The organism is Candidatus Amarolinea dominans, assembly GCF_016704685.1.
GTDB classification, from domain to species: Bacteria; Chloroflexota; Anaerolineae; order SSC4; family Amarolineaceae; genus Amarolinea; species Amarolinea dominans.
The window spans coordinates 1-53,083 of the sequence record NZ_JADIZS010000035.1 but is presented as its reverse complement, the minus strand read 5'-3'; the positions used below and the strand labels follow the sequence as shown (position 1 = coordinate 53,083).

The 53,083-nt window shown below is 62.3% G+C and carries 37 protein-coding genes and 1 pseudogene; 33 read left to right on the top strand and 5 right to left on the bottom strand.

Annotated elements, in window-relative coordinates; genetic code table 11:
• From IPF85_RS19645 to IPF85_RS19635, 3 genes and pseudogenes are all read left to right on the top strand, one after another.
• Window positions 1-393: pseudogene (locus IPF85_RS19645) on the top strand (restriction endonuclease); the annotation flags it as partial.
• Window positions 394-486: 93 nt separating this feature from the next.
• A complete protein-coding gene (locus tag IPF85_RS19640; RefSeq protein ID WP_343409759.1) occupies window positions 487-729 on the top strand; it encodes a hypothetical protein in 243 nt (80 codons plus the stop codon).
• 542 nt (window positions 730-1,271) lie between these two features.
• Window positions 1,272-2,165 carry a Fic family protein gene (locus tag IPF85_RS19635; RefSeq protein WP_343409758.1) on the top strand — a complete coding sequence of 298 codons (894 nt, stop codon included), beginning with the start codon at window positions 1,272-1,274 and terminating at the stop codon, window positions 2,163-2,165.
• Window positions 2,166-2,315: 150 nt separating this feature from the next.
• Here IPF85_RS19635 and IPF85_RS19630 read toward each other — a convergent pair whose 3' ends face one another.
• A complete protein-coding gene (locus IPF85_RS19630; RefSeq protein WP_343409757.1) occupies window positions 2,316-2,588 on the bottom strand; it encodes a hypothetical protein in 273 nt (90 codons plus the stop codon).
• Window positions 2,589-2,946: 358 nt separating this feature from the next.
• On the opposite strand from IPF85_RS19630, the gene IPF85_RS19625 reads away from it, so the two are divergent.
• Genes IPF85_RS19625 through IPF85_RS19595 form a run of 7 tightly spaced genes read left to right on the top strand, consistent with a single transcriptional unit; the run spans window position 2,947 to window position 14,214 of the window.
• Window positions 2,947-3,819, top strand: coding sequence for an ABC transporter ATP-binding protein (locus IPF85_RS19625; RefSeq protein WP_343409756.1), 873 nt, complete (start codon window positions 2,947-2,949; stop codon window positions 3,817-3,819).
• A gap of 9 nt (window positions 3,820-3,828) precedes the next feature.
• Window positions 3,829-4,638 carry an ABC transporter permease subunit gene (locus tag IPF85_RS19620; RefSeq protein WP_343409755.1) on the top strand — a complete coding sequence of 270 codons (810 nt, stop codon included), beginning with the start codon at window positions 3,829-3,831 and terminating at the stop codon, window positions 4,636-4,638.
• 11 nt (window positions 4,639-4,649) lie between these two features.
• Window positions 4,650-5,444 (top strand): ABC transporter permease subunit, encoded by a 795-nt coding sequence (locus IPF85_RS19615; protein WP_343409754.1) that lies wholly within the window; start codon window positions 4,650-4,652, stop codon window positions 5,442-5,444.
• A 22-nt stretch (window positions 5,445-5,466) separates the two neighbouring features.
• On the top strand, window positions 5,467-6,528 hold the full coding sequence (locus tag IPF85_RS19610; protein ID WP_343409753.1) for a peptidoglycan bridge formation glycyltransferase FemA/FemB family protein: 1,062 nt from the start codon (window positions 5,467-5,469) through the stop codon (window positions 6,526-6,528).
• On the top strand, window positions 6,512-10,135 hold the full coding sequence (locus tag IPF85_RS19605; RefSeq protein ID WP_343409752.1) for an ABC transporter permease subunit: 3,624 nt from the start codon (window positions 6,512-6,514) through the stop codon (window positions 10,133-10,135). The genes IPF85_RS19610 and IPF85_RS19605 overlap by 17 nt, the downstream gene beginning before the upstream one ends.
• A gap of 15 nt (window positions 10,136-10,150) precedes the next feature.
• Window positions 10,151-11,449 carry an MFS transporter gene (locus tag IPF85_RS19600; RefSeq protein WP_343409751.1) on the top strand — a complete coding sequence of 433 codons (1,299 nt, stop codon included), beginning with the start codon at window positions 10,151-10,153 and terminating at the stop codon, window positions 11,447-11,449.
• Window positions 11,450-11,469: 20 nt separating this feature from the next.
• The gene (locus IPF85_RS19595; RefSeq protein ID WP_343409750.1) at window positions 11,470-14,214 is read left to right on the top strand and encodes a CBS domain-containing protein; all 2,745 of its coding nucleotides are present in this window, start codon (window positions 11,470-11,472) and stop codon (window positions 14,212-14,214) included.
• A gap of 259 nt (window positions 14,215-14,473) precedes the next feature.
• Here IPF85_RS19595 and IPF85_RS19590 read toward each other — a convergent pair whose 3' ends face one another.
• Window positions 14,474-14,977, bottom strand: a complete 504-nt coding sequence (locus IPF85_RS19590) for an OsmC family protein (RefSeq protein WP_343409749.1) — start codon at window positions 14,975-14,977, stop codon at window positions 14,474-14,476.
• 266 nt (window positions 14,978-15,243) lie between these two features.
• Here IPF85_RS19590 and IPF85_RS19585 point away from each other — a divergent pair, with 266 nt between their 5' ends.
• The 3 genes from IPF85_RS19585 to IPF85_RS19575 all read left to right on the top strand — a co-directional run bounded on the left by IPF85_RS19585 (window position 15,244) and on the right by IPF85_RS19575 (window position 25,741).
• Window positions 15,244-17,913 carry a hypothetical protein gene (locus IPF85_RS19585; protein ID WP_343409748.1) on the top strand — a complete coding sequence of 890 codons (2,670 nt, stop codon included), beginning with the start codon at window positions 15,244-15,246 and terminating at the stop codon, window positions 17,911-17,913.
• Window positions 17,914-18,683: 770 nt separating this feature from the next.
• A complete protein-coding gene (locus IPF85_RS19580; protein ID WP_343409747.1) occupies window positions 18,684-24,191 on the top strand; it encodes a PKD domain-containing protein in 5,508 nt (1,835 codons plus the stop codon).
• Between the two features lie 185 nt (window positions 24,192-24,376).
• Window positions 24,377-25,741 (top strand): DEAD/DEAH box helicase, encoded by a 1,365-nt coding sequence (locus IPF85_RS19575; RefSeq protein WP_343409746.1) that lies wholly within the window; start codon window positions 24,377-24,379, stop codon window positions 25,739-25,741.
• Between the two features lie 101 nt (window positions 25,742-25,842).
• Here IPF85_RS19575 and IPF85_RS19570 read toward each other — a convergent pair whose 3' ends face one another.
• Window positions 25,843-27,252, bottom strand: coding sequence for a cation:proton antiporter (locus tag IPF85_RS19570; protein WP_343409745.1), 1,410 nt, complete (start codon window positions 27,250-27,252; stop codon window positions 25,843-25,845).
• Window positions 27,253-27,508: 256 nt separating this feature from the next.
• Here IPF85_RS19570 and IPF85_RS19565 point away from each other — a divergent pair, with 256 nt between their 5' ends.
• The 5 genes from IPF85_RS19565 (at window position 27,509) to IPF85_RS19545 (ending at window position 30,400) form a co-directional block, all read left to right on the top strand.
• Entirely contained in the window at window positions 27,509-27,838 is a 330-nt protein-coding gene (locus tag IPF85_RS19565; RefSeq protein WP_343409744.1) for a hypothetical protein, read from the top strand.
• The gene (locus IPF85_RS19560) at window positions 27,831-28,175 is read left to right on the top strand and encodes a nucleotidyl transferase AbiEii/AbiGii toxin family protein (RefSeq protein WP_343409743.1); all 345 of its coding nucleotides are present in this window, start codon (window positions 27,831-27,833) and stop codon (window positions 28,173-28,175) included. Before IPF85_RS19565 ends, IPF85_RS19560 begins: the two co-directional genes overlap by 8 nt.
• 300 nt (window positions 28,176-28,475) lie before the next feature.
• Window positions 28,476-28,640, top strand: a complete 165-nt coding sequence (locus IPF85_RS19555; protein ID WP_343409742.1) for a hypothetical protein — start codon at window positions 28,476-28,478, stop codon at window positions 28,638-28,640.
• Window positions 28,641-28,731: 91 nt separating this feature from the next.
• Window positions 28,732-29,517 (top strand): sigma-70 family RNA polymerase sigma factor, encoded by a 786-nt coding sequence (locus IPF85_RS19550; RefSeq protein WP_343409741.1) that lies wholly within the window; start codon window positions 28,732-28,734, stop codon window positions 29,515-29,517.
• A gap of 91 nt (window positions 29,518-29,608) precedes the next feature.
• Window positions 29,609-30,400, top strand: a complete 792-nt coding sequence (locus IPF85_RS19545; RefSeq protein ID WP_343409740.1) for a hypothetical protein — start codon at window positions 29,609-29,611, stop codon at window positions 30,398-30,400.
• Between the two features lies 1 nt (window position 30,401).
• On the opposite strand, the gene IPF85_RS19540 is transcribed toward IPF85_RS19545, so the two are convergent.
• The gene (locus IPF85_RS19540) at window positions 30,402-33,002 is read right to left on the bottom strand and encodes a CHAT domain-containing protein (RefSeq protein WP_343409739.1); all 2,601 of its coding nucleotides are present in this window, start codon (window positions 33,000-33,002) and stop codon (window positions 30,402-30,404) included.
• 60 nt (window positions 33,003-33,062) lie between these two features.
• On the opposite strand from IPF85_RS19540, the gene IPF85_RS19535 reads away from it, so the two are divergent.
• The 4 genes from IPF85_RS19535 to IPF85_RS19520 all read left to right on the top strand — a co-directional run bounded on the left by IPF85_RS19535 (window position 33,063) and on the right by IPF85_RS19520 (window position 38,031).
• Window positions 33,063-35,807: a dockerin type I domain-containing protein gene (locus tag IPF85_RS19535; RefSeq protein WP_343409738.1), complete on the top strand. Its 2,745-nt coding sequence runs from the start codon at window positions 33,063-33,065 to the stop codon at window positions 35,805-35,807.
• Window positions 35,808-35,962: 155 nt separating this feature from the next.
• Window positions 35,963-36,412, top strand: a complete 450-nt coding sequence (locus tag IPF85_RS19530) for a MaoC family dehydratase N-terminal domain-containing protein (RefSeq protein WP_343409737.1) — start codon at window positions 35,963-35,965, stop codon at window positions 36,410-36,412.
• A gap of 27 nt (window positions 36,413-36,439) precedes the next feature.
• Window positions 36,440-36,883 (top strand): MaoC/PaaZ C-terminal domain-containing protein, encoded by a 444-nt coding sequence (locus IPF85_RS19525; RefSeq protein WP_343409736.1) that lies wholly within the window; start codon window positions 36,440-36,442, stop codon window positions 36,881-36,883.
• A 74-nt stretch (window positions 36,884-36,957) separates the two neighbouring features.
• The gene (locus tag IPF85_RS19520; RefSeq protein ID WP_343409735.1) at window positions 36,958-38,031 is read left to right on the top strand and encodes a site-2 protease family protein; all 1,074 of its coding nucleotides are present in this window, start codon (window positions 36,958-36,960) and stop codon (window positions 38,029-38,031) included.
• A gap of 106 nt (window positions 38,032-38,137) precedes the next feature.
• On the opposite strand, the gene IPF85_RS19515 is transcribed toward IPF85_RS19520, so the two are convergent.
• Window positions 38,138-38,893: a hypothetical protein gene (locus IPF85_RS19515; RefSeq protein ID WP_343409734.1), complete on the bottom strand. Its 756-nt coding sequence runs from the start codon at window positions 38,891-38,893 to the stop codon at window positions 38,138-38,140.
• A 207-nt stretch (window positions 38,894-39,100) separates the two neighbouring features.
• Between IPF85_RS19515 and IPF85_RS19510 the strand changes: the two genes are divergently transcribed.
• The 11 genes from IPF85_RS19510 to IPF85_RS19460 all read left to right on the top strand — a co-directional run bounded on the left by IPF85_RS19510 (window position 39,101) and on the right by IPF85_RS19460 (window position 52,329).
• Window positions 39,101-39,445, top strand: a complete 345-nt coding sequence (locus tag IPF85_RS19510) for a hypothetical protein (RefSeq protein WP_343409733.1) — start codon at window positions 39,101-39,103, stop codon at window positions 39,443-39,445.
• Entirely contained in the window at window positions 39,402-41,639 is a 2,238-nt protein-coding gene (locus IPF85_RS19505) for a DUF2723 domain-containing protein (RefSeq protein WP_343409732.1), read from the top strand. Before IPF85_RS19510 ends, IPF85_RS19505 begins: the two co-directional genes overlap by 44 nt.
• 24 nt (window positions 41,640-41,663) lie before the next feature.
• A complete protein-coding gene (locus IPF85_RS19500) occupies window positions 41,664-42,686 on the top strand; it encodes a TIGR03617 family F420-dependent LLM class oxidoreductase (protein ID WP_343409731.1) in 1,023 nt (340 codons plus the stop codon).
• A gap of 43 nt (window positions 42,687-42,729) precedes the next feature.
• Window positions 42,730-43,599 (top strand): NAD(+)/NADH kinase, encoded by an 870-nt coding sequence (locus IPF85_RS19495; RefSeq protein WP_343409730.1) that lies wholly within the window; start codon window positions 42,730-42,732, stop codon window positions 43,597-43,599.
• A 32-nt stretch (window positions 43,600-43,631) separates the two neighbouring features.
• Window positions 43,632-44,516 carry a tetratricopeptide repeat protein gene (locus tag IPF85_RS19490; protein WP_343409729.1) on the top strand — a complete coding sequence of 295 codons (885 nt, stop codon included), beginning with the start codon at window positions 43,632-43,634 and terminating at the stop codon, window positions 44,514-44,516.
• Between the two features lie 24 nt (window positions 44,517-44,540).
• The gene (locus IPF85_RS19485; protein ID WP_343409728.1) at window positions 44,541-45,323 is read left to right on the top strand and encodes an ABC transporter ATP-binding protein; all 783 of its coding nucleotides are present in this window, start codon (window positions 44,541-44,543) and stop codon (window positions 45,321-45,323) included.
• A gap of 56 nt (window positions 45,324-45,379) precedes the next feature.
• Window positions 45,380-47,083, top strand: a complete 1,704-nt coding sequence (locus IPF85_RS19480) for a hypothetical protein (protein ID WP_343409727.1) — start codon at window positions 45,380-45,382, stop codon at window positions 47,081-47,083.
• 71 nt (window positions 47,084-47,154) lie between these two features.
• Window positions 47,155-49,248, top strand: a complete 2,094-nt coding sequence (locus tag IPF85_RS19475) for a SulP family inorganic anion transporter (protein WP_343409726.1) — start codon at window positions 47,155-47,157, stop codon at window positions 49,246-49,248.
• A 61-nt stretch (window positions 49,249-49,309) separates the two neighbouring features.
• Complete coding sequence (locus IPF85_RS19470) at window positions 49,310-50,296, top strand: fructose-bisphosphatase class II family protein (protein WP_343409725.1); 987 nt, start codon at window positions 49,310-49,312, stop codon at window positions 50,294-50,296.
• Window positions 50,297-50,330: 34 nt separating this feature from the next.
• The gene (locus IPF85_RS19465; protein ID WP_343409724.1) at window positions 50,331-51,056 is read left to right on the top strand and encodes a histidine phosphatase family protein; all 726 of its coding nucleotides are present in this window, start codon (window positions 50,331-50,333) and stop codon (window positions 51,054-51,056) included.
• A gap of 637 nt (window positions 51,057-51,693) precedes the next feature.
• Window positions 51,694-52,329: a hypothetical protein gene (locus IPF85_RS19460; protein ID WP_343409723.1), complete on the top strand. Its 636-nt coding sequence runs from the start codon at window positions 51,694-51,696 to the stop codon at window positions 52,327-52,329.
• Window positions 52,330-53,083: the final 754 nt, after the last annotated feature.

The following is a 53,083-nucleotide window of genomic DNA, read 5'->3' as shown; positions in this document are numbered from 1 at the left end:
GCCTTCCTGGCCGAGCAGATGATCGCCATGAACAAAGCGAAACAGATCGAGGTCAGGGGCTTCCTGGCCTGGCTGGCGCGGGAGATCGGCGTCGATCGACGTTTCAACAACAAGACCACCCTCCAAAACTACTTAGGCGACTATCAAAAGGGCGAGTCACATGCCACGCTGGAGGATCTGCTGGCCGTGCTGCGCCAGAACCGGCGCAAGCCAGGTTGTTGTTCCCAGCGCCCGTTGCTCCAGGAACGGTTGCAGGCCGAGCACGGAGCGAGCCTGGCGAAGCTGTTGCCGCTCAAAGCGCGCCTGGCCGCGACCGATCGATTGATTGATCAGGTGGTCTACACGCTCTACGGGTTGACCGACGACGAAATCGCCATCGTGGAGGGGCGGTAGCCAATTCGATCAGTTGACGCCCTGTCTTCCCAGTGCTACAATCCGTGTCAGACACGTTGCCAGTTGGACCCTGCTGATGATGGAGGCCAATCTATGACTATCATGTCGCCACGAACCATCGAAGCCGCTTACGAGAACGGTTTGTTGCGCCCATTGGAAGCGATCCAGGACTTCGGCAACCAGATCTACCTGGTGACGATCTTGAATCTCGACGTTTTTCGTGCCAAGGCGCGTCCCGAACGTGACCTGAGTCTACGCGGCAAATATCGCGGCTATCTGAGTAGCACCGACGAATTCTCGCTCGGCAAGCAAACTGAGAAAACACTGGAGCTTTGATTTCATTCAGCAGCGATCATCACGAGTTCGACCCGATTGACCGCGATGGCAGAGCACGGTTCTGGTGGATCAGGTAGTATGTAAATCACGCGCACCACATGATCTGCTTACCATGTGACCGGCACTGCTACAGTGCCGGTCATTTTTTTGGCCGCTGATCAGGTTCCAGACATCAAAACCGTGCTCCAGTGCCACGCCGAGGTGGACCCCCTGGTATGGCCTACGGGTTGACCGACGACGAAATCGCCATCGTGGAGGGGCGGTAGCCAATTCGATCAGTTGACGCCCTGTCTTCCCAGTGCTACAATCCGTGTCAGACACGCGTTGCCAGGATAGACCCTGCTGATGATGGAGGCCAATCTATGACTATCATGTCGCCACGAACCATCGAAGCCGCTTACGAGAACGGTTTGTTGTGCCCATCGCTATCTGCTCGAGTACTGCGGCGATGGAGCAGCCAAAACCCAATGCCTCGGTGGACAGACGAAATGTCGCTCAACCGGCAGGCGATACGGCCTGACCCATCCTTGTGGAGACTCACAGTGACGCTGAACGAACTCCTGGCCCGTGTCGAAGCCTTACGCGGCGAGGTGGACGCCTTGCGGCCGCTCGACCCGGAGCAAGAGGCGCGCCTGGTGCAGAAGCTGAACCTGGAGTGGAACTACCATTCCAACGCCATCGAGGGCAACACGCTGACGCTGGGCGAGACGCGGGCGTTTCTGCTCTACGGCATCACCGCGCAGGGCAAGCCATTTCGGGATTACCTGGACATCCGGGGGCATCACGACGCCATCCGCTACCTGGAAGAGTTGGTGCGCGGCGGCGAGGCGCTGACCGAGGCCGCGATCCGTGAGCTACACCGCATCTTGCTCGTGGAACCATACGACGTAGACGCCATCACCGCCGATGGTTGGCCCACGCGACGTCGCATCGCCATCGGCTGTTACAAGACGGCCCCCAACCACGTCCGCACCACCACGGGCGAGACGCACTTCTATGCCACGCCCCTGGAAACGCCCGCGCTGATGGGTGAGTTGCTGGCCTGGTATCGCCGGGAGGCGCAAGCCGGTGCGCTGCATCCCCTGGTGTTGGCCGCCACATTCCACTACCGTTTTGTCGCCATCCATCCCTTCGACGACGGCAATGGCCGCATGGCCCGGCTGCTGACCAATCTCATTCTCATGCAGCACGGCTTTGTGCCGGTGGTCATCCCGCTGGAGGCACGCGGCGATTATCTGCTGGCGTTGGAGCGAGCCGATGCCGGCGACCTGGCCGATTTCGTCCAGTTGGTGGGCCGGGAGCTGATCCGCTCGCTGACCTTGACCCTGGCCGCGGCGCGCGGCGAACCGCTGGAGGCGGCCGGCGGCCTGGAGCGCCGGATCCAAAGGCTGCGGGAGCAGTTGGCGGCCTATAAGGCCGTTCCCGTTCAGGACTGAGACCGGCGTGTTCGCACGAAGTCCATGAACTCGCGGAAACCGGTCAGGAGGTCGGCGCTGAAAGGCGCAGGCTCGACATCGTTCTGCGAGCCGTTATGGAAGTGGCGGGGATAGGTGGACACGTTGCGCCAGGCGGTGTTGGGGAAGTTATCATAGCTGCCCCATCATCTCCAGCAAGATGTGGCGTTGGTCTTCCAGGTAGTCGAACCGGAAGTAATCGTCGAAAGCTTCGGGTTCGTGGAAACGGCCCGCCTGGACAGCCTGATCCAGTTCGGCGACGGTTCGCACGCCGTATCGGTGGGCCAGCGTGAACAGCTCACTCTCTACGAGTCGTAGCTTGCGCTCCAGGTAGAGTTGCAAGCTATCGCGTTCGAGTTGGGCCGGCGTCGTATTCAGGCGAGTGGCGACTTGTTCGAGTATCATCGGATGACCCTCCCATTTCTCGCCAGTATTGTACCTGACCGGCGCCGGCGCGTCAAGGAAAGGCTCGAAAGTGCAGCTATTCCATAATATAGCACACATTCAACCACCCGGGAGCACAGAGAACACAAAGAAACGGCAGATCAGACGCAAATCGGCAACTTCTCTGCGTTCTTTGTGATCTCTGTGGTCAAAAACCCGGCTACATTTGGAACTGCTGGTTGGCGGTTCGGGTCGGTTGACAATCCAGGGGGTTGGGTGTAGACTGAAAACAGCGACGGGGTCACGATTTGCGCTACACCTGACGGTGGGCGTTGGGTGGCGATATCTTCCGCACTATTTTGTGCAAAGGAGCGACTCTATGAGTGTTATCGAAGTTTCTAAGCTGACCAAGTATTACGGAAAAGCGCGGGGCATCGAGGATGTCTCTTTCAGTGAGGAAGAAGGCGAAATCTTCGGCTTCATTGGGCCAAACGGCGCCGGGAAATCCACCACCATCCGCCTGTTGCTGTCGCTGATCCATCCAACCAGTGGCAGCGCCAAAGTTTTTGGCAAAGATGTGGTCACCCACGGCCCGGAAATCCGCCGCGATATCGGCTACCTGCCTTCGGAAGTCTATTACTACGAAGGGATGAAAGTCGTTGACTTGCTCAAGTATTCCGCCAGCTTTTATAACGGCGACTGCACCCAACGCATGCACGAGCTGTCCGAAACCATGGAACTGGAGATGAACCGCCGCATTAGCGACCTGTCGTACGGCAACAAGAAGAAGGTCGGCATCGTGCAGGGCTTGCTGCACAGCCCTAAACTGCTCTTCCTGGATGAGCCGACCAGCGGCCTCGATCCACTCATGCAACGCAAGTTCTTCAACCTGATCCGTGAAGAAAATGCCCGCGGCGTGACCGTTTTCTTCTCTTCGCATATTTTGGGCGAAGTGCAGCGCTTATGCACCCGGGTGGGCATCATCCGCGAGGGCAGCATCGTCGAAATCTCCGACATCCGCACCCTGCAGAAGAATAACTACAAAAAGGTGCATGTGACGGCTGAAGGGCTGACTCGGGCCTCCTTTGATCTGCCGGGAGTGACCAATGTGCAAGTGGAAAACAGGTCGGTGAATTTCTTCTTCAAGGGCGACATCAACGCGGTGCTGCAAAAAATCAGCGGAATCCCGGTTGCCGATGTGACCATCGAGGAGCCGACGCTGGAAGAAATCTTCATGCACTACTACGAATAGGCGGAGACCATGAACGCAAACATCTACAGACATGAATTCCGCACCCGACTGAAATCGGTGGTCACCTGGTCGCTGTCTGTGGCAGCGCTCCTCGTTATCTTTTTCTCCTTTTTTTCGGCATTTGCCGATCAGGCTGCGCTGATGAACGCATTCCTGGCAAGATACCCACAGGAATTGCGGGCCGCCTTCGGCATGGATAACATGGACCTGGCCACCGTGCTGGGTTATTACAGTTTTATTTTCCTGTTCGTCCAACTCTGTCTGGCGATCCAGGCCGGCAACTACGGCTTTGGGCTGGTCTCGATTGAAGAAAATGAATTGACCGCGGACTTCCTGTTGAGCAAACCGGTCAGCCGCACGCAGATACTGACCAGTAAACTGCTGGCCGCGCTGACCAGCCTGACCATCACCAACCTGGTCGTGTGGGTGATTAGTTTCGTCGTCATCGCGCTCTTCCGCGGCGAGCACGAGTACGAGACAGGCACGCTGCTCCTGCTGCTGATCAGCATCGTGATTCTCCAACTCTTTTTCCTGAGCGTCGGACTGGTCATTTCGCTGCTGGTCAAGCGTGTGCGCAGCGTCACGCCGTATGCCCTCGGCCTGGGATTCGGTTCATACGTGTTGAGCGCGTTCAGCGGCATCTTTGGCGATGTGAAACTGGAACTGATCACGCCTTTCAAGCACCTGGATGCGGCCTACATCGTCCAGCATGGCGCCTATGACACGCCGCTGGTGCTGCTCAACGCAGCGGTCACCCTGGTTGCGCTGGCGGTCAGTTATCGGCTGTACATCCGCCGCGACATTCCGGCTGTATCGTAAGGAGACGCACGATGAACATCTTTCTTCGTGAACTGAAAGCCAACTTCAAATCGCTGCTGATCTGGAGCGTCATTATCGCGCTGATGATCATGATGGCGGTGGCGAAATTTTCCGCCTTTGCCGGCGACCCCGAGATGCTGAAAATGCTCGATTCCATGCCCCCGGCGCTGCTGGATGCCTTGAGCATGAGCGCCTTCAACCTGACCACGTTGAGTGGTTTCTATGGCATCATGTTTATCTATTTTGGTTTAATGAGTGCAATCGCAGCCGCGATGTGGGGCAGCGACATCATCTCCAAGGAAGAGCGCGACCGGACGGTCGAGTTTTCGCTTGTGCTGCCAGTGTCGCGCAGCAGAGTCGTCACAGCCAAGGCGCTGGCCGCCCTGGTCAATTGCATCGCCTTCGTGCTGATCACCTGGGCGGTGACGCTTGTGGCGGTGCGGTCGTACCAGCCCGACCAGGCCTTCTACGACTTCCTGGCGCTCGAAATGCAGGCCATGTTGGCGCTCGAACTGATCTTCCTTGCCATCGGGCTGCTGCTGGGCTGTGCCATGAAGCAGTACAAACGCTCCGGCTCAACCGCCATTGCCATCATCCTGACGACGTACTTCATGTCCATCATCTCCGGTATGCAGGAGGGTCTGGATTTTCTCAAATACTTCACGCCGTTCAAGTATTTCGACGCCGGGGAACTCCTCCGCACTGGGAAGATGGACGGGGCGTATCTGATTCTCTCGGCCGCGATCATCGTCGTGTGCGTGGCGGCGGCCTATTGGATGTACAACAAGCGTGATTTATACATTTAGCCTTCATCACTTGGAATTCTCCTTGCAACCGCTCACCTATCACGCTGAAACCGATCCACGCCGCTGGAATGATCTGCTGGCGGGGCTGCCCACACACCATCTGCTGCAAAGCTGGGAGTGGGGCGAGATCAAGCGCCAGACCGGCTGGTGGGCGCATCGCTTGTTCTTCGCACGCCAGGGCGCGGTCGTGGCCGCGGCGCAGGTGTTGACACGACGCCTGGGCCGTCTGCCGCTGGCTGTGCAATACGTGCCCAAAGGCCCGGCGCTCGATTATGCGGACCCCGTGTTGACGGTGCAGGTACTGGCCGCGTTAGAGGATTATGCCCGTCGCAGCCGCGCCATCTTTCTCAAGATGGACCCTGACGTGCCGGATGATACCCTGCGCGGCCGCGCCATTCTCGATCTGCTGCGCCATCGCGGTTGGCAGGCTGCCGCGGAGCAGGTGCAGTTCAAGAACACGGCGCTGCTCGATCTGACCGCCGGCGCCGACGCCGTGCAGGCCGGCTTCAAGCAGAAGTGGCGCTACAATGTGCGCCTGGCCGGTCGCAAGGGGGTGACGGTGCGCGCGGGCACGGAGGCCGACCTGGCGACTTTCTACCGGCTCTACGCGGAGACCGGCGGCCGCGATGGTTTCCTGATTCGCCCGCAGACCTATTACCACGACGCCTGGCAGACGCTTCTACAGAGTCAGGGGCAGGTGGGCGGCTGTCTTCTGCTGGCCGACAGCGGCGCAGAGACCGTCGCCGGCCTGTTCATCGCCCGTTTTGCGCGCACGGCCTGGTATCTCTACGGCGCGTCCAGCAGTCAACAGCGCGAGGCCATGCCCAACCATCTGCTGCAATGGGAGGCGATGCGCTGGGCGCTGGCGCAGGGCTGCACGACCTATGACCTGTGGGGGGCGCCGACGGAGATGGTTGAAAGCGACCCGCTGTGGGGGGTCTGGCGTTTCAAAGAGGGGTTCGGGGCGCGTTTCGCCCCGCACATCGGCGCGTTTGATTTTGCCCCCTCCGGCCTGACCTACTACCTCTACACCGTCGCCATGCCCAGGGTGCTGAGCTTGATGCGGCGTGGCCATTTGGTTTGACGATGCGGCTGCTCTGACGTATGATAAGTGCCCCGCTGTGGCCGCCAATCAACCATCAATCGGAACTGCACGTCTATGCAACAGATCCAAATCAGCCGGCGCACCGTGCGCCCTGGGGCGCCGGCTGCTGACCACCCTGGTCATTCTGCTCGCCATTGCCTACCTGACGCAATTAGGGCTGCTGATGGCGGAGCGCGGGCGCCAGGGTGTGCCGGCCGCCCTCTGGAGCGCCGCCGGCCAGGCGCTGGGCGCCACCTTCGACTACCTGTTCCGCCACCCCACCACCTATTACTGGCAAAAAGCCTACCAACCGGCCTTTGCCCTGGTCTGGACCTTTTTCTCGCGCAGCGCCGGGCTTCTCCTGGTCTCCCTGCTGCTGGCTGCCCTGATCGGCGTGCCGGTCGGCATCGGTGTCGCACGCAGCGGCCGCGCCCGCAACCGCTCATTGGTCTTGCTCCTCTCCATTCTTGGCGTCTCCACCCCCAGCTTCATCCTGGCCATGCTCTTCTGGATGCTCAACATCAGCGTCCACCGCACCTTCGAAATCACGGTGTTGCCGCAGACCGGCTTTGGCTGGGATGCGCACCTGCTCATGCCGGCGCTGGTGCTTGCGGCCCGCCCGCTGGCGCAGATCGTGCAGGTGACCTATCTCACCCTGGCCGATGTGCTGGGACAGGATTACATTCGGGTGGCCTACAGCAAGGGCCTCAGTGACCGCGGCGTGCTGCTGCGCCATGCCCTGCGCAATGTCTGGATTCCGGTGCTCACCACCCTGGGCACCTCGCTGCGCTTCTCGCTCGCCAGCCTGCCGGTGGTCGAATCGTTCTTCGTCTGGCCGGGCGTGGGGCAAATTCTCCTGCAAACGATCGAGAGCAGTAACCGCGCCCTCGTCACCGACCTGGTGGTCACCCTGGGCATCCTCTTCCTGCTGATCAACCTGGCCCTGGAGATGCTCTTCCCGCTGCTCGACGCACGGTTGCGCACGACGCCCAGCACAGACCTGTTCGAGGAACGGCAGACCGGGCGGCGCTGGCTCGAAGGGCTGTCGGTCTCCCTGCGTGAAACCTGGACCGGCCTGCGCCAGTTGCTGCCCGGCGTCCGGCGTCATGATGAGCTGCCCACGCTGACCGCGGCCATCAGCCAGGAGAGCGGATCGGCGGCCGAATTGCCACCCACCCACGGTGCGCGCCGCCTGCTGTACAACACGGTGACCAACCCGGCTCTGATGGCGGGCACCCTGCTTGTGGCCGGGCTGATCGGCCTGGTCGTGGCCGGTGATCGCCTGACGCCCGCCAATCCCTACGAAACGCACGGCGTGCTGATGATCGAAGGCGTCATCGCCGCACCGCCCTTCAAGCCTTCCAGCGTCTTTCCCTGGGGCGCCGACCCGGTTGGCCGCGACATCCAGGCCCTGGTGCTCGGCGGCGCGCGGCGCACCCTCACCCTGGCCTTTTTTGCCATGCTCGCGCGCATGGTCATCGGCACCCTGTTGGGCACGCTGGCCGGCTGGTGGCGCGGCGGTTGGCTCGATCGCCTCGTCCAGGGCGCCATTGCCGTGTGGGCCGCGTTCCCGGTGACGCTCTTTGCGCTGATCCTGATCCTGGCGCTGGGTATTCAACAGGGCATGGGCGTCTTCATCATCGGCGTTTCGGTCGTGGGCTGGGGCGAAATCGCGCAGTTCGTGCGCGGCCAGGTCATCGGCCTCAAACCACAGCCCTACATCGAAGCGGCCCGCGCAACCGGCGCGCGCACCATACACCTGCTCTCACGCCACATCCTCAGCGTGCTGCTGCCCTCGCTGCTCGTCCTCTCCATCCTGGAGATGGGCGGCGTGCTCATGCTGCTGGCCGAGCTGGGCTTTCTCAACATCTTCATGGGCGGCGGTTTCCGCGCGGCCATTGCGGAAACAGGCCAGATGCAGTCGGTTGTCTATTTCTTCTCCGACGTGCCCGAATGGGGCGCACTGCTGGCGAACGTGCGCAACTGGTGGCGCTCCTACCCCTGGCTGGGGTGGTATCCGGGCCTCGCCTTCTTCATCGCCATCCTCAGCTTCAATCTGTGGGGGCAGGGCATGCGGCGCTTCCTGGATGACACCCGCGCCAACGTCAGCCGCCTGTTCAACCGCTACACCGTCACCGTGAGCGTCGGCGCGGTAGTCGGGCTGATCCTGCTCTTGCGCGCCACCTCGCCGCTCGGCATCTATCGCAGCCAGGCGACCGCCTTCGACACGACGCGCGCCTTGCAGGATATCCAGCAACTGGCCTCGCCCGCGTTCGAAGGACGGGAAACCGGCACGCCCGGTGCGCAAAAAACGGCCGCCTACATCGCCGAGCGGATGCAGGAGATCGGTCTCTTCCCGGCCGGCGCCAAAGTAAACGGACAGGAAACCTTCATTGTGAGCAACACCACCCCCCGCGCCCATCTGCGCCAGACGCCCACCCTGGAGATTTTGGGCAACCAGGGCGACGTCACCCAGGCGCTGACCTATCGCCAGGACTTTGTCGAATACGTGGGGCGCGGCCTGGCCTATGCCCGGCGCTCCACCTTTGGCCGTGCCGAGGGCGTGGTGATGGGCCTGGTCAGCGGCCGCGACCCGGAAACGACCGCCAGCGACCACTACGGCATGAACCAAATGTCGTTGCGTGACAAAATTTTGATCGTGCGTCCCCAAGATGCCGAGCGCATCAATACGGCCGCCGCGGCCGGCTTCCTGGTGGTGTCAGATGATCCCCTACTCATGCAGCGCAAAGTGCTCTATGGCGGCAACGAAGGCCGCGTGCCGATGATGATCGTGACCACGGCCATAGCCGACCGCCTGCTGGCCTCAACCGGCAGCAGCATGGCCCAACTGGAAGCGGCCGCAGCCAGCCTCAAGGCCGGCGAGGTGACGCTGACGCCAGCCGGCGATCCGGTGCGCATGGTGATCGAAGCCGAAATTTCGGATGGCATCAGCGAGCAGTACTATCATGTCGTCGGTTTCATCCCCGGGCAGGCGGCCGAGATGGGGCTGGACAGCCAGGTCATCATGGTCACCGCGTCCTACGATGGCGTGGGCGTGGGGCCGGACGGCGCGTCATATCCAGGCGCCAACGACAACGCCAGCGGCGTAGCGACGATGCTGGAACTGGCGCGGGCGCTCAAGAACAGCCCGTACCAGCCCAACAAGACCGTGGTATTCGTGGCCTGGGCCGGCGGCGAGCGCAACGAGGGCCTCAGCGTCTTCAACGTCATGGCGGCCAAGATCGGCTTCAGTTCCCTGCATCTGGAGGCGGTGATCGAATTGAGCGGTGTGGGCGGCGGCAGCGGCGATGCGTTGGCCCTGGGCCAGGGGAGCAGCTTCCGCCTGGTGCAGCTCTTCCAGGATGCCGCCGGCCGCCTGGGCGTTGCCACCACCACGCGCGGCCGCGACCCCCACTTTGGGCAACCCGCACCGCCCGGCTTTGGTGGCCGCAGCGCACTCACCATGTACCTGAGTTGGGACGGCTCTGATGCGCTGGCCGAGACACCGCAGGACACTCCCGACGCGATCGAACTGCCCAAGTTGGAGCAAGCCGGACGCACCGCGCTGCTTGCCCTGCACACCCTCAGCCGCGAGGTCAACTATTAACACGCCGCTGCTTCCATGACCATCAGCAAAGATTCGTCGCCGCCGCGCTTTGCGGCCTTGCGCAACCGCGATTTCAGCCTGCTGTGGACCGGGATGCTGGTCTCCACCGTCGGCTCGCAGATGCAACTGACCGCCGTCAATTGGCATGTCTTCGAACTGCTCAGGGGCAGCACCTACACGCTGCAGCTGTTCGGGGGCGAATTTGCCCTGAGCGGCGAGGCGCTCGGCTTGGGCACCCTGGGCCTGGTACGCGTGATCCCCATCGTCCTCTTCGCTCTCATCGGCGGTGTGCTGGCCGACACCCTGGACCGCCGCCGCCTGCTGTTGGTCACCCAGGCCGCCGCGACCCTCTTCGCCGGGATATTGGCCTATCTGAGCCTGCGCGGAGAGGCCAGCGTGACCGCCATCTACCTGCTGACCGCCGCGGGCGCGGCCGCGGCGGCCTTCGACAACCCGGCGCGGCAAGCACTGGTGCCCAACCTGGTGCCGCGCGAGCATCTGACCAACGCCGTCAGCCTGAACACGTTGGTTTGGCAGATCGGCAGCGTGATTGGGCCTGCGCTGGCCGGCCTGATGGTGTCCGCCATTGACATTGGCTGGGTCTACGCGGCCAACGCCATCTCCTTTGGCGCGGTAATCCTGGCGCTGCTCCTGATGCGCTACCGGGGCCGCGCCGCCGCCAACAACACCGGCCTGGGCTGGCCGGCCGTGGCCGAGGGGCTGCACTTCACCTACAGTCAGCGCATCATCTGGGGCACCATGCTGCTCGATTTCCTGGCGACCTTCTTTTCCTCCGCGCGCACGATGCTGCCCATCATCGCCAGCGAGGTGGTGCATGTGGGCGTGCAGGGCTACGGGCTGCTTTCAACCGCTCAGTCGGTCGGGGCCATCGTTGCCGGCGCCATCACCTCGTACCGGGGCGAGATCAAACGCCAGGGCCATGTGCTCCTGGTCAGCGTTGCCATCTACGGCGTCGCCACCCTCTTCTTCGGCCTGACGGCCAACTTTTATCTCTCCTACTTCCTCTTTGCCCTGACCGGCGCGGCCGACACCGTTTCCACCGTCATTCGCGGCACCATCCGCCAGGTGCTCACGCCCGACCATCTGCGCGGACGCATGACCGGCGTCAATATGATCTTCTTCATGGGTGGCCCGCAGTTGGGTGAAATGGAAGCCGGCCTGGTCGCCAGCGCGTTCGGCGTCCCCTTTGCCATTGTCAGCGGCGGGCTGGCCACCGTGCTCCTCACCGGCTGGGTGGCGTGGCGCTATCCTAAATTGCGGGCCTACGAAGCGTCGCATGGTATAATAACGTAACTTTTGGGGGGGCGCCACACGTGACTACCGGTCTCACGGTCATTTTGACCCACGAACATGCCGATTTCGACGCCCTGGCGGCCATGCTGGCAACCTGGAAACTGAACCCCCAGGCTGTCCCCATTTTGCCGGGCCAGCTAAACCGCAACGTGCGCGAATTCTTGACCCTCTACCGCAGCGCCCTGCCGTTCGTGGCGGCCGCCGATGCGCCGCCGCGCCGCGTGGTCCATGCCCTGGTGGTAGACACGCAAAGTTTTGCGCCACCGCGCCGCATGTCGGCGCAAACCAGCGTTGAGATCGTGGATCATCATGCATTGCAGATCACCCTGCCGCCCGACTGGACCCACACCGGCGACAAGGTGGGCGCCACGACAACGCTGCTGGTGGAACGCCTGCAAAACGAACGTATCCCGCTGACCACGATCGAGGCCACCTGCCTGCTGCTGGGCATCTACGAAGACACGGGCACGTTGACCTACAGCGCCACCACCGCGCGTGACGCCGCGTGCGTGGCCTGGCTGCTGCAACCAGCGCAGGGCGCTAATCTCGAAGTGGTCAACCGATTCCTGCACCACTCGCTGACCGCTGAGCAAAAGGCCCTGCTCGATCAGCTCATCGCCAACAGCGAACCGTTCGAGTTCGGCAGCCAGCCGGTCATCATCGCCTGGGCCAGCTTGCCCACCTTCAACGATGAAATCTCGACCCTGGCGCACCGCGTGCGCGATTTCTACGAGCCGGCTGCGGTCTTTCTGCTGGTTGACCTGGGCGATCGCATCCAGGTCGTGGCGCGCAGCAGCAGCGACGCGGTGGATGTCGGCGTGATTGCGTCAGCGCTGGGGGGCGGTGGTCATCGGCGCGCTGCCGCGGCGCTGGTGCGCGGGCGCAGCCTGCGCGAGGTGCGGACGACCCTGGTAGATTTGCTGCAGCAGCACGTGCGCCCTTCGGTGACGGTCAGCGAGATTATGTCACGCGGGCTGCAGACCCTGTCGCCCGACATGACGATTGCCGACGCCGCGGCGCGCATGCAGCGCTTCGGTTTCGAGGGCTTTCCGGTGGCCGACTTGAGCCAGGTCGTGGGCATGTTGACCCGCGGCCAGGTGGACCGCGCCTTGCGCCACGGCCTGGCGCAGGCGCCTGTCGCCCAGGTCATGAGCAAAGGCAGCATCAGCGTGGCGCCGGAGGATGGCATCGAAGTCTTGCAGCGTCGCATGATCGAAAGCGGCTGGGGCCAGGTGCCGGTGGTCAACCGGCAGACCGGCGCGCTGATCGGCATCGTCACCCGCACCGACCTGATCAAGCTGTGGGGCACGCCGCTGCCCACACGCCCGGCCGCGGACATGAACGCGAAGATGGAAACTCTGCTGCCCGCGGCGTTGATCAAACTGGTGCGCCGTGCGGGCGAGGCCGCGGCCGATTTGAACTACCCCATGTACGCGGTGGGCGGCTTCGTGCGTGATCTTTTGCTCAACGTCCCCAATTTTGACATTGACCTGGTGGTCGAAGGGGATGCGATCGGCCTGGCGCGGCGCCTGGCGAGCCTGTATGGCGGCCGCGTGCGTTCACACAAACGCTTCGGCACGGCCAAATGGATTCTCAGCGCCGATGGCAAGCCCGAGCCGGCGGACGCAAGTGAGCAAAGCAGCGAAGAGGAAGATGAGGAGTACCGGCCGGCGCAGATCAGCGGCGTGGATGGCGCCGCGCCGCCGGTGCCCAGCCTCGATTTCGTCACCGCGCGCACCGAATTCTACGAACACCCCACCGCGCTGCCCACCGTGGAGCGTTCTTCGATCAAACTCGACCTGCACCGGCGCGACTTCACGATCAACACCCTGGCCATTCACCTCGACCCGCAGCATTGGGGCGAGCTGCTCGATTTCTACGACGGGGTGGGGGACCTGAACAACGGTATCATCCGTGTGCTGCACAGCCTGAGTTTCATCGAAGACCCCACACGCATCCTGCGCGCGGTGCGTTTCGAGCAGCGCTTTCATTTTCAGATCGAGGCGCGCACCGAGCAACTGATTGCCGACGCGCTTGATCTGCTGCCCAAGGTCAGCCCGGCGCGGGTGCGGCATGAGCTGGAGTTGATCCTGGAAGAGGCCGAGCCGGAACTGGCGCTGGCGCGTTTGCAGCAGATGCAGGTACTCGCACACCTGAATGCGCACCTGGTCTATGACCGCTGGTTGGCCGACCGCTTCGTTGATCTGCGCCATCTGCGCATGGACCGCCAGTTGGCGGGCGACCCGCAGGCGGTGGCAGGGGAAGAATTGCCGCGCCTCTACCTGGCGCTGATGCTCTTCCGCCAGCCGGCCGAGGCCGATCAACAGGTGCATGAGCGCTTGCGCCTGCGCCATGACACCATGCGCCTGCTGAGCGACCTGCGCGCCTTGCAGCGCCATCTGGCCGACCTGGGCCGGCCGCTGCTGCGCGCCAGTCAGATAGATGAGATCTTGCGCCCAATCAGCGCCGCGGCGCGGCTGGTGCTGCGCGTCGCCAGCGAATCGTGGCTGGTGCAGCAGCGCATAGACCTCTACGAACGCAACCTCAAGCAGGTGACGGTAGAGCTGGACGGTCATCGGCTGCGCAAACTCGGTCTGCCGCCCGGCCCACTCTATCGCCAGATTCTGCAGGCCGTGCGCGCCGCGCGTCTCGACGGCGAGGTGCATGACCTGGCCGGGGAGATGGCTCTGGCGCGGCGGTTGGCAGAGAGAGGGGATGCGGAAGCGCAGAGTGCAGAGTACAAAGTGCAAAGCGCAGAGCGATAGCCCTTCGGTTTGGGATCGCAGCCTTGGGATTCTTCCTTTAGTAATTTACCAGTTAACTTCTTGCACAGGGAGCAAGGATTCTCTTGCCACGAATGGCACGGAGGCAGAGGGGCCAATTCGTGAAAATTCGTGAAATTCGTGGCAAAGAATGCCCGCATCCTTCTCTCAAAGTACACGGATCAACACGGATACTCTCACCCATGTCCAATTCGTGTTAATTCGTGAAATTCGTGGCAAAGAATGCTCGCATCCTTCTTTTTTATTTCTCCGCGTCCTCTGCGGTGCGTGTCGCCTCAACGACAATCACCGGTTCACACGTCACCGGGAAATTGACGGAGTTGGCGATGAAGCACAGCTCATGGGCGCGGGCGTGCAGGTGCGCAGCCAGGGCCGGGTCGGCGCCAGGCTGGATCGTCACTGTGGGCAGCAGCACGACCGAAGTAAAATGACCGCCGCCATTCGGCGTCTCCGCCATGACGCCGCGGGCCTGGTCTTCATAGGCCACCACCACCACACCCGCGTCTGCGGCCAGGTGTAAATACCACAGCATGTGGCAGGCCGCCAACGACGCCACCAGCAGGTCTTCCGGGTTATAGCGCGTGCGGTCGCCGCGAAACGCGGGGTCGGCCGAACCGGCGATCACTGGCTTGCCGGCCGCCGTGATCTCGTGTGCGCGCGCGTAGGCGCGGTAGCTGCTGGTCCCCTGCCCCAGGTTGCCGGTCCAGGTCACCTGAACCGCGTACGTGTGTTCGTGCTGAGTCATATGTCTTTATCCAAACCTACGCGTGCAACGCCGACGCAAATCCATGCACCGCAATCACCCACCGCAACGATCCCCGATGCAACCGCAACCCCAGATAGCACACTACGTTGATCGTTTTGCACACCGCAGGACAAAAATCCTGTGCATCCTGCTCATCCTGTCCAAATCGGCTTGCAAGGTGAGCTGCATATCATCCATTTTAATCGCACTCACGCCGGCAGACAAAATGCACATGTTCGGACCAGGCTATACTAAGGAGGGATCTCATGATGACCGTTTTCTCATCTCGCAGGCAGCGTCAGCTAAGACTAATGAGCGGCGCCATCGCTATTCTCCTCACCGGAACGATCGTCTTCGTTTGGGTGTGGCTAAACACCTCGTTTCCAGCCAATTCGACCCTCGATACCATTCTATGCCAACACCTACCCCTGACAGATCGTCAGGTGGCTGTGCGGCGCAATCTGCCAGCATCATTCGTGCCTGAGCTGCGCGCAGCTCTTGGACTATCCAATGCCGAGATCTGTCTGTTGCCGGATGACAAACTGACGCAAGCCGTGTACAAGACAGATCATCCCAAGCCTGACTCTCCCGGGGAAGCGGTGACTTTTCGCCGCCTGCAGCTTCAGGATGAGAACGGATTTGTGCCGGCCGATGGCCTGGCGCGAGCCGGCGAGCACGTTCGTCAAATGCGCATTGGCGACGGCGCGGACCCTGACAGCGGCGGAATCTCACGTGGGTCGTGGATATGGCTGGGGCCAGGCAACATCGGCGGCCGCGTGCGCGCCATCGTCATCAGCCCATCGAACTCGGCCCTGATGTGGGCGGGCAGCGTGTCCGGCGGCATCTGGCGGTCAACCAACGGCGGGGTCTCCTGGGGGCCGGTAGATGATTTCATGGCGAACCTGGCAGTTTCCACACTGGTGATGAGTCCGAGCAACAGCAGCATCATGTATGCCGGGACGGGAGAAGGCTTCTACAATGCGGATAGAATACAGGGCGCCGGTGTCTTCAAGAGTACGGACGGCGGCACGATCTGGTCACAATTAGGCTCGACGACCAGTGCAGACTGGTATTACGTCAATCGCCTGGCGTTCGCACCCAATGGCAACATCCTGGTGGCGGCTACGAGCAGCGGTTTGTGGCGAAGCACGGATGGCGGCGCGACGTGGAGCCGCCGAACCACGACGCGAGCTTTGGATGTAAATTTCAATCCCGCGGACAACAGCAAAGCTATCGCCAGCGGCTCGGAGGGAAGCGCCTGGTATTCGAACGACGGCGGGGTCAACTGGACGGCTGCCACTGGCATACCTGTCCTAGATTGGCTGGGACGGGTGGAGGTAGCCTATGCCCCTAACAACCCTGCCCTCGTTTATGCGTCGGTGAATCGCAACAGCGGTGAAATTTGGAGCAGCACCAACGGCGGGCAGACCTATGCGCTCGTCAATACCGGCAACAGTTACCTGGGCGGGCAGGGGTGGTACGACAACATCATTTGGGTTGACCCCACGAACGCCAATACACTGATCGTGGGCGGCATTGATCTGTGGCGCAGCACGAATGGCGGAAGTTCGCTGACGAAGATCAGTCAATGGTGGAGCGCGCCGTCCTCTGCCCATGCCGATCATCATGCGATCGTTGAATCTCCGGGCTTCAACGGCGGCACGAACAAGATCGTTTTCTTCGGCAACGATGGCGGCGTCTACAGGGCCGACAATGTGTACACGGTTCTGGGCACCACCGGCTGGCAGGAGTTGAACAACAACCTGGGCATCACCCAGTTCTATGGCGCAGCCGGCAACCCAACGAGCGGCGTGATCGTGGGCGGCACACAGGATAACGGAACCTTGCGTTTCAACGGCAACACGGAAACCTGGAGCACGATGTATGGCGGTGATGGTGGTTTCTCGGCTGCTGATCCATCTGACCCGAATTACTTCTACGGTGAATATGTCTATGCGTGGGTTCATCGCAGCAGCGATGCGGGCAGTACGTCCGAATTCATCAGCGGTATCTATTGGGATGGCAGCCAGTGGACTTGCCTCTCGGCTCCTTATCGCATCGATGACGCGTGCAACCGCACCGCCAATTTCATCGCCCCATTCATTCTGGATCCCAATACCCCCAATCGCCTGCTCGTCGGCGGCAGATCCCTGTGGCGCAGCAACGATCCGAAGACGGCCAACACGGGTACGACGGGTCCCTCCTGGGCCAGCATCAAAGCGCCGATTAGCGGCGACTACAATATCAGCGCCATTGCCGTTGCGCCCGGCAACTCGGACATCGTGTGGGTGGGGCATAACAATGGTAATGTCTACAAGACAGCCAACGGCACCGCAGCTTCACCAACCTGGACGCAAGTGGATACCAACGCGCCCGGTTTACCCAATCGCTACGTGATGCGCATCACCATTGACCGCAACAGCGCCAACACGGTCTACGTGACGTTTGGTGGTTTCAGCCCCGACAATGTCTGGCGCACCACCGACGCCGGCAGTTCCTGGAGTGACCGCACCGGCTCAGGCTCCAGTGGACTGCCCGACGCGCCGGTGCGCAGCCTGGTGATTCATCCCAGCAATTCCAACTGGCTCTACGTTGGCGCCGAAGTCAGCGTCTTCGTCAGTGAAAACGCCGGGGTTAATTGGACCGTGCCTCACGAGGGACCGGCCAATGTCTCGGTGGATGAGTTGTTCTGGATGAACACTGCGCTTGTCGCGGCCACGCATGGACGTGGCCTGTATCGGGCGGAGACAGTGGGCCAGGCGTGCTATGACTTCGATCACAACGGTCAGGTAGATGCCCTCGACATCACAGCGGTTGCCAGCCGTTGGCGCAATGCAGCCTTATACAATCCAACCTACGATGTGGCCGCCCCCTTCGGCGTGATTGACATCATTGATATCGTGACCGTGTCCGCACACTGGGGTTTGAGCTGCTGATCGAGTGAAGCCCGCTGAAAAAAGTTGACAGAGTTCTGCCAAAACTTGACAGACTCATGACAGACAAAATCTGGTATACTGTTCATGGCTCACTGTTTACTGTCTCATTGACAAAACTGGACATCGAAAGGCGGACGATCATGGCGACATTTGTATCTCAGTATGCAGGGCTTCACAAATGGTTGCGGGGGAGTGCAGCCAGCCGTAGACGACATGGCTGGGTGATAGGCATACTGATTCTGGTTCTTTCCGGCTGTTCGCTGCAACCGGTTGGCACAACGCCAACGGGCACAAACGCCAACGGGCACAACGCCAACGGGCACAACGCCAACGCAAACCCTTGCACCGCCATCACCCACTGCAACGATCACTGAGGCAACTGCAATACCAGAAAGTACACCACTTGCCAGGGTGATCGTGAGTCCCGCTCAAGCCGGTCAAACCATCGTTGTCCGGGTGAATCAGCAAATCGTCGTGCTGCCCATGTCAACTGAGCTCACATGGCAGGTTGATTATGATTCATCCATTCTTACTGCACTCACACCGGCAGACAAAATGAGCCAGCCTGGGCCAGACGGCTGGTTGTTCCAGGCTGCCGCGGTGGGGCAAACAGACCTCGTGATGACAAGTGTGCCGGCGCCGTGCCCGCCCGGCACACCCTGTGCGCCGATGCCAGCACGCGTCGGAGTCGCCATTCAAGTCCAGCCATAAACGACGATTCAGGAGAAGCAGGCCGAGCCATTGTTGTAGTTTGTGCAAGGAGGAATCTCATGATGACCGTCTTTTCACCTCGCAGGCAGCGCCAGCTCAGGGTACTGGGTGGCGCCATCACTATTCTCCTCACCGGAACGATCGTCTTCGTTTGGGTGTGGCTAAACACCTCGTCTCTGGCCAATTCGACCCTCGATACCATTCTATGCCAACATCTACCCCTGACAGATCATCAGGTGGCTGTGCGGCGCAACCTACCAGCATCATGGGTGCCTGAGTTGCACACCGCTCGCGGGCTAACCAATGCCGAGATCTGTCTGTTGCCGGATGACAAACTGACGCGGGCTGTGTACAAGACTGAACACCCCATGTCCGACCATCCGGGGGAAGCGGTGACTTTTCGCCGCCTGCAGCTTCAGGATGAGAACGGATTTGTGCCGCCCGACGGCCTGGCGCGGGCTGGCGAGCACGTTCGTCAAATGCCCATCGGCGATGGCGCGGACCCGGATACCGGCGGGATTTCGCGTGGGGCGTGGACGTGGCTGGGGCCAGGCAACATTGGTGGCCGCGTGCGCTCCATCGTCATCAGCCCAGCGAACCCGGCCCTGATGTGGGCGGGCAGCGTCTCCGGCGGCATCTGGCGGTCAACCAACGGCGGGGTCTCCTGGGGGCCGGTGGATGATTTCATGGCGAACCTGGCGGTGTCCACGCTGGTGATGAACCCGAGCAACAGCAGCATCATGTATGCCGGGACGGGAGAAGGCTTCTACAACGGGGATGGAATACTGGGCGCCGGCGTTTTCAAGAGCACAAATGGCGGCGCGGCGTGGTCGCAATTGAACGCCACAGCCAATGCGGACTGGTACTTCGTCAATCGCCTGGCAATCTCGCCAAATGGTAGCGTTCTAATGGCGGCCACGAGCAGCGGTTTGTGGCGAAGCACGGATGGCGGCGCGACGTGGAGCCGCCGAACCACGACGCGAGCTTTGGATGTAAATTTCAACCCCGCGGACAATAGCAAAGCGATCGCCAGCGGTTCAGAAGGAAGCGCCTGGTACTCGACCGACGGCGGGGTCAACTGGACGGCTGCTACTGGCATACCTGTCCTAGATTGGCTGGGACGGGTGGAGGTAGCCTATGCCCCTAACAACCCTGCCCTCGTTTATGCGTCGGTGAATCGCAATAGCGGTGAAATTTGGAGCAGCACCAACGGCGGGCAGACCTATGCGCTCGTCAACACCGGCAACAGTTACCTGGGAGGGCAGGGATGGTACGACAACATCATTTGGGTTGATCCCACGAACGCCAATACACTGATCGTGGGCGGCATTGATCTGTGGCGCAGCACGAATGGCGGAAGTTCGCTGACGAAGATCAGCCAATGGTGGAGCGCGCCAGCCTCTGCCCATGCCGATCATCATGCGATCGTTGAATCTCCGGGTTTCAACGGCGGCACGAACAAGACCGTTTTCTTCGGCAACGATGGCGGCGTCTACAAGGCCGACAATGTGTACACGGTTCTGGGCACCACCGGCTGGCAGGAGTTGAACAACAACCTGGGCATCACCCAGTTCTATGGCGCAGCCGGCAACAGCACAAGCGGCGTGATCGTGGGCGGTACACAGGATAACGGAACCTTGCGCTACAGCGGCAATACGGAAACCTGGAGCACGATGTTTGGCGGTGACGGCGGTTTCGCGGCTGCAGATCCGGCCAATCCGAATTACTTCTACGGTGAATATATCAGCGCACAGGTTCATCGCAGCAGCGATGCTGGCGTTAGCGCCGAATACATCTATGGCTTGTACTGGGATGGCGGTCAATGGACCTGCCGACCGGCCCCCTATCGCATCGATGACGCGTGCAACAACACGGCCAATTTCATCTCCCCATTCATTCTGGACCCCAACAATCCCAATCGCCTGCTCGTCGGGGGTCGGTCTCTGTGGCGCAGCAATGATCCAAAGACGGCCAACACGGGTACGGCAGGTCCCTCCTGGGCCAGCATCAAGGCGCCGATTAGCGGGAACTCCAATATCAGCGCCATTGCCGTTGCGCCCGGCAACTCAGACATCGTGTGGGTGGGACACAGCAATGGTAATGTCTACAGGACAGCCAACGGCACGGCTACTTCACCGAGTTGGACGCAAGTGGATACCAACGCGCCCGGCTTGCCCAATCGCTACGTGACGCGTATCACCATTGATCGCAACAGCGCCAATACGGTCTATGTGACGTTTGGCGGTTTCAGTCCCGACAATGTCTGGCGCACCACCGACGCCGGCAATTCCTGGGGTGACCGCACCGGCTCCGGCTCGAGCGGACTGCCCGACGCTCCCGTGCGCAGCCTGGTGATTCATCCCAACAATTCGAATTGGATCTACGTTGGCACGGAAGTCGGCGTTTTTGTCAGCGACAACGCCGGGGCTAATTGGACCGTGCCTCACGAGGGACCGGCCAATGTCTCGGTGGATGAGTTATTCTGGATGAACACTGCGCTTGTCGCGGCCACGCATGGACGCGGTCTCTTTCGGGCGGAGACCTCAAGCCAGGCGTGCTACACACTGACCCTGAACGTGAGTCCGACCGGCGGTGGCAACATCAGCGCCGCTCCCTCGCCCAACTGCAACAACAATACGCAATACACCGTGGGAACCACCGTTGCCTTGACCGCCAGTCCAAACCAGGGCTATTCGTTCAGCTATTGGAGTGGCGACGCCAGCGGGTCATCCAACCCCGTGAATGTGGCCATGAGCAGTAGTCGCAGCGTCACGGCCAATTTCGCCGGGGCCACTGAGTGTACGCCGCCGGCAGGCTTCCCATCTACCCTGGCCATCCCAGATACCGGTGAATGGGTTGAACAGACCATCGAGATCCAAGATGCACCGCCTGAGGCAACGGTTAGCAATCTGCTCGTTTCCTACAGCATCTCGCACCCGGCCCCTAGCCAACTCGAGGTGCGCCTGCAGCATGTGCAAAGCGGCCGTGAGTATGTCCTGTGGAACCACGAGCCATCTGCTGGCGACTCCCTGCGCTTCAGCACCCTGAACCTGGACGCCTTCGATGGAGTAGCCGTCAACGGTACCTGGATGCTGCGGATACGAGATACGATCGCGGGCGAGAGCGGAGCACTGGAACGTTTTGCCCTGCGCCCTGTCTATCCAGCCCAGGGGCCGACCTTACGCATGGCCGACACTGGCACACCAGGTATCCCCTTGACCTTGCGCCTGCCGCCCGATGCTCACCCCATTTCACCGGCCGACAAAGATAACAAGGTGGGGGAAAATCCCCAACAAGATCAACAGGCCGGTCCAAAGCAGCAGTTGGGTTGGGACCGGATCCTCTACGAAACGTTCGAGGGCGCTTTCCCGTATGACGGGTGGACGCTCTACGATCTAAGCAATGACGGTTATGAACGCTATTGGGATGACGGCAACTACAAGCCGCATGTCGGTTATTGGGCTGGTTGGCCGGCCGACGGCGGCGCCGATCGCGTGGACGCCTCGATCTACTGTTACCCGAACAACATGGATACCTGGATGGTCTACGGCCCGTTCGACCTATCCAATGCCACCGATGCCGATACGATCTTCGACCTCTGGCGTGCCATCGAGGCGGGTTACGATTACGTGTTTTTCGGCGCCTCCAGCGATGGCATCAACTTCAACGGACTTGCTTGGGATGGCAATGCCGATTGGGAAGCCAAGGACATTTACTACACCGCCTATGTCGGCGATACCAGCGTGTGGGTAGGATGGTTCTTCCACAGCGATTCCAGCATTGTCTATCGCGGGCCGTGGGTGGACGAGATCGCCATTTGGCGATATGTGTCCAGCGGCGACACCACGCCTCCCACTGCCAGTTGGGTTACCCCATCCAATGGGCAGACGATCACCTCGCGTACGGTGCAGTTGACCGCCAATGCTTCTGATGATGCGAGCGGCGTCAACCGCGTGGCTTTGAGCGCCAAATGGGACGGTACCTGGCACGGTGTCCAGACTCTCAACAGCGCGCCCTACACTTATGCCTGGGATTTGTGTACTGCTGGGGTGCCCAACGGAGATATCGAACTGGGTTTGGAAGCGTGGGATAATGCGGGCAACCATTACGTTTACTCTGAGCATTACACCAACTACCACATCACCAAGAACTATGCATGCTCGCCTCCGCTGGCCGAGTTCGATGCCTGGCCGCAAAACGGTGTGGCGCCACTCACAGTCGCGATGCATAACATCTCCACCGGGAACTACGCAACCTGTGCATGGGACTATGGCGATGGTACCACTGGAACCTCGTGCAGCAACTACCACGATCATATCTATCAGAATGCAGGTAGTTTCACAGTACGGCTGACGGTAACCGGGTCGGAGGGTTCCAATACGCGTACTCGAACCAACTACATTACGGTTGTGCCACCACCGCCCGTCGCCGGTTTCGACGCCTGGCCGCAGAGTGGCGTTGCCCCCCTGACGGTCGCCATGCACAACATCTCAACCGGAAGCATCACCACTTGCTATTGGGAATATGGGGACGGTAGCACTGGCTCATCCTGCACCAACCTTCATGACCATATTTATACCAGTCCCGGCACCTTCACGGTGCGCCTCACCGTCACGGGATCGGGCGGGTCGGATTCTGAAACTCGAAACAATTACATCAGTGTTTCGGCCCCAGCGGCGCCTGACCTACAACCGTACACCCCGGCTGGTTACACACTCCCCGTTGTACCATCATCCATCGTGGGCACACATACCGTCAATACGCTTTATGCAGGTCAGCCGACTTACTTCGACTGGCACTTCATCAACGCGGGCAACGCGGTTGCGGCTGGCAACTTCCACGTCGAACTGTGGATTGACAACACCAGGCACATCCGTTACCCCTTTGCCGATTATGGCGCAGGGCTTGATGGTGGTTTCGATGACTGGGCTCTCACCGTTTCCGCGTCAGGCTGGCACACGGTGCGTCTTGTCACCGATCCTGACAACACGATTGCGGAAGCAAACGAAACCAACAATATCTGGGAAGACTCGTTCTATTGGGCGCCACCCGCCTTGACACCTACGCCCACGCGGACGCCCACCATCACCCCAACGCCGACGCCAACGCCAACGCGGACGCCGACGCGGACACCAACGCCGACGGTCACACTGACTCCGACGCCGACACCGACCCCGGTGCCGGGCACTGTTTGGCGCGGTCAATACTACAACAACGAAACCCTGTCGGGCAGCCCCGTGTTGACGCGCGACGATACGAACATTGACTTTGATTGGGCTTACAATTCCCCAGCCGCGGGCATCAATGCAGATCACTTCTCGATCCGATGGACTCGCACGTTCAGCAACTGGCCTGCAGGCACCTACGTCTTTCACGTTCTGCAGGACGATGGGGCACGATTGTGGATAGACGATACGCTCATTCTCAGCGAATGGCACGTAGGACATGAAGAACACACCGTTCAGCGCGCGCTGAGTGCGGGAAGCCATTCCATTCGCCTGGAGGTCTACGAGATAGATGGATGGGCACGCGCGGGGCTTTGGATTGCCCAGCCCATGTTTAGGTAGGCAGGTTCCAGCACCGCAGATGACACCTGATCCCCCGATTGGCTATTTCCTCTCAGGTGTGCTATAAGTATGGCCGTTGTTTTGATTGGCGCCGGACGACATGTGTTTGCCGTAACGGCGCCATCATTTGTGTTTGGGCTGAGAGTGCGACTTGGCTCAGATTTGCAGCCAGAAAGGACTCTCAGTTGACTTTTGCTCGTTTTAATCTTAGCCCGCCTCTCACGGCAGGCGTCCACGCGCTCGGTTATCAAGAACCGACGCCGATCCAACAACTATCTATTCCGCCCATCATGGCTGGCCGTGATGTCATGGGCCTGGCCCAGACCGGCACCGGCAAGACGGCCGCCTTTGCGCTTCCCATTCTGCAGCGACTCCAACAAGGCCCGCGTCATCGCGTGCGCGCGTTGATCGTCGCACCCACGCGCGAGCTGGCCGAACAGATCAACGGCGCCTTTGCCGACCTGGGGCGCCAGACCACCCTGCGCAGCATCGCCATCTATGGCGGTGTGAGCATTGGCGCTCAACTGCAGGCGCTGCGCGCCGGCCCGGAGATCGTCGTGGCCTGCCCCGGCCGCCTCCTCGATCACATCGGCCAGGGCACGATCAATCTATCCTCGGTGGAGGTGCTGGTGCTGGACGAGTCTGACCGCATGTTCGATATGGGCTTTCTGCCCGACGTGCGGCGGATCATCCGTGCGGTGCCCACACAGCGCCAAACTCTGCTCTTCTCCGCCACCATGCCGGACGACATTCGCGCCCTCGCGCGTGAAGCCTTGCGCGATCCGCTGACCGTGCAGGTGGGCCATGTCGCGCCCGCGGAGACGGTTTCTCACGCGCTCTACCCGGTGGCGCCACATCTGAAGACCGCGCTGCTGAGCGAAATGCTGCGCGCGACCGGTCCCGGATCGGTCCTGGTCTTCACGCGCACCAAGCACCGCGCCAAGCGCATCGCGCAGCAGCTACAGAAGGCAGGCTTTCCAGCCACCGCCCTGCAGGGCAACCTGTCGCAGAATCAACGCCAAGCCGCGCTGGACGGTTTCCGCAGCGGCGACTTCCGCATCATGGTGGCGACTGACATTGCGGCGCGCGGCATTGATGTCCTCAGCATTTCGCATGTCATCAACTACGATATGCCGGACACCACCGACGCGTACACCCATCGCATCGGCCGCACCGGCCGGGCCGAACGCAGCGGTGAAGCCTTCACCCTGGTGACGCCTGAGGACGGCGAGGCTATCCGCGCGGTGGAGCGCGTCCTCGGACGCCGACTGGAGCGACGCACGCTGACCGGCTTCAATTACCAGGCCGCGGCGCCGACGCAGGATCACGAATTTGCCCGTGAGCCGCGCTTCCCGACACGCGCCGCGCCGCGCACGATGAGCAGCCCAGGACGCAGCACGCCGGCCTCACCTGCGGCCGGTCACTCAAGCTACGCCGCCCCGCGGCGCCCCATCTCCAACGCGGCCGCCCCTGCGGTCAGCAGTCGGACCGCGGCGTCGGCGCCGCGTCCAGCCAGTCCCGCGCAGCCGGTCAACCGCCGCGTGCGCTAAGACCTGGCCCGCGCAGCTCAGGTACCTCAGAGCCTATCCGTACAAGGCGCCGTGGGTCGGTCAGAAGACCGGCTTGATCGGTGGTTCGGATAGGCTCTTTTTTACTCCTCAGGTATTGTCTGCAGCTTGAGGATGCGCAACAGCGGCGAGGTCAGCATCGTCGTCACCAGGGCCATCAGCACCATCATGGCAAAGAGGGTTGGGGAAATCACCCCTAACTCCAGCCCGACGTTGAGAACGATCAGTTCCATGAGGCCGCGGGTGTTCATGAGCGCGCCCAGCAAGGCGGCCTCGCGCCAGCGCAGGCCCGTCAGGCGGGCGGCCGCGAACGTGCCTCCGAACTTGCCCGCAATGGCGGTCACGATGATGAGGCCGCACAGCAGCCACAGGGCCGGCGCAGAGAGCAGGTCAATCCGGGTGCGCATCCCTGTGAACGCGAAGAAGGCGGGCAGCAGTAAGATAGTGACCACGTGTCGCAACTGCTGGGTGAAGGCGCGGGCCAGGGCGCTGTCATGCGGGACCACCACGCCGAGCAAAAAGGCTCCGAAGATGGCGTGAATGCCGATCGCCTCGGCCGTGAGAGCGGACAAGAGCAGGGCTACAAAGACCACTGTCATCAGTCCGACCGAGGGCTTTTGCGTTTCCCAGCGCAGGGCGATCCAGCGCAGCGCGGGCCGTGCGACGAGCAGGATCAAGGCGATGAAACCCAGCGAGCCGACCACGACAAAAAGCCCCTGGCCGACCTGGGCCTTGGCCACACCCACGACAAACGCCAATAAACACCAGGCCGTGACATCGTCCACGGCCGCGCAGCTCAGCGCAATCACCCCCAGGTTGGTGCGGGTCAGCCGATAGTCGGTCAGGATGCGCGCCAGCACGGGGAAGGCGGTGATGGACATAGCGACGCCGATGAACAGGGCAAAGCTGGTGAACGGCACACTGCGATCGGAAAGCTGCGGATACAACAGCAGCGCCAGCAGCGCGCCCAGTATGAAGGGCACGAGAATGCTGGCGTGCGAGATCGCGAGGGTGGCGCGGGTGCGATCTTTGAGCCGCGCGGGATTGAGTTCCAGGCCGACGAGGAACATGTATAGAACGACGCCGAGCTGAGCGATCACGCCCAAATAGGGACCGACGGACGGCGGCAAGATCAACGCCGAGAGCTGTGACCCCAGCAGGGAGGGACCGAGCAGGATGCCCGCAACCACCTCGCCGATCACCGCCGGTTGACCCAGGCGCGCAAACAACCGGGCCAGCACTTGCCCCGTGATGATGATGGCTGTGAGCGCCACAAGCACGTGCAGGAAGATATCGGGCGTGGGGGCCGTGACCAGGGACGGCCCTGCATTGCCAGCCACCGGCGCCACCAGCATTTCACCCTGTCTGCGGATGAGCAGAAAGGCGCCGACGGAGACAACGACCATCAAAACATACCCGATCGCCGCACGCAGAGGCGATCGGGTGCGCGATTCGGTTGGCGTGGTATTCGTAGCCACTGAGTCCAATTCCATTGGGTTATCATACTGCATGCGGTGCTATCTGCCAAGTTGTTCGGCCCGGCGGGGACGCCACGATTGACTTGACCAAGCGCTTGCCGGTGGTGGACGCGGGCGGTCAGTTGGTTGGTCTCGTCGGCCGCGGGGCGATCCTGCAAGCCGTGGCGACAGATTTTCCCGGTGACTGATCTTTCCCATTGGGCCAGCCGACATTTGGCCCTTGTGACACGCAGGCATTGGTGGTATACTCACCCTTGTTGAATGAGATCACATGCGCCCCCGTTTCGGCTTCACCAGCCAATGGAGTCAACTCATGTCTAGCGTTCAGGTGGGTACGACATTTCAACCGGACGAGCGGCCTTACTTCTTTTGGGAATACGAAATTACGGACAGCCAAATTCACGAATTGTTGCGCCAGGGTAGCTCTTTGGACAAAACCTGGTTAATCACTCGCATCCTGGAATACGCGAAATGGGAGGATATCTGGCATTACCTGACACCCGCCGATATTCACCAGCACCTGGCGAATATGCGCTTCCGTCGCCCCGCAGACCGTGAATTATGGACCTATGCTCTGAACAGGTGGTCACAACGTGACTAATAATTGGCTCACGCCGTTACAGGCGGCTTTTCTGAATGGTTTCTTCGCCGCCGAAGCCAGCCAGCGTTTCTTCCTCACTGGAGGGACATCTCTGGCCGCTTTCCATCTACACCATCGCCACAGCGTGGATCTAGACCTATTCACGCTTGATGACCTGGCCCTGTCAGAGACTGACATCTTGATACCGAAGTTAGCGACGGAGTTGGGCTGCCGCATTGGACGCGCGCGGCGCACCGAACACTTCCGGCAATTCTTGTTGGAGCCGGCCCATGACCAAACTTTGCAGATAGACTTGGTGCGAGATTTCGGCCCACAGTATGGCAGCATGCGAATGTAGACGGCATCATCGTTGACAGCCTTGAGAACATCGGCGCCAACAAACTGACAGCCATTCTGGGTTTTCACTGCAGCCTTTCGCGACTGCTGTTACACCTGGCGGCGTTGCTCGAGGTGCGCAGACTGTCTCGCCTGCCGGTTACTACGCCTCCGTTGGCCCTGGTAGATCTGCAATCTTTCATTGTTGCGTTGGCCGACCGTTTGCCCGATCGGATTCGTCCGCCAGAGGATTTGGGCTAAGAACCGTTGGCCTAACACAGCGTGGCTGCCTGACGAACGAACCCAGGGAGCGCCTGGCAATTTGTCAGAGAAAGCGCGTCGCTCAGCCGATGGCGCGCGCGATGACGAACGCAGCGGCGGCCGCCGCCACTCCACCGATCAGCATGGTTTGGATGGCGCTGCGGATCGGCTTGGCGCCTTCACCGGCGCCAAGCCGATCCGCAGCGCCAACAGAGTCACCGAGTGAGGAGTTGCATCCCTCTTTGGGGCCAAATCCATGTTATCGGTCTCTTGCACACGCTGTGCAGGTGTGCTAGAATCTGGACATGACTTCCCACGTGCCTCACGATCTGGTTGTTCCTGCCCCACCGGCCGTATTTCGCCGCGCCGCACTGCATCTGCTTGCCGACTTTGCCTGGTCACTGGTGCCCGCCGATGAGCTGGCAGCAGAGGCGGCGCGTCACCTGGGGCATGTCACCGATGTCAGCCTGACGCAGGCGATTACCGCCTGTCAGACGGTCTACTCACGCCTGCTGTTCGGCGCGTGCGCGGGCGAAACGCAGCGCGAGGCCGGCTACCGCGAACTGTTCTTCTACCTGTACAAGTTGGCTTACAACCGGGTGCCGGAGGCCGACGTCGCCGATGTGGTGCAAGAGGCGCTGCGCCTGGTGTATGAAAAACTGGACACCTGCCAGCAGCCGGAGACCTTTCTCAAGTTTGCCTACTTTCGCCTGCGCCATGCCATCAACCGCGTGCGCCCGGCGCGCCTCAGTCGCGTCCAATCGCTGGATCCCTGGTCGGAGGCCGGCGCTGAGGAACCGCCGCCCTACGCCACCCCGCTCTTCATGAGCTTGCCCCAGCCTGAAGAGGCCGCCCTGCACGGCGATGAGGCAGCCTCGGTGCGCGATTGCCTGCAAAAGCTCTGGCGCCAGCAACCGCGCGCGTCCGAGCAACTGAAGGCGCTGATTCTCAAATACTTCGATGAACTGGACGATGTCACGATTGCTGAACGACTCGACACGACCGTGGCCAACGTGCATGTGCTGCGCAGCCGCGCCTTGAAGAAGCTGGAAGTCTGTCTGCGCCGCAGCCTGGAAATGACCGAGGCAGCCGGCCCCACATGACCCCGGCCCGCACTGCAAGAACACAAGCAGTAATTGTTCTTTTTTGTCACAAGTGTCCCATAATCGTCGAATCACTGAAGCGAGTGAGCCTATGAAGTGCCCGATTGATAGCATAGAACTAATGGCCTTCTTGAACAATCCGGCCGGCCAACCGGAACTGGGTATCCATCTGGCCCACTGCCCATCCTGCCGCGATCACCTCCTACGCCTGCATGAGATTGCCTTTCAGCCGCCTGACCGCCTGAGTTGCACTGACGCCGAGCCTGCATTGCTGGCTTGGCTGCAGGACGATGCAGATTCTGCGCTGGCGCCGCGCGCACGCCGTCACCTGGAACACTGCCCGGCCTGCCAGCAAACGGTGCGCGAGCTGCGCCTGCTGTCCCAACATGACAACCTGTCCATGCCAACCTATGTGCCGCAGCCCGATTTGACCTTTCTGAGAAAGCCTTTGTCGCCCCTGACCCGCTGGCGTCAGCAGATGAATCACGCGGTGCAGTATGGCTCCTACTGGCTGGTCAATCGCAGCGGCGAGGTCTGGCTGAGCATGAGGCTGGTGATGCAACAGCAGCCGGCGTTCGCCCCGGTTGCGGTCAAGGCCGGCCCGCGGCAGACGTTGCCCCTCTTGCAGGTGACATTGACCCCGCAGCCGGACTTGAACCTGGAGCTGATCGCCTGGCCGGATGGCGCGGGCGACGACAAGGTCAATGTCGAAGTGTTGGTGCGCCGATCGGGTCAGTTTTTGGATGGTTTTGCCGGGACGGCCGTCACCTTGTATGCCCCAGGCGAAGCACGCGAGGCCACCACTGACGAAGAGGGCCGTGTCTGTTTCACCGACATCCCGCGCCACAGCCTGGCCGAAATCGAACTCAGGGCGGCTGGCTGAATCACCCGGAAACGCCGCTGCCGATGAGCACGAAGCCAGCCCAGTAGTAAGGATGGCTCAGGATGTAGCGACGGTTTGACAGCGTAGCACAAGCCTGACGCAAACGCGCCAGTTCGCGGCTGATGAGCGCCGGCGGTAGGCCCTCGGCGGCCAGAACAGCCCGTAGAGCAGAGGCCGTCAGCCCGGCCAGCCTCTGCTGCGCCTGGCGTAACGCAGCCGCCGCGGGGACGCCCTCGGCCAGGGTCGCATAGAAAAACTGCATCAGCAACCGCGTCGAAAGTTCATCTACCGCCCACAGGCTGACCAACGCCGCGGGCGCACCCGCCACCAAGAACGCCCTGACCAGTCCCAACAGCTCATCGCCGCCCAAGACCCCGCTGCGTCCACTTTCGCACGCGCTCAAGGTGACCAATTCGGCTTGCAAGAACGGCGGCCGGTCGAGGAGCGCCGCCGCAGTGAGCACACCGTCGGCCAGGTGCAGGCCAGAATGAAGGGGCGCCTGGGCATCGAAGGTGCCGTGGCACGAGAGATGGATCAGCGAAGCCGTCGCCGCCTCGCGCAGGAGGGCTTCTTGGGTTGCTGCCGGCCCCAACAGCAATTGACCGCCGAGCAAGGCCGCCACGGTGTTCGCCTCGGCTTCGGCGTGGCGCAGATCGGGCGCATAGCCAACAACCAGGGGCGTCGCGCCGGGCTGCACGTGGTTTTGTCGGCGGCTATGGGTCAACAGCACGCTGGCGCTGGGCGCCAGCAGAAGATCACACGCCGGCGCAAAGCAGGCGGCGCCCGTGACGGTTTGCAACGCGGCGAATGGAACGTAATGCAGGGGACCATGGGGCACAATGGCAATCTGACGGGCCGTTGCCAGGTGCGCCTGCACCGGACCGAGGAGCAGCGTCCCCAGGCTTTGCGTGACCCACGGCGCAGCCAGGCGACCATCAGCGCCGGGAATCATGCCAGCCAACGCCCGCCGGTCCGCGGCAAAGGCGCGGCGCAGCGCACTGGGCGCGTCGAGCGCCAGCGTAAACGCCTCGATGGCCTGGGTTGTGACCACCAGCAGGACCGTGCGCTCTGCCGGAAAGAGCAGTTCAGATAGCGCAGGTTGATAGCGCCGCAGCCAGTCGGCCACCGGCAGAAAGCGTGCAGGGGCGTTCGTGTTGAAATAGACCAGGAGCAGCATGGCGGCCGGCAGGTGTGCCTGGATGGCCGCCGCGGTCAGCGGCTCGCCCAACGCGGCGGGATTGCTGGTGCGATCGCTGAGCAAGTCGAGAAAGGCACGCGCACGCGCCTGTTCGGCGTAAGTGAGCGCGGCCGCGGTGTCGCCCTGGGCCAGGGCCAGCAGAAAAAGTGCGCTGTAAACCTGCTGCCAGCCGCCAAAAAGGTGGATGCGCACATCTTCGGTCCGAATCTGGCTGCGCAGCGCTTCGATGAGATGAATGGCCTGCTCGAAGGCGAGTCGGGCCGCCGGCAGATCACCCTGCTGCCAGGCCAGGGTGCCCAGGCGGTAATGACTGTGTACCTGGTACGAAGCGCTGTGGATTTCTGCGGCGTGAGCCAAAGCCTGGCGAAAAAAGTCGGCGGCCGCGGCAGCTTGACCCTGCAACTGGCGCAGCAGGCCCAGATTCCCCAGCACCTCGATGGTCACGAAGGGCGAACCGGCCAGTTGCAGCGCTTCCTGAAAGTGCTGCTCGGCGGCGGCGGTCTGGCCGAGCAGGAGAAAAAGCTCGCCCAGGTTGGCCAGGGCCGTCGCGCTGCCCCGCACCCGATTGAGCGCGCGTGACATCGCCAGCGCCTGCTCCAAATGGGCCTGCGCATTCTCCCAATGGCCGAGATCCTTGTAGTTGATGCCCAGCTCATTGAGAATCCAGCTCTCCCAAACCGCCTCGTGCAGGGTGTGCGCCCAGGTCAGCGCATCTTGCAGGCGGGCAATCGCGTCATGAAACTGACCGAGCAGATTGTGAACGATGGCCATGTTGATGAGCGCACGCAGTTGACCCAGACCGTCACCCAGTTGTTGAAAGGCCTGGTGCGCTTCCTGATAATAGCGAAAGCTGGTATCATACTGAGCCTGATGGTAGGCCTGCACGCCCAGGGTGTTGGTGGAACGGGCGTATAGATCGGCGTCCAGGTTGGGCAGGCGACGCAGGTCGGTGAGCAGCGCGGCGGCTTCGTCCCAGGCATGCTGCTCGACCGCCAGCACGGCCCGATAGTAGGTCAGCAGGTGGGCAAACCGGGACACAGGCAGGTACGTCGGCTCATGGGCGGTCACGAGTTGCGCTAACTCGTTGTAGGCCAGGCGCGCCAGGCACAGGTTGCCGGCCTGCTCGAAATGGTAGACCGCCTCCGCCACCGCGGCGCGCTGACGCAGAGCCTGAACGAACGCCAGGTGCCACTGCTGGCAGGCAGCAGGATCGGCCGCACGTGCCGCGGCCAGATGTTCAGCGCGCTGCGTCAGTTGCCACCGACCTTCCGGCTGCGGGGTCAGGTGGGGCAGCAGGTCGTTCCAGTCACGCGCCGCCAGGCCCGCAGCGAGCGCCTGACCTACGGTTTGCCACAGTGGGGGATCGAGCCAGCGGGGCAGGGCAGCCAGCCACAGATCGTTCATGAACGCATGAACCTCATGCATGAAAACAGACCGGGGATTGACCGGTTGGGAGTAACAACGATGACCACACGTACACCAGGGGACTTGCAGAAGCAACGAACACCAAGATGGGTGCGGGGAAAATGGGCCTTACGCCTGCTGATGGCGGCGGCCGTGTCTTTGGGGCTGATCGCCGCGCTCTGGCTGTTGCTCAGCCCGTCGCCGGCCCTGGCGCAGGACACAGCGCCAACCACCCCAACGCTGCTGGAGGTAAGAAACGAGGCCGGGGCTTTGCAGCCGGCCCTGGTGCTGACGCTGCGCAACAATTGCCATGACCCCACGGTCACCACCGTAACGAATCCTGCGTCATATCCCATCCTGCTCGATCTTGCGCCGGGCGATTGCCTGTTGGCGCTGGCGCCACAACGTTTTGTCACAACCACGAAGGAATTCCACCCTTTTCCCGCCTTCGCACCCTTCGGCGCCACCGGCAACATCGCCTACGTCACGGTCAACACGAATTGGACCGTGGGAACGGACGGCGCGCTCATTTCGCCGACGGTCAGCAGCCCTGGCCTTCCCATCCTTTTGACCACCCGCGCCGACGCGCCGCTGGTGCTCTTCAACCTGGTGATCTCCCTGGAATGGGACGCGCATGAGGCCCTCGAGCTGGCTGTCTTTGCCAACGCGCTGTCTGCCTTTGGCGCCGATCTGTTCGATGCCAGCAACGGTCAAATGACCCTGGGGCGGGCGCTGATCGTGGCCGGCGCTGAACACTGGCGCGATGCCGATTTTCAGATCATGGCCGGCAACGATGTCTGGCCCAACGCCGACGTCGGCGGTATCGTATCCAACGTGACGCAACTGGGCAACGGCATCGGCTTCCGCCCTGGTCATTTGCGCGTGGGCCGCGGCTGGGATGGCAACAGCGCCAACCAGGGCCTTTGGAGCCAGCCGACCGGCGCCCGCACCCTGGTGCATGAGTTCGGCCATTACGGACTGGCGCTGTTCGATGAATACCTTGGCCTGGCCCCGGACGGGACCGATTTTTCCTCCTACTGCACCATCTCGCCGTCCGATCCTGGCTATGCGGCCGATTGGGCCTCGCTCATGTCGTACCAGTACAAAGCCAACGAATTTGCCCTGCGCCGCGACGGCAATCCGATGCAGTGGACAGGGCGCTGCCGTCAGACGATCCAATTCCAGATGTACCACCTGTCGGACTGGGAGACGCTGGCCTCCCGCTTTGGGGACACCAACTCCCCGCCGCGCTGGCAGATCCAAATGCCGGTGAACGGCCCGAACCCTGGCCCAGAAGCGGCGCCGCCCGGGCTGACCTCGATCCAGGTTGTGCCCAGCCCCAGCGGGCCGCCGGTGCGCACCCTGGCCGTGTTCGGCGCACCCGGCTCGGTGGGCGAGTTACAGGTCTATCAATTCGCCGGGCTGAATCGCCCCAGCGGGCCGCGCCTGGTCAGCCAGGGCGTCATTACCGCGGGCAACACCCTGCGCCTGCTTGGCGTTTATGGCGGCGACGAGCTGCTGGTGATTGACCCGGAGGGCGTGGTTTATACGCGCACCGTCGTAGCCGGTCCCATCACCGCGCTGACCCTGACTCTGACTGCGCCCGGCTGGTCGCCCAACCTGTCGTTCACACCTTCCGCCAGCCGCCAGGTCACGGTCAACCTGAGCGGCGTCGGCGGATTGAGCGGACTAAGTGTGTCCCTCTACGAACGCGGCAGCGCCAGCCCACCGCTGAACCTGCCTCTCAGCAGCCAGTCCGGCATCTCCGTCGCCACTTTCCTCGCGCCCCTGCCCGATTTTGCCGGCTTTCTGCACATCACCGCGCAGGGCGGGCTGGAGACTGTGGCACCCTTTGCCCTCAGCGACGGCGCGCCCAGCGTGCATGATACGGCCCACTCGCCGCGCGCTGACGCGCACCTGGCGCGTACCGGGTCGGCCGCCCAGCAACCCGCCATCCTCTGGGATGCCCGCGGTCAGCCGCCGGCGCCGCCCGGCCAGCGCCTGATTGCCGCGCGCACCGGCTTCAGTGTGGCCGGCGCAACCGCGGTCAGCGAAGCAACCGCTGATTTGGAGGCGCCGCTGGCCCTGTGGCTCAACGTGCGCGACGATGAACTCCCCGGCGGCCGCCCCAGTTGTTTGACGCTCAATCAGTACGGGGCAACCGGCCAGGGCTGGACGCCGCTCGGCCTGGTCAACGAACTGCCGGTGCATGTCGTCTCGTTCCCGGTGAGCCACACAGGCGCCTTTGCCCTGCTGCGGCCGGAGGGGGCCTGCCTCTACAAGCGCGTCGACGCGCCTGATCCGGTCATCGGCGCGGTGGTCACCTACACCATCGGCCTGGACAATCCGAACAACCAGTGGCTGCGCGACGTGCTGGTGAGCGACCCCATCCCTCCCGTGCTCCTGCCGCTGACCATCACCAGTAACCCGCCGGGCCAGATGGGGTTCAACGGTCAAAACGCGCATTGGTTCGGCGACGTGCCGCCCAATGCACTCCTGGTCGTGACCATCACCGCGCAGATACGCAGCACCGCGCTGGTCAACCAGGTTGTGACGAACCAGGCCGCTGCGCAGGCGGCCGGGGGTACGCTGTTGTCCGCGCCGGCCGAATTCCGCACCTGCGCCCGCTATGACATCAACTGCGATGGGATGGTCAACATGACTGACATCATCGCCGCGGCTGAGGCCTGGAACGCAACCCTGGCCGGCGGCGGCTTCAACGCCCGCTTCGACCTGGATCGCGACGGCCGCGTGACCCTGCTGGACATTCAGACCATCGCCGGTCATTGGGAGTGGCACTGGTAGGCCCATCATAACACGCCAGGGCAAGGATGGTCAAACCTCTGAGCGTTTTACGAAGATCGCCCGGTCTGTGTTATGATGAAGATGATACGACTGTGCCTTCGCGGGCGGGCGCAATCGGACAGGTTGCGGCACAATGATCTATGGAGGAGCTTTTTATGCTCGATACCAGCTACATCGGCAAAGAACTGCCGCTCATTCGCTACCAGGTGGATCGTAGCAAGATTCGTGAATTGGCCACGGCGCTCGGCGATCCCAACCCGCTTTTTCACGACGTGGAGGCCGCTCGCGCGGCCGGCTATCGTGACCTGGTGGCGCCGGTCACCTTTCCAACGTTGTTCCGCTTCTGGGGCGGCACGGAAACGCGGGGCATCCTCACCCAGATGGGGGGCAACATCATGCGCCTGCTGCACGGCGAGGAGGAGTATGAGTATTTCGATGTCCTGCAGGCCGGCGACGAGATCACGGGGCGTCTCGAAATTGTGAGCATCGAAACCAAAGAAGGGCGTTCGGGCATCATGGATTTCGTCAAGACGCGGGCCACCTACCGCAATCAGAGTGATCAGGTGGTGGTCATAGCACGGGCCACGATGGTCCTGCGGCGATAGGCGTGCAGCCGGGAAAATGAGGCAAAAATGACCATTTACTTCGACGATATTCAGATCGGCGCTGCGCTGCCCACCGTGGTGAATGAGCCGCTGACGCAGATCCAGTTTGTGCGCTATTCCGGCGCGTCCGGTGATTTCAATCCCATTCATACCGTGGAACAGGCCGGCATCGAGGCCGGCAATAACGGCGTCATCGCGCACGGCATGTTGGTTGCCGGGCTGCTCGGCCGCGTGGTAACGAATTGGATCGAGCCGCGGCAGGTGCGCAAAATTGCCGTCCGCTTCACGGCCATCAGCCGCGCCGGTGATGTCATCACCTGTCGCGGCCAGGTGGTCGAAAAATTCGAGGTCGCAGGTGAAGCCCGCGTGCGCGGCGAGGTCGAGGCCGTGGATCAAAACGGTCAGGCCAAAGTCAAGGGTGAGTTCATCGCCGCCCTGCCCCGGCGAGTCGCGGGCAAAGGGAGTTCATGACTACTTCTTCAACTTTACTCCCGGCTGCTTCGTCCGGGCCGGCGGCTCCGGCCCCAGGCCTGGACGAGACGGCGGTGCGAGCTTTGCGCAGTGAATTGCAGGATCAGTTCTCCATAGAATCTATTACTTTTCCGGTCAATGCGGAACAGCCGATCCGCTTTGGCGGCCGTCTGCTCAACGCGGCCGAGCAGGCGTTTCCCATCATCCGCGGCCGCTTTCAGCGTCTCGGCTACACCCCAATTTTACGCCGCGCCGGTGATGAGGATGTGGTGCTCGCCATGCCCGGCGTCACCACGGCCCAGCCTGCGCGGGCGTGGATCAACGCGGCGCTCTTCCTCTTGACGCTGCTGACGACGCTCTTCATCGGCGCCAGCATGGAGATGGCGGATGGCGGCCTGCCCAGCACCCTGGCCGCGTGGCTGGCCGGTGTTCCCTTCTCCTTCACCCTGCTCGCCATCCTGGGCACCCACGAACTGGGGCACTATTTCGTGGCTCGCTGGCACAAGGTGGACGTGACCCTGCCCTACTTCATCCCGGTGCCGTTTGGCCTGGGCACCTTCGGCGCGTTCATCAAGATGAAATCACCTGTGGAGAATCGCCGCGCCCTGTTCGATGTCGCGGTGGCCGGACCGCTCGCCGGCCTGGTCGTGGCCCTGCCGCTGCTGGTCATCGGCCTGCTCACTTCGCCGGTCAGGCCGATCATCAGCGGCGGCGGCGGTCTGCAGGAGGGCAATTCGCTGCTCTATGGCCTGCTCAAGCTGTTGATCTATCACCAATGGCTGCCGGGCAACGGCGTGGATGTCCACCTCAGTTCGATGGCATTTGCGGCCTGGTTTGGCCTGCTGGTGACGGCCTTCAACCTGCTGCCGGTGGGTCAACTGGACGGCGGACACATCCTCTACGCCCTGGGTGTGACCTCACGCTGGCTCGGTTACGGTGTGCTGGCCGTGCTGCTGGTGCTGGGCGCATTGGCCTGGAGCGGTTGGTACGTCTGGGCGGCGCTGATCTACTTCGTGACCGGCCTGGAACATCCCGCGCCACTCGATGAGATCACCAGGCTTGATCCCCCGCGACGCTGGCTGGGCGCCATCGCCATCGTAATCTTCATCCTGCTCTTCGCACCGATTCCCCTGGCATCCATTCCGTAAATTCTCACACAGGGACACAAAGAACACAAAGGGTTCAGAGAATCCTTCTTGGTGTCCTGGTGTCCCTGTGTGAGCCAGATTGGTGTCTTTGTGTGAGGTTTTTCTGCTAAACCAGGGTGAGTTTGTCTTGCACGAGGCTGACCAGGAATCTGCGCTCGCCGGCGGTGACGAAGGAAATGGTAATCGCCATGTCATTGCCGTCTGGCTGCGCGGCGACGACCGTACCCCGACCGAAGCGGTCATGCTTGACCTCGGCGCCGGGCTTGTAGACGGTGGCGATGATGCGACCTGATTTGAACAGCGAGCCGCCGGGTGCGTTCGCCGGCTTGGCTTCGGCCTGGGCCGTCGCGATGGCGGCCATCTCCCGATCGCGCCAGGCATCCGCGTACTGCGCCACATCCTCTGACCGGCGCACCTGCATGCGCACCCGTTCCAGCGTCTGGCGCGCCTGGGCCAGGTTGGGCATCAAGCGTCCCTTGTCCACGCTGCGGCTATCGCTTTGCGCCACCACGCGCGAGGCCGTGGCCAGGGCGCGGCTCAACTCATTGAAAACGACGCGCGTTTCCTCCGCAGCCAGATCCACGTTGATCAGACGCACACCGTGCTGGCGGCACAGCTCCTCGCGCAACTCATCGCGCTGCACTTCTTCCAGCTCCTCCTGATCGCTCTTGCGCACCTTGCGTTGACCTTGCAGTCCTTGCAGCCGCACAGCGACCCCGACATCAGGATAGAAAAGATCGAGCTTGAGGAGTCGTTTGGTGTTTGGATTGCGTAACCAAGCTGGCGTGACGTTCTCTTCCACGGTAAAATCGCCCAGGATGCGGGTGAAAATCTCACGCCAGCCCATCGCATATTGCCACATAATCTGCCTCGTCGTTCTGTTTGGATGGCGGGCAGATTGTAGGTCAAGAGTGCATTTCGCGCAAACAACGCCCGGCAGCAGGCGGCCGCCAAGCGCACGCGCCCGGCGCCTTGTCACCTCTGCACCGGACATGCTATAATCAGATGGGCGCCGCTCGCGGTCGCCCACGGTCAGCAGACAACATATCACACCACAGGAGAGAAACCCATGGCACAAACAGCGCAAGAAAATGCAGGCGCGCAACCCACCCACCACGCGTCGCGACACCACGCGCCGGAGGGACTGGTGATCGTGGCTGAAGCCGCCGGCGAACTCAACGGAGAGATCATCCGTGGCCGGCTGGAGAGCGCCGGTATCCCGGCGGCTCTACAGTACGAGAGCATGGGCACCAGTCTCTTCCCCGTGCCCAGCGTCCCCCTGGGCGTTGTGCGTGTATTGGTGCCGCAGGAGTTCGCAGACGCGGCCCTGGCTCTCCTCAGCGTCGAGGCCGACGCCGACGATGCGTTCGATGAAGAAGCTGATGCCACCGCTGACGCCGATGACGCCAACTGAACGGCTGCGGCGCAGCGCAGAGCGCATCGTTCATCACCCGCGCCTGACCGCGCTGGCGCTCGCTCTCGGCGCCCTGCTCCTGTACCTGGTGACATTAGCGCCCAGTATTCCGCCCACCGACAGTGGCGAGTTGATCCTGGCGGCCTGGTTGCCCGGAGTGGCGCATGCGCCCGGTTTTCCCTTGTGGATCGTCTTGGGCTGGCTTTTCAGCCACCTGCTGCCCATCGGCAGCGTCGCCCAGCGTCTCAATGCTATGTCTGCCTTTTGGGGTGCGGCCGCCGTGGGCATGACCTACCTGCTGTTGCGCGCGGCGCTGCAGCCCGAAACCAGGGGACAGAGGCCGGGGATCAATGGCGATTCCCTCGTCTCTGCTCCCTGGTTTCTGGCTGTCTCAGCAGTCATCGGCGTGGCGGTCACCCTGACCTTCGCGTTCTCGCGCACGCTGTGGGCATGGAGCGTGGTGGCCGAAGTCTACAGCCTGCACGTCTTCCTGACGGCCACCATCTTGTGCCTGCTGCTGGCCTGGCGCCACCATGTGCAGCAGGGGGAGCCGCCGCGACAGGCCGGCCGCTGGCTGATCCTGGCCGCCCTGGTCTACGGCCTGGCCCTGGGCAACCATAACCTGACGATCGGCCTGTTGGCGCCGGCCATCATCTTCTGGCTGTGGAGCAACCGCCGCGGCTTGAACCTGCCCCTGATCGCCCTCAGCGCGCTGGCGCTGGCCCTGGGCGCGTTGATCTACCTCTATCTGCCCTGGCGCGCCAGCCAGGATCCGCTGCTCAATTGGGGCGACCCGCACAACCTGGAGCGCCTGTGGTGGCATGTGAGCGGCAAGCAGTACCGCGTCAATCTGTTCGGCGGCACATGGGAGAGCATGGGGCGTGAGCTGGGCGCCGGGCTGTTGCTGTGGACGCAGCAGTTCACGCCGCTGGCGGTCCCGCTGCTTCTCGGCGGCGTGTGGGCGCTGTGGCGCCGTGACCGTGCCCTGACCCTCTTTAGCCTGCTCGTGGCGTTCTTCGGCGTCAGCTACGCGGTCATCTACGAAATCGCCGATGATCGTGACGCCTATTACCTGGCCTCGTTCCTGGTCTCAACCCTGTGGCTGGCCGCGGCCTGGCAGTGGCTGCGCGATTGGGCGCTGGGACTGAACGCGGTGGTCCCCGCGCCGGCACGGCCCGCTGAACGCACCAAGGCGAGCGAAAATCGCACCAGGACGAGCCGCCGCCCGCCGCCCCAGCCGGCGCGAGGCGCCGACCAGCGGCGCCGGGCGCCGCTCCCCGCGCCGGCTGGCTGGCGACGTCTGCTGCCGCTGACCGTGCTGCTCCTGCCCCTGCTCACCCTGGCCTGGAACTGGCGCGAGGCCGATCATCGCCATTACATCTATCCGGCTCTCTATGCGCAGAACGCCCTGGACGAGGCCGCGCCTAACGCCCTGATCCTGACCGGCGACTGGCAGCTCTACGCGCCGCTGTTGACGCTGCAAGGAGTAGAACAGCAGCGGCCCGATGTCGCCGTGCTCGATGTGCTGCTCTTTCAGAATCGCCCCTGGTATCACCGCCAGATCGAACTGAGCCATCCTGATCTGCTGACGCCGGTGACAGCCGAGCACGAAGCCTTCCTGGTCAAGCTGCGTCAGTTCGAAGCCGATCAACTGGCCGAAGATGATGCGGAGATCAGTCAGCGTTACACGGCCCTGTGGCAAGCGCTGCTTCGAAGCGCACTGGCCACGCGGCCGGTCTATGTGACGCCGGAGGCGCTGGGGCATTTGCGCCAGTTTGAGCTGGACCTGAGCGGCCAGGCGCTGCCCGGCGGGGTGCTCTTGCGTCTGCTGCCCCAAGCGCCCACAGGGGCGCCGGCCCTGCCGCCCTTAGCCTGGAACGTAACGCCATTCAGCGAGGCCATCGCCGCCAATCGCTACCTGGATGAGCCGGCGCGCAAGATTCGTCGCGCCCATGCCGTCATGGCCGTCAACCGTGGCACGTTCAGCCAGCGCTTCGACCGCCCGGCCGAGGCGCTGACCGATTTGCAGTTGGCGACGCAGATTGATCCAACGTACAGCCTGGCCTATCTGCTGCTGGCCGATGTGCAGCAGCGCCAGGGCGACCTGACCGCGGCCCGGCGTTCGCTGCTGGCGGTGCTGTTCCTGGAGCCGGACAACGTGCAGGCACAACAGCGCCTGGCTGCCTTGAAATAACGCGTGATGCGGGAGTGAAGAGCGATGAAGATTGATGTCGTTTTGTCTTACGAACAGGGCATCCATGATGCCGGCACGGCCGCGCGTGCGGCTGAAGAACTGGGCTTCGATGGCCTATGGACGGCCGAAACGCAGCACGATGCTTTCTTGCCCCTGGTGCTGGCGGCCGAACACACCCGGCGCATCGAACTGGGCACGGCCATCGCGGTCGCGTTCTCGCGCAGTCCCACTGAACTGGCCTACACCGCCTGGGACCTGCAGGCGCTCTCGCACGGGCGTTTCATCCTGGGGTTGGGCACGCAGGTCAAGGCGCATATCGAGCGCCGCTTTGGCATGGCCTGGGATTCGCCCAGCGCGCGCCTGCGTGAGATGATCCTGGGCATGCGCGCCCTGTGGAACTGCTGGCAGAACGGCGCACGCCTCAACTTTCGCGGCGAGTATTACAAGCTGACGTTGATGTCCCCCTTCTTCAACCCTGGCCCCATCGAACATCCGCGCATCCCCATCTACATCGCGGGCGTGAACAAGGGGCTGTGTCAGTTGGCCGGCGAGTTGTGCGAAGGTTTCCATGTCCACCCCTTCCACACCGTCAAGTACCTGCAGGAGGTCACACTGCCCAATATCGGCATTGGACTGGTGCGCAGCGGCCGTCAGCGCAGCGATATCAGCCTCTCCAGCTCGGTCTTTGTCATCACCGGTCAGGATGCCGAAGCGCTGGCCGCCTCACGCCAGGCCGTGCGCAGCCAAATCGCCTTCTACGCGTCCACCCCAAGCTATCACAGTGTGATGGAAGTACACGGCTGGCTGGAGACCGCGGAGAAACTGGGCATGTTGGCCGCGCGCCAGCAGTGGCAGGAGATGGCCAGCCTGATCACCGATGACATGCTGGAGATCTTTGCCGTCAGCGGTGCGCCGGACGATTTGGCGGCGCAGATTCAGCAGCGCTATGCCGGCCTGCTCGACCGCGTCAACTATTACGTGCCCTTTGTGCCCGGTCAACAGGATGCGCATTGGCGCCGCGTCGCTGGGGCGTTCCATCAAGTTTGAGGTCAAATTGACCCTCCATCATCGGTCTGATACAATAGCCGCTATGCCAAATCATGCACCAGACAATCCGACTCTGCGCCGCATCGGTATTTTACACCATCCCAAAAAGCCGGACGCTCTGCCGTTGGCGGAACGGATCGCGACGGAGATTCAGCGCCAGGGGGGTCAGCCGTCGCTCTTCTCGGCCTGGGAAGAACAAGAAATCAGCGCTCATGTGCAGGAACTCGATCTCCTCATCACCCTCGGCGGTGATGGCACCATGCTGCGCGCCGCACGCCTGGGCGCTCGCTTCCACGTGCCCATGATCGGCGTCAAACTGGGCCGTCTGGGTTTCCTGGCCGAAATTCAGCCCGATCAATGGCAGGAACCGTTGCAGCAACTGCTGGCGGGCCACTACTGGCTGGAAGAACGCATGATGCTCGATGTCTCAGTCAAACATCATGCCAACGAGAACCCGCACGATCATCACTACGAGGCGTTGAACGATGTGGTGGTCAGCCGCGGCAGCTTGGCGCGTATCGTGCGTATCGCCACGTCGCTCGATGAGGGCTACGTGACGACTTTTGCAGCCGATGGCGTGATTGTGGCCACAGCGACCGGTTGTACCGGCTATGCCCTGGCGGCCGGCGGCCCCATTCTGCCGCCCGAACTGAAAAATATCCTGCTCGTGCCCATCGCGCCCCATCTCAGTTTCGACCGGCCGCTCGTGCTGGCGCAAGGCGCCACCGTCAGCCTGCAGGTCTTCGCCGATCATCAGGCCATCCTGACTGTGGACGGGCAGTTCGAGATTGACGTGCATAACGGCGACACCGTGATCGTCACTTCCAGCCCCAACGTCGCGCGTTTCTTGCGGCTGCGGGCGCGTAACTATTTCTATAAGACGCTGATCGAGCGGCTGAAGTGGAATGTATAGAGGGCAGAGGGCAGAGGGCAGAGGGCAATGAGATGGAAACTGTAGTGGAAAAATTAGCGCGTGCTTCGGCGGCGATGCGTGTGGGGGAGATGCAGCAGGCGCGCAGTTTGTACGAAGAAGCGATTGGCGACGCGCCAGACAATGTGGAGGCCTGGCTTGGTCTGGCCGGCCTGGTCGGCAGCCCTGACGACAAGCGCGCCTGCTTCGAGCTGGCCTTGCGGCTCGACCCGGCCAACCGGGAAGCCGTCGCCGGCATCGAGTTCCTGCGGCGTCGCAGCCAGATTCCCCTCAAGCAGGGTGAGGTCGCGCCGCTGCCCGATGCTACCCTGGGCAGCCTGATCGAAAAGACGAATCAACGTCTCGCCGCCGCAGAAGCGCAGGCCGACCGTGGCGCGCCGGCGCCCATCGCTGAGGAAGAACGGATCTTCTGCACCAATCATCGCACCGTCGAAACGATGCTGCGCTGCAACAAGTGTGATCGCCCCATGTGCGTACGCTGCGTGCGGCTGACCGATGTGGGCTACCGCTGCAAAGAGTGCATCACCGGCCAGCAGACCATCTACTTCAACGCGCAGTCGCTCGACTATCCGATTGCCTTTGGCGTCGGCTTCATCGTCTGCGCCATCGCCTCACCCCTGGCCGGGCTGCTGCTGGGCAGATTGGGTTTCTTCGGCCTGTGGATTGCCGTGCTGATCGGCTCCGCGGCCGGGGGCATCCTGGCCGAGATGATCCGCCGCGCCATCGCCCGCCGGCGCGGCCGCTACCTGTGGGTCGTAGCAATTGGCGGAATCCTGCTGGGCGTGCTTGTGGGCAATATCGCCATCTTCTTGTTCACCGGATTTTTTCCCCTTCTCAGCCTGGTCACGCTGATCTTCACCGGCCTGGCCCTGAGCACGACGTACGCGCGCCTGCGCTAAATTCATACTGGAATTCGATTTGATATGACATTGACAACAACTGCGAGTGACACATGGGCCATCGAGGCGCTTGGCCTGCGCAAGACCTACGGGCCGCTGGAGGCGGTCAAAGGCGTCAATTTACAGGTGCGCGGGGGCGAGATCATGGGCTTCCTGGGGCCGAACGGCGCAGGCAAGACCACCACGATCAAAATGCTGACCGGTCTCCTGACGCCAACGGCCGGCACCGCGCGCATCTGCGGCTACAACATCCAGGCCCAACCCATCCAGGCCAAGTCGTGCATCGGCTACGTGCCCGATACGCCCAACCTGTACGGCAAGCTCAACGCCTGGGAGTTCCTGCGTTTCATGGGCCGTCTCTATCGTGTGCCGGCCGCACTCCTGGAAGCGCGCGCGGCCGAACTGCTCAAGCTGTTCGACCTGGAAGAGGCCGCTGGCGACCTGCTGGAAGGCTACAGCCACGGCATGCAGCAGAAGATGGTCCTGGCCGGCGCGTTGATCCACAACCCGCAGGCGCTCTTCCTGGATGAGCCAACCGTGGGCTTGGATCCCAAGTCGGCCCGGCTGATCAAGGCTCTGCTGCGCCAGATTGCCGACCGCGGCAACGCCGTCTTCTTCTCCACCCACATCCTGGAGATTGCCGAGCGCATGTGCGACCGCGTGGCCATCATCAACAAGGGCGAGATCATCGCGGTGGGCACGATGCAGGAGCTGCGCGCCGGAGGCGTCAGCGGCTCGCTGGAGGACATCTTCCTCAGCCTGACCGGCGGCGCGGACTACGCGGAGCTGACCGAACTGCTTTCATAGCCACCCAGGGCCATCCGGGGCTGGAGCCACACAGACGAGTTTTGGTGTAGAAACAAATGATCGCTGATACCCTACTCTTATTGCAACTGCGCTGGCAGTTGAACTGGAATAACTGGCGTAAACGCACCCGCTGGCGCAAAATCCTCACCCTGGTGGGCGTGCTCTGGCTCACGGTCATCGGGGGCGGCCTCTCCGGCGCCATCGGCTGGGGCAGCGCGGCGGTGGTGCGGCGTTTCCTGGGCGCCGGGCTGGAGCCGCTCGTCCCTGGCTTGATCCTGACCGCGGCCGCGCTCATCTTGCTCTTCAGCGCGTTCAGCATCGCCCTGGGCAGCCTCTTCTTCAGCAATGACCTGGAACTGCTGATGGTGGCGCCGGTCAATCGCCGTGCGGTCTTCCTCTCCAAACTGCTCGATGGCATCGCCTGGTACTACGCCATCCTGGCGATCACGGCAGTACCGGGCCTGTTCGCCTACGGCTGGCGCCTGGGCTACCAGGTCTGGTATTTTTTGTTTGCCCTACTCACGCTGCTGGGCGCCCCCCTGCTCACCGCCGGCATCGGCGCATTGGCCGTCATGTTGGTGGCGCGCTTTGCCCCGGCCCACCGCGTGCGCGAGGTGCTCGGCTTTGTGGCGGCCATCTTCGGCCTGAGCTGCAGCCTGCTCGGCCAAACCTCGCGCTTATGGGCGGAGCGCTTCGAGCAGTTCGAATCCGATCCGCAGGCGCTCCTGGCTGCCGTCGAGCGTTTTTCCAATGTGCCCTTGCCCACGCTGGTGGCTGGTCGGGGTTTGGCCGCGGCCGGCTATGGCCGCGTCGGCGCCAGCCTGCTCGACCTGGCGGTCTTTCTCCTCATCACCTTCGGCTTTTTTGCCCTCTGTGTCGTGCTGGCCGACAGCCTGTACACCAGTGGCTGGACGCGTATGCAGAGCACGGGCACAGCGCGGCGCAGTGCGCGCGACCAGGCGCGCGCGCGGCGCGGCGGTGCGCTGGTCAATGCGCCCAGCCTGCTCACGATTGCGCTCAAAGATTGGCGCGTCATCCCGCGTGACCTGCGCAACTTTGCGCAGATGCTCTCACCGCTCCTGCTGGTGCCCATCATCTATATCAACATCGTCACCAACGGCGGCCCGCGCGGGCAAGCCAACATCAGCCAGTTTCTCGGTCGTTTCGAGGGCGGCGGCCCGCTGACGCTAATCGAGATCGGGCTGGCGGGCAGCGTCCTCTTCATCGCGTCGCTTGTCTTCACCCGCGTCGCGCTGACCAGCATCAGCATGGAGGGCAAGTCGTGGTGGCTGCTCAAGGCGGCGCCCCTGGGCAGTTGGGAACTGCTGCGCGGCAAATTCCTGAGCGCCTACATTCCCTTTGTCGGCCTGCATCTTCTATTGATGCTCGGCGCGGCCATCTGGCGCCGGTTCAGCCTGTTGGCCTTTACTTACACCACCCTGGGCACGTTGATCCTGGGCGCGGGCGTCATGGCCGTCTGCGTGGGGCTGAGCGTACCCTGGGCGCGACTCGACTGGGATGATCCGCGGCGCATGAGCTCTGGCTGGGGCGGCCTCATCGCGTTCATCATCCAGACCACCTACACGTTGATAGGATTGGCATTTCTGGCCCTACCCGCGCTGGCTGCCATGTGGCTACCCGCATGGGCGCCGGTTGCCTGGCTGATCGGTCCGGCCGGCGCGCTCGTGCTGACCTTCGCGGTCAGCTTCCCCATCCTCAGCTTTGGCGTTCAGCGCCTGGCGCGAGTGGGAGAGAGCTGACTATTGAGTAAGCCGTGAGTAAGGGTTTTTCACTTCCTGTTTCCTTTTTCTTGTCTCCGGCGGTACGGGCCGTGCCGCTTCTGTTTCTGCGCCCGGTTTATCTGCTGCGCACTTACCGCCGTACCAACTTGCAGCCGGACATGCTGGCCGGGCTGACCGTGGCGGTGGTGCTCTTGCCGCAGGCCATTGTTTTTTCGCTGCTGGCCGGGTTGCCGCCGCAGATGGGCATCTACACCGCGGTGGTGGCTGGCATCGTGGGCGCGCTGTGGGGCTCTTCCAGTCATCTCAACAGCGGGCCAACCAACGCTGCCTCGGTGCTGGCGCTCTCGATCCTGGCGCCCCTGGCCGCACCGGGCACTCCGCCCTTCATGGCCGCGGCCGGTATGTTGGCCGTCATGTCTGGCATCCTGCGCATCGCCATGGGCATTGCCCGCCTGGGCATCCTGGTCAACTTCGTTTCCGATTCCGTCATCGTCGGCTTCACGGCCGGCGCGGGCGTGCTGGTGGCCGTGGGAGAGGTGCGCCACCTGCTGCGCCTCGATTTCAGCGCCTCGGGCCTTTTGGACAACCTGATCAAACTGGCGCAGACCGCGCTGCAGGCGCATCCGCTGAGCATGGCACTGGGCCTGGGCGCGGTCGGCCTCATCTGGCTGCTCAAGCGGCTGAATCGGCGCCTGCCTGGCCCGTTGATTGCCCTGGGGCTGGCCGGCGCGGTGGTGGGCCTGGCCGACCTGGCGAGCGCCGGCGTCAAGATCACCGGTCAAATGCCGGGCGGGTTTCCGCCCCTGGCCCGCCTGCCGCTGCTCGACCTGACCCTGATCGGGCATCTCTCCACCGGCGCCCTGGCCATGGCGGCCATCGGGCTGGTCGAAGCCACGTCCATCGCCCGCTCCATCGCCAGCCAGAGCGGCGAGCGTCTCAACAGCAACCAGGAGTTCGTGGGACAGGGTCTGGCCAACATCGCATCCGGCCTCTTTTCCGGCTACCCTGCCTCCGGCTCCTTCAATCGCTCCGCGCTCAATCTTGAGGCCAAGGCGCGCTCCCCTCTGTCCAACGTCTTCGCCAGCCTGTTCGTCCTGATCGCCACGCTGCTGCTCGGCCCCCTGGTGGCCTTCGTCCCGCGCGCAGCCCTGGCCGGCGTGCTCATCGTGGGCGCCTATGGCATGATTGACCGCAAGGAGATGCAGCGCATCTGGCGCGGGGCGCGTGGCGATACGCTCATCATGGTGGTGACGCTGCTGGCAACCCTGCTGCTGCCCTTGCAATTTGCGGTCCTCTCTGGCATCCTGATGTCGCTGGGCTACTATCTGCTCAAAACGAGCATGCCGCAGGTGCGTTCGGTGGTGCCGGATGAGCACTTTCGCCATTGGATCTTCCAGCCCAGCAAGCCGGTCTGCCCGCAGTTGGGCGTGGTGGACATCCTGGGCGATCTCTACTTTGGTGCGGCCAGCCATGTGGAGGAGATGGTGCGGGCCTTGCAGGCGCAGCACCCCACGCAGCGTTACCTCCTGCTGCGCATGCAGAGCGTGGATCACTGCGACATCAGCGGCATCCACGCGCTGGAGAGCATTCTGCGTCTCTATCGCGAACGGGGCGGCGACGTCTACTTCACGCGGGTACGCGAGCCGGTATTGAAGCTGATGAAATCCACCGCCTTCTACCGGGATGTGGGCGCCGATCACTTTCTGGGTGAAGACGACGCGGTCGAACACCTCTTCTACCATGTGCTCGACCCCGCCATCTGCATCTACGAGAGCGATGTACGCGTCTTCCGCGAGTGCCAGAACCTGCCGCGGCCAGAGTACAGCGTGCCGATCGTCCTGCATACCGACATTCCGGCCGGTATGCTGACCGAGATCGAACCGCGCGCGCTCTGGAATCGCCTGCGCGAACAAAGCGCGCCCATTGTCGTGGATGTGCGTGAGCCGCGTGAGTTCATGCGGGGACACATTGCCCAGGCACAGAATATCCCATTGAATGAGCTGCTGACCCGACCGCTGACCCTGCCGCACGACCGTTTGATCATTCTGGCCTGCCGCGCCGGGCGGCGCAGCGCACGCGCCACCTACGCGCTGCACAACCAGGGCTATAACAACTGCGGCGTGCTCAAGGGCGGCATGCAAGCCTGGGAAGATGCCGGCCTGCTGGAAGCGGTGGATGGGTAACTGTTTTCGCGGCCGGGAGTTCCGAACTCGTTCGGGGAGCCGCCAAGAGAGGTTTTGAGATATGCCAAACGCACCTTCGATGGTCAAAGTCGTCACCTCACGCAACCTGGGTCTGGATTTGGTCCGCGCGACGGAAGCTGCGGCCCTGGCGGCCGGGCGCTATGTGGGCTTGGATCATCCCGACGAGGCCGATCACATCGCCGGTGACGCGATGTACCAGATCCTCAACTCGCTAGACATGGACGGCTATATCGTCACCGGCGAAGAACTCAAACTGGGAATGCATTCACCCTTCGACACCGGCGCCCGCATCGGCACCGGTAAAGGGCCGATGTTGGATGTCGTGGTGGACCCCATCGAAGGCCGCAGTTTGCTGGCTTCGGGACGATCCGGCGCCATCGCCGCCTGCGCGGTGGCGCCGGTCGGCAGCATGTGGGCGCCGCAGCAGGCCATCTACATGGAGAAGATCATCGTGGACGCCGAGGTGGCCCCCGCGCTGGTGCCGGAGTGCATGGACGCGCCGGCCGCCTGGACGTTGGCGCTGGTGGCGCGCCTCAAGAAAAAGGACATTCACGACCTGGTGGTCTTCGTGCTCGACCGGCCGCGCCATGCCGAGCTGGTGGATGAAATCCGCCGCGCCGGCGCCCGCGTCATGCTGCGCGCGGCCGGCGACGTGGCTGGCGCGCTGCTGGTGGTGGCGCCCAACGGCCGCGCCGACATGCTGATGGGCGTGGGCGGCGTGTCCGAGGGCATCATGGCGGCCTGTGCGGTGCGCGCCCTGGGCGGCGGCATGTTGGGACGCCTGGCGCCGCAAAGCGATGTCGAGCGCGAGGAGATCAAGATTGCCGGGCTGAGCACGCGACAGATCCTCAGCGCGCGCGAGATCATCGCCAGCGACAATATCTTCTTTGCCGCCACCGGCATCACCGATGGGCCGCTCCTGTCTGGCGTGCGCTATCACGGCAAACGGGCCGAGACCCATTCGTTGATCCTGCGCGGCGAAACCGGCACGCGGCGTCTGATCTACGCCGAGCACGTGCTACGCTAACTCATTCATCCTTTGTGCGGAGGTTCTTCGAGTCGTGGAGCTTTATCTGATTCGCCATGCCCAGTCCACCAACAACGCCCTGCCTGACCAGACCCTGCGTGTGGAAGACCCACGCCTGACCGACATGGGCTGGCAGCAGACGCGGCGCCTGGCCGATTACCTGGCCGCGCAGCGCCTACCCGCGACCGAGGCGGCGCACCTGGCGACCAACGGCAGCAATGAATTCAATCAGCAGGGCTACAGCTTCACGCGCCTGTTGGTCAGCCCGATGACGCGTACGCTGCAAACCGCCCAGGTGCTGGCCGACGCGCTGGGGTTGATTCCAGAGGTGTGGGCTGACATTTTCGAGGTGGGCGGGATTTATCTGGACTATGGCGGACCGATTGGCGAGGTGGGACTGCCGGGCCGCACGCGCACCGATCTGCAGGCCGAATTTCCGCAGGCGATCTTGCCGGACGCCATCGGCGAAGATGGCTGGTGGTGGGGCGGCCGCGAAACCCGGCCGGAGAGCCTGCTGCGCGCCGGCCGGGTGATGGAGCGCCTGGCCGCATGGGCTGGCACGGACGAGCGCATCTGCATGATGACGCACGGCGCGTTCAGCGACCGCCTGCTCAAAGTCTACGGCCAGCAGGCGTTGGATGGCGTGGCCTATTTCTTGGTCAACACCGCGATCTCGCGCCTGGATGTGCCAGCCGCGGGCCGCATCTCTATTCGCTACCTCAACCGCTGCGCACATCTGCCGGCCGATTTGCTCACGTAAAAATGCTTTTGCGTTGAGGACCGCCCCGTGAATGAATTCACGGTCTGATACACCGAAACCTGCTGAAGCAGGTTGGTGTTGGGTGTGTCAGCTCGAGGCGTAAAATTCATGGCAGAACGAATTCACAAGCTGAACCACCCGTGAATGAGCATCGCTCTCCCGAATATCCTTTGCGTCTTTGCGCCCTGGCGTCTCTGCGTTGAGGACCGCCCCGTGAATGAATTCACGGTCTGATACACCGAAACCTGCTGAAGCAGGTTGGTGTTGGGTGTGTCAGTTCAAGGCGTAAAATTCATGGCAGAGCGAATTCATAACCCCAACCACCACAACCCCACAAGACCAGTTCCCACCAGCGCAACCCGCTTGAGCGGGTTTGACGTATCAGACACCGAATTCATTCGGTGGGCTTGATACTCCGCGGTGAATTCGTCTGGATTTGCTGAGGCAGGCCGGCAGCCCTTGCCAAAGGCCCGAAACTACGGTAAAGTGGAGAATGCAAGGCGGAAATCACCGCCGAGGGCGCAACATAGCTCACACGAAGACACCAAGACACCAAGACGCCAACCGATTCCTTTGTGTCTTAGTGGCTTTGTGTGAGAATTCCTTGAAGAAGTATTTCCCTGTCTGGAGGCTGACGATGAAAACTCGGCGTCAATTCCTATGCGTAGCCTGGCTTGCTGTCTGCGCGCTGCTCCTGCTGAGCGCCTGCCGCGGGCCGACGCCCATCGCCGGCCGCGTGGCTGAGATCACCGCCACGAGGGGCGCATCGAATACGCCGCTTCCCGCCCCTGACACCGCCACCCCAACCGCCACCCCCACCCGGCCGGCCATTGACACCGCCACCCCAACCGACACCAACACGCCGATTGTAGACCCCACCGAAACATCAACACCCACCCCAACGGCCGAGATGGTGATGGGACCGGCGATTGCGGGGCTGAGCCTTAAGCCCGATGGCAAGGGCGGGATGCAGTATGTGGCGGAAAAGGGCAATCCCTACGGCGTTGCCGTGGGCGAGGTTGTGGGGCGACCTACATCAATTCAGGTGAAAGGAATTGGAGGCAAAGTAAGGAATCCAATAGACGGAACATTTGAGGAAGTTGGATTTGTTCGCCAAAGCGCTGTCGTAATAAGCAACCCAAAAGTATTAGCCTATTTTACCAATAAAGAAAATACACCTGAAAAGGTTCGAGGAACAATGAGTGAGTGGAGATCGCGTTGCCGTTTAGCCTTGGGCCTGAGACGAGGATGTGGGGGATTCAAAGGGTCCTAAGCCGCCGTCGGCTTCGCGGTTGCCAATTCCCCAGCTGACAAATTACCACAGATTAACCCCGTTTCTAAGCTGCTTCTGGGCCCCGTTGGTAATTATAAGCATAGCGACATTCAATCTATTGGTATATTTTTTCCTAAAGGCAAGGCGCCTCAAGAAAATGTCCACCTGGACAGTTAAAGATTTTTTTTCACAGGCAAGCGAAAAATTATCAAAAAAGGACTTCGTCAAGGTATGCCTTCGTTGGCTCCTCTTATTGAAGACATTAGTAGCCAAATTCCTCCGCGTTATAGCGAGCGCCCTGAGGCGCTTTGGCAATGCCCCAATCTTAACGGTGGTACATCGTTTAGATTAAGCAATTTCCTTCGTGTCAATAACGGGGTCTTCGATTTCATCGGTGCAAAATGAGTTGATTTTCTCGCTGATCTTCCTCTATACTGATGTGTATAGAGGCGCAAACTACTTTACTTTCTCTTGCCTTCTGTTTGTCCGTTATCCTCGTTTTGGTGTCGATCGCTTTGCGACCCGCCAGCCAGGCAATAACCAGACTACATCCGCTCCTAACCCTTCTGCCCGTTTTTTTCTGCCCGGTACCCAAACGGTACTGCAAAACAGGTAAGGTCGTTTCTGCCTAAAGGCCAATACGCCGGGGTAGGCTATGCTTTGCCGTAGGGAGCGGGTCTGTATGCGGTGTTTGGCGGGGTCTGCGGCCCGGGTGGGCAGTGTATCGTCCGCCGGCCAGGAGCCTCTGATCATT

Coding starts and splice junctions, on each gene's coding strand:
- IPF85_RS19525 (WP_343409736.1), top strand. CDS start 36,440: ATGACCATTTACTTCGACGATATTCAGATCGGCGCTGCGCTGCCCACC.
- IPF85_RS19460 (WP_343409723.1), top strand. CDS start 51,694: ATGAAAACTCGGCGTCAATTCCTATGCGTAGCCTGGCTTGCTGTCTGC.
- IPF85_RS19570 (WP_343409745.1), bottom strand. CDS start 27,252: ATGGAATTGGACTCAGTGGCTACGAATACCACGCCAACCGAATCGCGC.
- IPF85_RS19625 (WP_343409756.1), top strand. CDS start 2,947: ATGAGTGTTATCGAAGTTTCTAAGCTGACCAAGTATTACGGAAAAGCG.
- IPF85_RS19630 (WP_343409757.1), bottom strand. CDS start 2,588: ATGATACTCGAACAAGTCGCCACTCGCCTGAATACGACGCCGGCCCAA.
- IPF85_RS19505 (WP_343409732.1), top strand. CDS start 39,402: ATGAAGAAGCTGATGCCACCGCTGACGCCGATGACGCCAACTGAACGG.
- IPF85_RS19485 (WP_343409728.1), top strand. CDS start 44,541: ATGACATTGACAACAACTGCGAGTGACACATGGGCCATCGAGGCGCTT.
- IPF85_RS19565 (WP_343409744.1), top strand. CDS start 27,509: ATGCGCCCCCGTTTCGGCTTCACCAGCCAATGGAGTCAACTCATGTCT.
- IPF85_RS19585 (WP_343409748.1), top strand. CDS start 15,244: ATGATGACCGTTTTCTCATCTCGCAGGCAGCGTCAGCTAAGACTAATG.
- IPF85_RS19615 (WP_343409754.1), top strand. CDS start 4,650: ATGAACATCTTTCTTCGTGAACTGAAAGCCAACTTCAAATCGCTGCTG.
- IPF85_RS19480 (WP_343409727.1), top strand. CDS start 45,380: ATGATCGCTGATACCCTACTCTTATTGCAACTGCGCTGGCAGTTGAAC.
- IPF85_RS19580 (WP_343409747.1), top strand. CDS start 18,684: ATGATGACCGTCTTTTCACCTCGCAGGCAGCGCCAGCTCAGGGTACTG.
- IPF85_RS19510 (WP_343409733.1), top strand. CDS start 39,101: ATGGCACAAACAGCGCAAGAAAATGCAGGCGCGCAACCCACCCACCAC.
- IPF85_RS19490 (WP_343409729.1), top strand. CDS start 43,632: ATGGAAACTGTAGTGGAAAAATTAGCGCGTGCTTCGGCGGCGATGCGT.
- IPF85_RS19500 (WP_343409731.1), top strand. CDS start 41,664: ATGAAGATTGATGTCGTTTTGTCTTACGAACAGGGCATCCATGATGCC.
- IPF85_RS19515 (WP_343409734.1), bottom strand. CDS start 38,893: ATGTGGCAATATGCGATGGGCTGGCGTGAGATTTTCACCCGCATCCTG.
- IPF85_RS19535 (WP_343409738.1), top strand. CDS start 33,063: ATGACCACACGTACACCAGGGGACTTGCAGAAGCAACGAACACCAAGA.
- IPF85_RS19620 (WP_343409755.1), top strand. CDS start 3,829: ATGAACGCAAACATCTACAGACATGAATTCCGCACCCGACTGAAATCG.
- IPF85_RS19590 (WP_343409749.1), bottom strand. CDS start 14,977: ATGACTCAGCACGAACACACGTACGCGGTTCAGGTGACCTGGACCGGC.
- IPF85_RS19545 (WP_343409740.1), top strand. CDS start 29,609: ATGAAGTGCCCGATTGATAGCATAGAACTAATGGCCTTCTTGAACAAT.
- IPF85_RS19495 (WP_343409730.1), top strand. CDS start 42,730: ATGCCAAATCATGCACCAGACAATCCGACTCTGCGCCGCATCGGTATT.
- IPF85_RS19530 (WP_343409737.1), top strand. CDS start 35,963: ATGCTCGATACCAGCTACATCGGCAAAGAACTGCCGCTCATTCGCTAC.
- IPF85_RS19540 (WP_343409739.1), bottom strand. CDS start 33,002: ATGAACGATCTGTGGCTGGCTGCCCTGCCCCGCTGGCTCGATCCCCCA.
- IPF85_RS19640 (WP_343409759.1), top strand. CDS start 487: ATGACTATCATGTCGCCACGAACCATCGAAGCCGCTTACGAGAACGGT.
- IPF85_RS19600 (WP_343409751.1), top strand. CDS start 10,151: ATGACCATCAGCAAAGATTCGTCGCCGCCGCGCTTTGCGGCCTTGCGC.
- IPF85_RS19470 (WP_343409725.1), top strand. CDS start 49,310: ATGCCAAACGCACCTTCGATGGTCAAAGTCGTCACCTCACGCAACCTG.